This is a genomic window from Sphingomonas sp. ID1715, assembly GCF_013044515.1.
Classification (GTDB): Bacteria; Pseudomonadota; Alphaproteobacteria; order Sphingomonadales; family Sphingomonadaceae; genus Sphingomonas_B.
Window position 1 is genome coordinate 107,317 of sequence record NZ_JABEPR010000003.1, and the last position, 54,972, is coordinate 162,288.

Consider the following 54,972-nt stretch of genomic DNA (forward strand, 5'->3'; position numbering starts at 1 on the left):
GGTTCCGCTTCGCACGCCCAGGCAGAGGGTGTAGGCTGGTCCTTTGAGTGGAGACGGAAATGGAGCGGCGTCATGCAATCTTTCTCACTGCTGCGGCGCTCGGGATGAGCGGCGCGGCCGATGCATCGGCGCTGGAGGGGCAATGGGGCGGGCCCGATGCGATGCTGACCATCGATGCCCAAGGCGGCGAGCTGCGCCAGTCCTGTGCTGGCGGGCGGCTCACCGCCTTCCGGATCAAGAAGGATGGCAGCTTCACGGCCAAGGGTGATTTCGAGGCTTATGGCGCCGGTCCGCAGGTTGCCGACGGCGCGGCCGCCAAGCCCGCCCGCTATGCCGGACGACTTGCCGGCGAGACGATGCTGCTGACCGTCACCGCGCAAGGCAGCACCCAAAAGCTGGAGCTAACCAAGGGCCGGCGCGTCAAGCTGATCCGCTGCTACTGAAAAAAAAACGGGCGGAGCCGAAGCCCCGCCCGCATCCCTTTGGCGGCTGAGTCGATCAGCCGAAGCTAACCGTCACGCTGCGTGCGCGGCGCATGCCGGCACCGACAAAGCCGAAGCCGATCAGCATCATCGCCCAGGTCGCCGGTTCCGGCACCGCACCGGCGCGGATGTTGGCGATCCAGGTGCTCCAGCGCGTGCCGCCGGTCCCGCCCGGATGGCCGTTCGCCGCGTTGTTCGGCTCACGGGCAAACTGGCCGATGACCCAGAAGCCGTCATATTGCGTCGGATCGACCGAGACCTGGCTGTAATCGCCCCAGCGCTGACGGCCGGCGGCCGGCTGCCCGTCAACTGAGCCATTGTGATAGTCGTTGGTCAGGCTTTCCTTGAGCAGGGTTTCGGCCATTGTCTCCACGAGAGTGCCGTCGGCGAGCGTCTTGTACGCACGGGCGTAGAAGCCGATCTTGCCGGTCGCGGGATCGAGACCCGACCGGTTATAGCCGATGACGACCTGGCCGGCGGCGTTCACCGCAATCGAGCCCTGGTAATAGTCGTAACCCGTCTCGCCGACATCGAACTCGTCGAGGATGTTGTTGGTCGCCGAGTCGAGCACGACGACGCGAACCCGCGCCTCGTCCTGCGGATCGAGCAGCGAGTTGACCGTGTGCAGCATGTAGATGCGGCCGTTCACCTCATAGACACTGCTGCTGATGCGTTCATCCAGCGTATCGATGATGCGCCGGTTGGCGGCGATCGGCGATGGCTGCCGTCCCGGTCCAGGGCTGACGAACCCGGCTTCGCCGAGATAGTCGATCGCACCCAGCGACGCACCGGTCGCGTCGGACGAGCTCAGCCCGTTGACCGAATAAGCCATTGAGTCGAAGTTGAACAGCGAGGCGGTCACGACCTTGCCGGAGGAGCCGGCGCTGGTGCTGTTGACACCCTGGAGCGCAAAGCCGCGATCTTCGACCTGCCCGGCGCCCGGATTATAGGGCGTCACGAACTGCTTCATGTTGGTGAGCGTGGGCGCTACCGCATTGAACAGGCTGTCGATCGGGATGACGTTCATCGTCGTCCCGCAGAAAGCATTGGCCGAAGGATTGGCGGCGCTGCAGCCCACCTTGAAGTTGTTGGTGCCGATATAGACGGCGTTCTTGTCGAGCGCGAGCGTCGGATAGTCGGCGGTGTTGCCGTTGAAGCCCTCGAACTTCAGCGACTTCCAGGAACCAAGCGCGTTGTCGGTGTCCGACACCGCGATCTGAAGGTCCTTGGTGTTCGCGCCGAAGCCGACCACGATCCAGCGGCTCGCATCCGCATTGTACATCACGCGGTTGTCGCCATTGGCACCGACCTGGCCCTTGCCGCCCCACCAGTCGATGTCCGACTGGAGCAAAGTGCGGGTGCCGGTCGCCTTGTCGAACACCGCGAAGGCGCCGTTCGAGGATTCGAGATATTGGGTACGGCCGACGGCGCCGTTGGTGTCGGGCGGAATGAAGTTCCGCGCGAACGCCGCATTGTCGTACTGGCTGATGCCTTCGAAGCCGATCACGACATTGCCGGCGTTGAACACCGTGGCAGGCTTGTTGTTGTTGTCGTTCGAAATGTCGCCCGGCAGGATGATGGTTGGGCCGGCAAGGCCCTTTTGCGACCAATAGGTCTTGACCGTCTGCGCGGACGCCGCGCTGGCGCCGATCGCCAACAGTCCGGACGCCGCAAGAGCAGCTGCACGCAATCTCAACATGATGTCCCCTTCCCCTTTCGCCGCGCGCGGAACAGGACCAGCCCCGTCACCCCCTACGCAACGGCAGACAGACTCACAGCGGAGTCATTCGGGGAATGCATACCTTTTGCGGCAATGAGTCAACGGGGCGGTAACCACGGCGGAAGATCGGACAGGACGGGCAGGAGCTCGCCCAACTTCAAAGGCTTGCGTGCCGTTGTAATCGCCCAGTCCCGATACGGGACGGGCTGGCGGCAAAAAAAGAGCGGGGAAGCACGCTTCCCCGCTCCGATTTCACGCCAAAGCTAAGATCAGGCGTAGCTGACCTTGACGCTGCGCGCCCGGCGCATGCCGGCGCCGACGAAGCCGAAGCCCATCAGCATCATCGCCCAGGTCGCCGGCTCAGGCACCGCACCGGCCCGGACGTTGGCGATCCAGGTGCCCCAGCGGGTGCCGCCGGTGCCGCCCGGATGGCCGTTCGCGGCATTGTTCGGCTCGCGCGCGAACTCGCCGATGACCCAGAAGCCATCATATTGCGTCGGGTCGACCGAGACCTGGCTGTAGTCACCCCAGCGCTGACGTCCCACCGCGGCCTGCCCGTCGAGGCTGCCATTGTGATAGTCGTTGGTCAGGCTTTCCTTGAGCAGCGTCTCACCCAGCGTTTCGACGAGCGTGCCGTCGGCCAGCGTCTTGTACGCACGCGCGTAGAAGCCGATCTTGCCGGTCGCCGGATCGAGGCCCGAGCGGTTATAGCCGACCATGACCTGACCCGCCTGGTTCACGGCGAGCGAGCCCATGTAATAGTCGTAACCGGCGGCGCCGATTTCGGTCGTGCTCAGGATGTTGCCCGAAGCGGAGTCGATCACGACGATGCGGGTACGCGCCTCGTCCTGAGCGTCCAGCAGCGAGTTGACGGTGTGCAGCATGTAGATCTTGCCGTTCACCTCGTAGACGCTGCTGCTGATGCGCTCGTCATTGGTGTCGATGATGCGCTGGTTGGCGGCGATCGGCGACGGCTGACGGCCCGGACCCGCCGTGACGAAGCCGGCTTCGCCGAGGTAGTCGACCGCACCGCGGGTCGCGCCCGTTGCCGAGCTCGTCGACAGACCGTTCACCGTGTAGGTGATCGAGTCATATTCGAACAGCGAGGCGGACACGACACGGCCGGTGGTGCCGGCAGTGCTGCTGTTGACACCCTGGATCGCGAAGCCACGGTCTTCGACTTGGCCCGCACCCGGGTTATACGGCGTCACGAACTGCTTGATGCCCGCGATGGTCGGAGCGCCAGCGTTGAACAGGCTGTCCAGCGGAATGACGTTCAGCGTCGTGCCGCGGAAGCTGTTGGAGCCGCCAGCCGAAGCCGGAGCGAAGTTGTTCGTGCCGATGTACACCGCGTTCTTGTCGAGCGCGAGCGTCGGATAATCGGCCGTCGCGCCGAAGCCGAGCCCGGCATAGCCTTCGAACACAGTGGTCTTCCAGCCACCGAGCGCATTGTCCGTGTCGGAGACGGCGATCTGCAGGTCCTTGGCGTTGGCGCCGAACGCAACCATCACCCAGCGGGATGCGTCCGCATTGTACATGACGCGCGTGTCGCCGCCGGTCGCCTGGCCGCCATGCGCCGTCCACCACGCATTGTCCTGCGACAGCATCGTGCGGGTGCCGGTCGCCTTGTCGAACACGGCATAGGCGCCGTTGGTCGTCGACATATACTGGGTGCGGCCCGCCGCGCCGTTGGTGTCGGGCGGAATGAAGTTACGGCCGAACGCGGCGGCGTCATACTGGCTGATGCCTTCGAAGCCGATCACGACCTGACCGGCATTGAAGACCGGCGCGCTCTTGCCATTCTGGTCGAGCGAGATGTCGCCGGGCACCTGGACCGTCGGTCCGAGCACGCCCTTGGTCTCCCACCAAGCGTGCTTGATCTGCTGCGCCGAGGCTGCCGTGCTGCCGAGCGCAAGCATCGTCGCGGCGAGTGCCGCGATGCGTACATGCTTCATTGAGTACTTTCCCCTTCCCAAAGCCGGGGAGGGGTTTCCACCGACGACTCGAAGCCGTCCCCCTGGTCGCCCCCCGCGGCTCTCATGATCCGACATGGATCATGTGTGACTGCTCAGCCGGTTTGTAACCTTCTGTCAATCATTTGATTTTAGGTCATTTCGCCCCCGTCCCAGAACGGGACCTGACACGCGGCCGTTAGCCATTCATGGTAGAGCGGCCCGCCCTGTTCCCCGGGCCGCTATCGTCTCAGGCCGCCTTAGCCTCCGGTGCGCGGTCGAACAGGGCGACGAGCCAATCCCGGAACATCCGTACCGCCCGGGTTTCCAGCGCCTTCGGGCGGCAGGCGAACCAATAGCTATAGGGGCTTTCCACCTCGATATCGAACAGCCGCACCAGCCGCTCATCCTGAGCATTGCGCAAATGGCTTTCCAGCATGAAGGCGACGCCAAGCCCTTGGGCGGCCGCGTCCAGCATCAGTTGCCCCGAATCGAAGTGATCGATGGCGAGCGGCTCCAGCGCCTCCATCCCCAGTGCCTGGCAGAAGGCGTCGAGTGTTTCGGGCATGTCGCGGTGCAGGAAGACGGTGGCCCGCGTCAGGTCCTCAGGCCGGCGGATCGCCCCCGGTCCCTCCGTCAGGCTGCGCGCCGCGATCGGGAAGATGCGATTGCGGTCGAGCCGGTGGGAATAGAGTGCCGGATCGACCTCGCGCGCCAGCACGATCGCGGCGTCGAGCCCATCGCCGAGCCGGGCGATCGCATGCGCGCCCGTATCGACGTCTAGGTGAAGCTCGGGATGAGCAGCACGAAGCTCGGGCAGATGCGGAAACAGCTGCTGCGATGCAAAAAGCGGCAGCACCCCTAGTCGCAGCCGCACGATATTCCCCTCGGATGTCAGCGACTCGATCGCGTCCTCCAGCCCGGCCAGGTGCGGCGAGACCGTCTCGAGCAACCGTTCGCCATCGGTATTGAGCCGCATGGCGCCGGGCACCCGATCAAACAGAGGGCGGCCGAGAAACCGTTCAAGAGCCTGGACGCGCCGGCTAAGCGCTGGAGAAGACAGTGCAAGTTCCTCGGCCGCCGCCTTGATTGAGCCGAGCCGTGCGACCTGGACAAATGCCTCGACCGCAGTCAACGGGGGTAAGCGACGCAATCCTCAACCTCCTCATGGTGCATCGCAGCAGCATTTTTGGGCCGCTTTCGTTTCGCACCGTTCTCGCATTTTCTTAGAGCAGGCCTGTTGCAATTTGTGCAACCGCTTTTTTGCTTTTCGCACTTGCAACATAAACCGCTGCACTGCACATAGAGCAGGCCTTTCAGGCATCCTCTCCTAAAACTTTCAAAGGCCGGTCCTTCGGGGCTGGCCTCTTTTTTTGTGCTCAGCCTCGCAACGTTCCGGGCCGGCCCCTAGTTAAGCTGCCTGACCGGAGATGATGAATGGCGGATAGCGAGATCGAGACGCGGCGCGTGCAGGTCGCCAATGCACGGCCCGAAGACAGCGGCCGCGGGCTCGCCCGCATCCCGCGCGCGATCATGACAGCGTTGGGTCTGCAGGAAGGGGACGTCGTCGAACTGGCGGGCAAGCGCGCCACGCCGGCGCGGGCCGTGCTCCCCTATCCGGAAGACGAAGGGCTGGACATCATCCGCCTGGATGGCCTGCAGCGTGCCAATGCGGGCGTCGGCTCCGGCGATCAGATCGAGGTACGTAAGGTCGAATCGCGGCCTGCGACCCGCGTCGTGTTCGCACCGGCGCAACAGAATCTCCGCCTGCAGGGCACCGGCGCCGCATTGAAGCGCAGCTTCTATGGCCGGCCTCTCACCGCCGGCGACGTGGTCGCGACGGCCGGGCAGCAGCGCGTGCAGAATGACGGCATGCCCCCGCAGCTCCGCCAGATGCTCGCGGCGCCGGCCTATGCGCTGCAGGAAATCCGGCTTGTCGTGGTCTCCTCGACCCCCAAGGGCGTCGTCCATATCGACGAGAACACCGAGGTCGAGCTGCGGCCCGAATATGAGGAGCCGCAGAACCGCCGTGCCGACGTCACCTATGACGATATCGGCGGACTGGCCGGCGCGATCGACCAGCTGCGCGAGATGGTCGAGCTGCCCTTGCGCTATCCGGAGCTCTTCCAGCGCCTCGGCGTCGATCCGCCCAAGGGCGTGCTGCTGCACGGCCCGCCCGGCACCGGCAAGACCCGCCTCGCCCGCGCGGTCGCCAATGAAAGCGATGCCGAGTTCTTCCTGATCAACGGGCCCGAGATCATGGGCTCCGCCTATGGCGAGAGCGAGAAGGCGCTGCGCGAAGTGTTCGAGAACGCGACGCAGAACGCGCCGTCGATCATCTTCATCGACGAGATCGACTCGATCGCGCCCAAGCGCGGCCAGGTGTCTGGCGAGGCGGAAAAGCGGCTCGTCGCCCAGCTGCTGACGCTGATGGACGGGCTGGAGCCGCGCGCGAATCTCGTCGTCATCGCCGCCACCAACCGCCCCGAAGCCATCGACGAGGCGCTGCGCCGTCCGGGCCGCTTCGACCGCGAGATCGTGATCGGCGTGCCGGACGAGCGCGGGCGGCGCGAGATCCTCGGTATCCATACCCGCGGCATGCCGCTGGACGGCGGCGTCGACCTGGATGAGCTGGCGCGCACCACCTACGGCTTCGTCGGCGCCGATCTGGGCGCGCTTGCCCGCGAAGCCGCTATCGAGGCGGTGCGGCGGATCATGCCGCGCCTGAATCTCGAGGAGCGCACGGTGCCGCCCGAGGTGCTCGATACGCTCTCGGTCATTCGCGACGACTTCGTCAACGCGCTGAAGCGCGTCCAGCCCTCGGCGATGCGCGAAGTGATGGTGCAGAAGCCCGATGTGCGCTGGGACGATGTCGGCGGGCTGGACGACGCGCGCGAACGCCTGCGCGAAGGCGTCGAGCTGCCGCTCAAAAACCCAGACGCCTTTCGCCGCCTCGGCATCCGGCCGGCCAAAGGCTTCCTGCTCTATGGCCCGCCGGGCACCGGCAAGACGTTGCTCGCCAAGGCGGTCGCGCGCGAAGCCGAGGCGAACTTCATCGCCACCAAATCGTCCGACCTGCTCAGCAAATGGTATGGCGAGAGCGAGCAGCAGATCGCCCGCCTGTTCGCCCGCGCGCGGCAGGTGGCGCCGACCGTCATCTTCATCGACGAACTGGACAGCCTGGTGCCCGCGCGCGGCGGTGGGCTCGGCGAGCCGCAGGTGACGGAGCGGGTGGTCAACACCATCCTGGCCGAAATGGACGGGCTGGAAGAGCTGCAGTCCGTTGTCGTGATCGGCGCGACCAACCGGCCCAACCTGATCGACCCGGCGCTGCTGCGGCCAGGCAGGTTCGACGAATTGGTCTATGTGTCCGTGCCCGACGAGGCCGGGCGCCAGCGCATCCTCGAGGTCCACACGGCCAAGATGCCGCTCGCCGACGATGTCGACCTGGCGAGCCTGGCCCGCCGCACCGATCGCTTCACTGGCGCCGACCTGGAAGACCTGGTGCGCCGCGCCGGCCTCTCCGCGCTGCGCGAGTCACTCGGCAATGAGCGCGTCGCGATGGCGCATTTCGAAAAGGCGCTGCAGGATACCCGTGCTTCGGTGACTCCGGAGATGGAGCGGGAGTACGAACAGATCGCCGCCAACATCAAGCAGGAGGCGATGTCGATGCACTCGATCGGCTTCGTCGCGCCCGGCCAACTGACGCCGCGCGCGCCGAAGGAGGTGGATTAGCTCGTCTGCTCCCCGGCGAAGGCCGGGGCCCATCGGCAGGGCGCAAGCACTGGACCCCGGCCTGCGCCGGGGAACAGGTCCTTACCGCCCGGTCCAGTTCCCCGGCCGCTTGTCGACGAAGGCGGCCATGCCTTCCTTCTGGTCCTCGGTCCCGAACAGGCCATGGAACAGGCGGCGTTCGAACAGGATGCCTTGCGCGAGGCCGGTTTCGAAGGCCGCGTTGACCATCTCCTTGTTCGCGATCGTCGCGAGCGGGGGCATGGCCGCGATCGCGGCGGCGGTCTTCAGTGCCTCTTCGACCAGGCTGTCGGCGGGCACGACGCGCGCCACCAGGCCGGACCGCTCCGCCTCGGCCGCGTCCATCATCCGCCCGGTCAGGCACATCTCCATCGCCTTGGCCTTGCCGATGGCGCGGGTCAGCCGCTGCGAGCCGCCCATGCCGGGCGAGACGCCGAGCTTGATCTCCGGCTGGCCGAACTTGGCGGTGTCGGCAGCGATGATGAAGTCGGCCATCATCGCCACTTCGCAGCCGCCGCCCAGCGCATAGCCGGCCACCGCTGCGATCCAGGGCTTGCGCGTCGCCGTTACCTTTTCCCAGCCGGCGAAGAAGTTCGAGCCGTACATGTCGGCAAAGCCCTGACCGGACATCTCCTTGATGTCGGCGCCAGCCGCGAAAGCCTTTTCCGAGCCGGTGAGGACCAGGCAGCGCTGCGCCGGATCCGCGTCATAGGCGGCGAACGCATCGATCAGCTCCTTGAGCACCGTCGAGTTGAGCGCGTTCAGCGCCTGCGGCCGGTTCAGACGGACGAGCGTCACGGCATCGTGGCGCTCGATCAGGATGGTCTCGTACTGGCTCATGCGGTCTCCTTTTCCATCATCGATAGGGCGTCCACGCCTCGTCCTCCGGCAGGGGCGCGAAGATCGTGTCGAGCATATGCTCGGTCACGCCCTCAGGCGTCGCCGGGTCCCATTTGGGCGCATTGTCCTTGTCGACGATCACCGCCCGCACGCCCTCGATGAAGTCGTGGCGCTGCACGACATGGGCGCCGACCGCATATTCCTGCCGCATCTCGTCGGCGAAGCTGTGCATGTGCGCGCCTTCCTTGAGCAGGCGGAGCGCGACTTTCATCGTCTGGGGCGATTTCGACCTGAGCGTCGCCAGTTCCTTCCGCGCCCAGGCGGACCCGTCCGTCTCCAGCGCGGCATAGATGTCCTCGAGCGTGTCGGAAGCGAACAGCCGGTCGATGGCTTCCAGATTTTCCTCGATGCGCGCAGGCGGCGGCTCTTCCGAGAAGGCGTCCAATATCGCTTCGATCGCCGTCGGATCGGCCGCGATCTTGGCCTTCACTTCGTCGAGCGCAGCGGCGGGGAGATAATGCGTCGCGAGCCCCAGAAAGAGGCACTCGGCGCCGTCGATCCGCGCGCCGGTCAGCGCCAGGAACTGTCCCGTCCGGCCGGGGAGCCGCGACAGGTACCAGCCGCCGCCCACGTCCGGAAACAGGCCGATGCCCGTCTCCGGCATGGCGAAGCGGGTGTTCTCGGTCGCGACGCGATATTTGCACGGCAGCGCAATGCCGACGCCGCCGCCCATGGTGATCCCATCCATGAAGGCGACGGTCGGCTTCACATAGGTGAACAGCCGCTCGTTCAACCGATATTCCGTGTGGAAGAAGGCGCGCGCCTCCGCCCCGTCCTTCGCGCCGGACTCGGCCAGCATGCGGATGTCGCCGCCCGCGCAAAAGCCGCGGCCTTCCGCGTGATCGAACAGCACCGCCCGCACCGCTTCATCGCCGCGCCACACTTCGATCTGCTCCAGGATCGCCGTGCACATGACGGTGGTCAGCGCGTGAATGGCCTTGGGCCGGTTCAGCCTGATGCGGCCGACATGGCCTTCGGTGAAGCTGATGATGTCTTCGGTCATAAGTCCTTCGAGACGGGCCTTAGCCAAGCTCAGTCCCTCCTCAGGATGAGCGGAAAATACAAGAGCGCTCATCCTGAGGAGCCGTTGAGCTTGGCGAAACGGCGTCTCGAAGGATCATTGCCGCGTAAGCTCTCGGCCGACGATCAGGCGCATCACCTGGTTGGTGCCTTCCAGGATCGAATGCACCCGCAGGTCACGCCAGAAGCGCTCGATCGGATAGTCCTTCAGATAGCCATAGCCGCCGTGCAGCTGCAGGGCGCGATCGACGATGGATGAGCCGCTATCCGTGGCCAGCCGCTTGGCCATGGCCGAGAAGCGCGACTTGTCCGGCGCATTGGCCGACACCTTGGCGGCCGCCATGTAGAGCAGGGCGCGCGCGGCCTCGAGATCCGTTGCCATGTCGGCGAGCATGAACTGCGTGTTCTGGAAGTCGGCCACGGGCTGGCCGAATTGCTGCCGTTCCTTGGTGTAGCTGACAGCTTCGTCGAGGCAGCGCTGAGCGCCGCCAAGCGAGCATGCGCCGATGTTCAGGCGTCCGCCATCAAGACCCGCCATGGCGATGCGGAAGCCTTCCCCTTCCGCTCCGACCAGATTGGCGACCGGCACGCGGCAATCCTCGAAGATCACCTGCGCGGTCGGGCTGGCGTTCCAGCCGAGCTTCTTTTCCGGCGCGCCGAAGGACAGACCTGGCGTGTCCTTTTCGACGACGATCGCGCTGATCCCCTTCGACTTTTCCTCGCCGGTGCGGACCATGCAGACATAGATGTCGTTATAGCCCGCGCCCGAGATGAACTGCTTGGTGCCATTGAGCACGAAATGGTCGCCGTCCCGCCGCGCGCTCGTCTTGAGCGCGGCCGCGTCGGAGCCGGAGCCGGGCTCGGTCAGGCAATAGCTGGCGATCATTTCCATCGTGACCAGCTGGGGCAGAAAGCGCGCCTTGATCTCCGCACCCCCGAAGCGATCGATCATCCACGTCGCCATATTGTGGATCGAGATGTACGCGCTGGTCGCGGGGCAGCCATAGGCCATGGCTTCCATGATCAGCGCCGCCTCCAGCCGGCCCAGCCCGATGCCGCCCGATTCCTCGGCGACATAGATGGCGCCGAAGCCCAGTTCGCCCGCGGCCTTCCATACCTCGACCGGATAATGGCTCTTTTCGTCCCACTCGCCCGCGAACGGCGTGATCGCGTCGGCGGTGAATTTCTGTGCCATCTCCTGGATCTGGCGCTGATCGTCGGTGAGGTCGAACTGGTTGGTCATGCGCGTCCGGTTAGCAAAGGGTGGATCAGGCGCAACGCCTGTAGGTGAAGCGGGAGCCGTCTTCCTCGCGGGTAAGGCTGTCGCCCTGCCGGGTGAGCGTCACCTTCGCCTTCCAGCTCTGGCCCTCACCGCTGAAGGAGAAGTCGCCGGAGAAGCGGTCGGGGTCGGCGCTCGCGACCTTCTCCAGCGTGGCGCGGGATTCGTAGAAAGCGAGCCTGTCGGCCGATACCGTCATCAGGCCCTTATTGTCGGCGCGCGCCGGGTCGCAATCGGCCGGCACCATGCCCCAGCGGCCCTGCAGGCTTTCCGGGATCTTGGTGCTGGCGGGGACGGTCGCGGTCGCGCCATTGTCGGTCGAGACAATGGCGGTCTCGTCGGGGGGTAGCGTCTCGACATCCTTCACCGGAGCGTCGAGCCGATTCTGCTCCTCGGCTGCCGAGGCATCGTTGGTGCTCGGCCGCTGACAGGCGAGCAGCACCATAGGCAGGAGCAGGGCCAGTCCGGTCTTCATGTCAGCAACGCCTCCGCCTCGATCTCGACCCGCCATTCGGGCCTGAGCAGCGCGGAAACGACGAGCATGGTCGCCGCCGGGCGCACATCGGCGAAGCGCCGGCCATGCGCGCGGCCGATCGCGTCGGCATCGGCCGGATCGGTGATGAACATGCGCGTGCGCACGATGTCGGTGCGTTGGCCGCCCAGCTGCCGGACCGCGCCGATGATGATGTCGAGGCAACGCTCGGTCTGCGCCTCCGCGTCACCCGGCGTACTGGAGCCGTCCGCCTCGACCGGCGCCGTGCCGGAGACGAGGATGCGGTCGCCGACGCGGATCGCCCGCGAGAAGCCGATCGACTCCTCGAAAGGTGAAGCGGATTGAGTGTGCTGGCATTCGGTCATCGGTGAGGAACTCACTGCAGCGCGTGCTGGTCGAGCCAGGCACGCGCTTCCTCCATGTCGAGGAAAACGCGCAAATTGGGCGACTGAAGGGCACGTTCGGCCTGCAGCTTGTTCATCATGCTGCCGACGACGATGGCCGTCGGCCCCCGCCGCACCGACTGAATCATTCTGTTGAGATGGCCGAGCGCTTGGGCGACCTCGGCCGACTGGACCGGGAAGTCGCGCGAATCGCACAACCCCCTCATCTGCGGCGTGGGGTCTCCGAGCGGCTCGACGGCGGCACGCATCGCAAGCGCAAAGGCCGTCACGTCTTCCGGATTCCAGAAGCCCGCCATCCGCCAGTGCAAGGTTCGTGACCCTGCATCATATCGGACGGTGAACTTCTGGGTCGTGTCGCTCAAAAACGTTCACCCCATCGTCGGAATGACGAACGCGTCCTGAATGCGGCTGGGGCCGCCATCCTCACTGCCCTTGGGCAGCGCGGATCCGTCGGGCCAGCGCTGCGTGACCGTCTTGGTCTTGGTCCAGAAGCGCACGCCTTCCATGCCGTGCTGGTTGATATCGCCGAACGCGGAACGCTTCCAGCCGCCAAAGCTGTGATAGGCGACCGGCACCGGGATCGGCACGTTGATGCCAACCATGCCGACATTCACCCGGCTCGCAAACTCGCGCGCGGCATGGCCGTTGCGCGTGAAGATGGCGACGCCATTGCCGTACTGATGCTCTGAGGGCAGCCGCAGCGCGGTTTCGAAATCGGGCGCGCGGACGATCTGCAGGACGGGACCGAAGATTTCCTCCTGATATGACTTCATCGTCGGCTTGACGTGATCGAACAGCGACGGGCCGATGAAGAAGCCCTGCTCATGTCCCTGCAGGGAGAAGCCGCGGCCATCGACGACCAGCTCCGCGCCCTCATCGACGCCGGTCTGGATCCAATTCTCGACCCGCTGCTTGTGCGCGGCGTTCACGACCGGCCCGTAATGCGCCTCATCGTCGGTCGAGACGCCGACGCGGAGCGAAGCGATCGCGGGCAGCAGCGCCTCGCGCAGCTCGTTCGCGGTCTTGTCGGTCACCGGCACGACCACAGGCAGTGCCATGCAGCGCTCGCCCGCCGAGCCGAAGGCGGCGCCGGACAGATCCTTCACCACCTGGTCGATATCGGCGTCGGGCATGACGATGCCGTGGTTCTTGGCGCCGCCCATCGCCTGCACGCGCTTGCCGGCCTCGACGCCGCGCCGATAGACATAATGTGCGATGTCGGACGAGCCGACGAAGCTGACCGCGCTGATCGCCGGATGGTCGAGGATCGCGTCCACCATCTCCTTGTCGCCGTGCACGACCTGGAGAATGCCTTCCGGCGCGCCGGCTTCCAGCATCAGCTCGGCGAGGCGCACCGGCACGGTCGGATCGCGTTCGGACGGCTTCAGGATGAAGGCGTTGCCTGTCGCGATGGCGACGCCGAACATCCACATCGGGATCATGGCCGGGAAGTTGAACGGCGTGATGCCGGCGCCGATGCCCAGCGGCTGGCGCATCGAATAGACGTCGATGCCGGGCCCGGCGCCTTGGGTATATTCGCCCTTCAGCACATGCGGGATGCCGCAGCAGAACTCGATGACTTCAAGGCCGCGCTGGATGTCGCCCTTGGCGTCGGCGATCACCTTGCCATGTTCGGACGAAAGCGTGTGGGCGAGGCTGTCCATATTCGCCTCGACCAGCGCCTTGAAGGCGAACATCACGCGCGCGCGCCGCTGCGGGTTGGTCGCGGCCCAGCCCGGCTGCGCCTTTTGCGCGGCGGCGATGGCGCGCTCCAGCGTGTCGGCCGTGCCCAGCGGCACCCGGGCCTGAACGGCGCCGGAGTTGGGATCGAACACATCGCCGAAGCGGGTCGCCGCTGCGCCGGGGCCGCCGACGATGAAATGGTCGATGTCGCGCATTCGTCCTCTCCGCCAATCTGTCGCGCGCTCCATGCGCCTTCGCATTTTCGCAGACAAGCGGGCAAAACCACATGGACGCCCTGCAATATTGCAGGCAGGGCGCGCGGGTGAACTGGGACGATCTCCGCATCTTCCTCGCCGTTGCGCGCACCGGTACGCTGAGCGCTGCCGGGCGGCGGCTGGCGCTCGACGCGACCACCGTGGCCAGGCGGCTGGGGCGGCTGGAGGCGGAAGTCGGCCGCAGCCTGTTCGAAGTCACCACCGCCGGCCACATATTGACCGCGCGAGGGCAGGAGCTGCTGACCCATGTGCAGGCGATGGAGAGCGCGGCGATCGCCTGTGCGGAAGGTGCGCAGGCGGGCTCGGTCGGCGGCACGATCCGGGTCAGCGTGGCCGAGGGGTTCGGCACCAACGTCATCGCGCCCCATTTGGGCGAGTTCGCGGATGCGCATCCGGGGATCGGGGTGGAGCTCGTCACATCCTCGGGCTTTCTGAACCTCTCACGGCGCGAAGCGGATCTGGCCGTGATGCTCGCGCGACCGCGCCAGGGGCCGCTCGTCGCGCGCAAGCTGACCGACTACCATCTGGGCCTCTATGCCCAGGCCGGCACGGTCCCGCCGGCGACGCTCGAAGAGCTGACTGCCGAACGGCTGGTCGGCTATGTCCCCGACCTGATCTACGCGCCCGAGCTCCATTATCTGGAGGAAGTGGCGCCAGGGCTTACGCCTGCCCTGTCCAGCACGAGCGTCAATGCCCAGGCGGCGATGATCCGCAGCGGCGCCGGGATCGGCATCCTCCACTGCTTCGTCGGCGACGCGGACCAGGGCTTCCAGCGCGTGTTTCCCGACCGGATCGACATCCGCCGCGCCTATTGGCTGGTCATGCACCGCGATCTGCGCGGCGTCGCGCGAGTGAAGGCATTTGTCGACTGGCTGGACCGGCTGATCGTCCGCATGCGACCCCTGCTGGTGGGGCGGCCATGACCCCGCCGGCCGAACGCCGCCTGCTCGCCATCGCCATGCGACTCGTCGCCGCCGTGACGCTGACGCTGATGTTCGCGGTCGTGAAGCTCGCCGATGGGCGTGGGGTCAATCTTTTCGAGAGCCTCTTCTACCGTCAGGCGCTCGCCCTGCCGCTGGTGCTGGGCTGGATCGCGGCTGGTCCCGGCCTCCCCTCCGTGAGAACACACCGGCCCGGCGCGCATCTGTGGCGCACGATCGTCGGCATGGCGGGGATGGCGCTCAACTTCACCACCTTCATCCTGCTTCCGCTCGCCGAGGCAACGGTGCTGCTGTTCACCGTGCCGATCTTCGCGACCATATTGTCGGCGGTGTTGCTGAAGGAGCCGGTGGGTCTCCACCGTTGGGCGGCCGTGCTGATCGGCTTCGCCGGCGTGCTGGTGGTGGTGCTGCCGGGAGGAGCCGGCATGTCGACCAAGGGCGTGGCGGTCGGCCTCGTCGCGGCGCTGGTCGTCTCCGGCGTCAGCATCACCTTGCGCCAGATCGGGCGAACGGAAAGCGCGACCACCACCGTCTTCTGGTTCACGGTAATCTCGACGGTGGCGATGGGATTGCTGATGCCGGTGTTCGGCAGGATGCACGACACTGAGACGTTCGGCCTGCTGCTCGCGCTCGGCCTGCTGGGAGGCGCCGCGCAACTCGCCCTGACCGCCTCGCTGCGGCTGGCGCCGGTCTCGGTCGTGCTGCCGATGGACTATTCGAACCTGGTCTGGTCCGCGCTGATCGGATGGCTGATCTTCTCGACGTTGCCGAGCCACACGCTCTGGCTCGGTGCGCCGCTGATCATCGCCAGCGGTCTCTACATCGTCTATCGCGAACATCGCCTGCACCGCGAGAAGACCGCCGCTGCGGGTGCTATCGATTAGGGCAGGTGTGAATATCCAAGCGGACCCACCGGCGGAATGTCTGGAGAGGTCAGCACGATTTCAAGCCAGCGCCTCAGCTGGCGGTGGGCACGCCACCTCATGATTGCGAACATCAGCCACCACAAAACAACAGCGGTAGGCAAGTAGCCGAGTTCTCCCGAATCGGCCGCAGCGAGCGCCCCTCCGCAAGCGAACACGGCGGTGAAGATCACAAAGGGTCCGAACATGTGGCCACGATAGGCGACCCTCACTTCCGTTGCCTGCTCCGTCACGCAGAAGGCGCCACTCGTGAAATAAGCGAAGATCCAATTTACCGGCTGTGGCTTAGGCGCCGACACTCGAGCAAGTCTGGGGCGGAACTTCACTTCTCGCTCACTTGACTCGACTAGTTCGGCAGTTTGGCTCTTCAGCGCCTTGCACAAGCGGGTCAGAGGCGGCTCCCCCATTCTGATTGCTCGACGATCAATCGTAAGCAGTCCGGTGATGTCGATGAAGCGCACCTCATTCCTGTACTGAGAAATGGCGAAGGAAGGCTTACCCCTAAAGGAACAGCGCCGCCGCCGCCTGCACCACGGCATCGGGATCGAGCCGGTACTCGCGATAGAGGTCCGGCAGGTCGCCGGTCTGGCCGAAGCGATCGATGCCGAGCGGCACGACGCGCTGTCCGCGCACGCCGCCCAGCCAGGATAGGGACGCGGGGGCGCCGTCGAGCATGGTCACCAGCCCGGCGCTTTCCGGCAGCGCGGACAGGAGCGTTTCGACATGGCTCGGCGCGGCGCCGCCATGCCAGCGCCCGGCTTCGCGCGCGCTCCAGCCACGGTGGAGCAGGTCCGGCGACGTGACTGCGAGCAGGCCGAGCCCCGGCATATCCTCGGACAAGATGGTCCAAGCCTGCAGCGCTTCCGGTGCGATGGCGCCGGAATAGACGATGGCCGCCGGCGCGTCGGCCGCAGGACGCTTCAGCCAATAGCCGCCCGCCACGGCACCGGTACGCCAGTCCTCATCGTCGCGCGGCACCTGATCGATCTCGCGGGTGGTCAGGCGGAAATAGACGCTCTCGCCGTCCGGCTGCTGCATCAGTTCGAAGCCATGCTGCATCAGCAAGGCGAGTTCGTCGGCAAAGGCGGGCTCGTAATGGCGAAGCTTGGGCTGGCCGAGCGCGATCAACGGCGGGTTGATCGACTGGTGGGCGCCGCCTTCCGGACCAAGAGTGATGCCGCTGGGCGTCGCCACCAGCATGAAGCGCGCATCCTGATAGCAGGCGTAGTTGAGCGCATCGAGACCGCGCGCAATGAACGGATCATAGACGGTGCCGATCGGCAGCAGCCGCTCGCCGAACAGGTCGCCCGACAGCCCCAGCGCGCCGAGCATCAGGAACAGGTTATGCTCGGCGATCCCGAGCTCGATATGTTGCCCGGCCGTTGATGCGGCCCATTTCTGCGCCGACGGAATCCGCGCCTTGTGGAACACGTCGGCGACGTCCTGACGGCGGAACAGCGCGCGCTGGTTCACCCAGGCGCCGAGATTGGTCGAGACCGTCACATCGGGTGAGGTGGTCACGATTCGGTTCGCCAGCGGATGACCGGATTTGGCGAGATCGAGCAGGATGCGCCCGAACGCCGCCTGGGTGGACTGGCGCTCGCCCGCAGGCGTAGGAAGGGCGGGCACCGGCACGACCTCCGCCCGGCCCCGCTTGTCACGTGCGATCGGCGTGCTTTCGACCAGCTGTTGAACGGCCGCACGGGCATTGTCGCCAAGGCCGGCCCAAGGTTCCCATTCCTCGCCCTCACCGATCCCCATCTCGGCACGCAGCTGGGCGATCTGGGTCGGGTTCATCAGCCCGGCGTGATTGTCCTTGTGGCCGGCAAAGGGCAGGCCATAGCCTTTGATCGTATAGGCGATGAACAGCGTCGGCACGTCATCGTGGCAGGCGGCGAAGGCTTTGGTGAGCGTCTCGACGCAGTGGCCGCCGAGGTTGGTCATCAGCGTGGCCAGCTGCGCATCGTCGCGCCGATCCAGGATCGGTCGCGCTTCGGGGATGTCCTGCAGCAGCCGCTCGCGCCATGCCGCGCCGCCCTGATAGGTGAGCGCGGCGAACTCGGCATTGGGCGTGCTGTCGATCCAGTCGCGCAAGGCGTCGCCGCCCGGTTCCTGAAAGGCCGCGCGCTGCAGCCGCCCATGCTTCAGCGTCACGGTGCGCCAGCCGCAGGTCTCGAAAATGTCGTCGAAGCGGCGGAACATCCGGTCCGCCGTCGTCGCATCCAGCGACTGGCGATTATAGTCGACGACCCACCACAGGTTGCGGACGGCGTGCTTATAGCCCTCGATCAGCGCCTCGTAGATATTGCCTTCGTCGAGCTCCGCGTCGCCCATCAGTGCGATCATGCGCCCCGCCTCGCTCTCCGGTAGCGCGTCATGAGCGATCAGATAGTCCTGCACCAGGCTGGCGAAGAGCGTGACCGCGACGCCAAGTCCGACCGAGCCCGTGGAGAAATCTACCGGAATCCTGTCCTTGGTCCGGCTCGGATAGCTCTGGGCGCCGCCAAAGCCGCGGAACCGCTCGAGTTGCTCGCGGCTCTGGTTGCCGAGCAAATAGTGGATCGCATGGAGCAGCGGACCGCCATGCGGCTTCACCGCCACCTTGTCCCTAGCCCGGAGCGCGGTGAAGTAGAGCGCGGTCATGATCGTCGACATCGACGCGCAGCTTGCCTGATGCCCGCCGACCTTCAGCCCGTCACGGCTGTCGCGCAGATGATTGGCGTTGTGGATCGTCCATGACGACAGCCAGCGCAGGCGGGCGTCGATCAGGTCGAGAGTGGCGATGTCGGCAGGACTCATGCCCTGCCGTTAGTATCAGATGTGACGAAGCGCCATCACTCTGCCACGTAGCGCCACGGGTCGCCCGCCCTGGGCCGCGCCCAGACGGTGAAGAAGGGAATGGTCGCGGGACGACCCGCTTCGGGCTTGTTCAGGTGCAACAAGCCGTAGCTCAGACCCATGTCGCCCGAGCCTGCGACAAGCGCTTCGTCGGCCGCCCAGGTGACTGAACTGGTCGGCTCAGGCCCGCCGACGCCATTGCCGATCGCTTCCGAGCCTATGGCAACCGCCTCTTCGGCGCCGATGTTGATCGAGTCGGGGCGGCCCCATTTCTTGAACGCAGCGCGCAGGCCGATCTGTTGAGCCTCGTCGGAGAACGCCTTTTCCGATTGCTTGAGGGTCGCGATCGCATCGTCGCGGTGGCGGCTGGTGCCGATGATCGCGGGCGCCACCCGAAGCTCGCCGGCCGCCTGGCGGCCGACCCGCTTATAGGCAAAGACGCGCCAGCCCGCGGGCCGCTTGACCCAGTACGCCAGATATTTCTGGAGCAGCGGCGCGCCCTCTTTCGGCCGCACCGTCAGCGCGCCATAGGTAAAGCCCTGGGTGCCGTCCGTTGAGATGCCGCCGCCGACCGGCTGCCATTCGACCGTCGACGTGGCATTCTCCGGGCGCGCGGCGAGCCTGGCGCGGATCGCCGCCGGACCGCGAGCGAGCTCGGGCGAGCCGCCACCGACCAGCACCCCATACTCGTCGAACATCGCCGAGAGGCCATCGACCAGATTACGGCCCTGTGCCGCCCTGGACCAGGCGCGATCCGCCTCCAGCAAGGGCGTCAGCCGCGCGGGTGTCGCTGCCTGCAGCGCCGCGGGTGCGACGACCGCCGCCACCGCGAAAGCGTGGGAAATGTGCATGAGTCCTCCTGTTGCAGGCCGCTTGGCCGCTCGGGAGGCAGGGGAACAAGCCTGGCTCTATCGACCGCGCGTCTGTTTCGACAAGCGGCGGGCGGCAGGCTCGCGCAGGGCCAGCCAGCAGAGCAGGCCAAGCGGCCCGGCCATGAAGGTGGCGAACAGCACCGGCGCCTGAACGAGCCGGCCGATCCCCTTCGCGCCGCCATCGCGGGCGATCCAGAGGCCGGTGAACAGGTCGAGGGCGAGGTAATGCGTCCAGCCGACGACGATACCGCCGTCGCTCATGAAGAAGGCGCGCAGGCCCTTGACGCTATAGTCGAACGCGGGCGCCGCGCCGTCGCGTACCGGATCGATCCAGCCGGCGAGCAGCGACACGAACAGCGCGGTGTAGATCAGGCAAAGCAGGCCGACCCCGGCATAGAGCACAAGGGTCAGCGGCAAGGGCCGGCGCGGCGCCAGGATCAGCACCGCCCAGGCGATCAGCGCAATGCCGTTGGTTAAGCCGAAGAGGGACTGCCACATGGCCGTCCCTCAACGACGCAAGCGATCGGGCCGGCTCACCCGTTCTTGATGCGCAGGCCGATGTAGCGGGCGGGATTATTGCCCCGCTGCACCAGCAGCAGCACGCTCGAACGCCCGGCGCGCGTCGCTTCGGCAACGGCGGCGCGCAGTTCCTCGGCAGTGGCGACCGGGCGGCCATTGGCGGCGGTGATCACGTCGCCGCGCTGCAGCCCCTTGGTGGCCGCGTCGCTCGACGGATCTACGCCGCCGATCACGATTCCGCGGGTCCCCGCCGGCACGCCGACCTGGCGCGCGATGCCTGGAGTCAGCGGCTGCACGGCGAGACCGAGCGAGCCGGTCGCCGCCTGACGCTGGCTGGTGCCATCGTCATCGTCGGCGAAATTGTCATTGTCGCCGCCGAGGCGCTGGGCGAGCTGCTCTTCCGGGGGACGCTCGCCGACCGTGACGGTGACCGTCTGGCGACGGCCGTCGCGGATCAGCTCGAGCGGAATGCGCGAGCCGATCGGCGAGTTGGAGACGAGGTAGGACAAAGTCTGATCCGGTGTCACCGGCTGGCCGCCGACCGAGACGACCACGTCGCCCTGGCGAATGCCTGCGCGGGCGGCAGCCTGGTCCGGCTCGACGCTGGCGATCAGCTCGCCGCGATTCTTTTCGAGGCCCAGGGATTCGGCGATGTCGGGCGTGATCTGCTGAATCTGCACGCCGAGATAGCCGCGCTTCACCCGACCGCCGCGCATCAGCGCCTCGACGACGGGACGCGCCTGCTCGGCAGGAATGGCGAAGCCGATGCCGACATTGCCGCCAGACGGCGAGAAGATCGCGGTGTTGATGCCGATGACGTTGCCGTTCAGGTCGAACATCGGGCCGCCGGAATTGCCCATGTTGATGGACGCGTCCGTCTGGATATAGCGGTCATAGGCGCCGCCCTGGCCGGTGTTGCGGTGCAGGGCCGAGACGATGCCGGCGGTGACGGTGCCGCCCAGGCCGAACGGATTGCCGATCGCCATCACCCAGTCGCCGACGCGGGTGCGAGTCGAGTCGCCAAAGCGGACGAACGGCAGGTTCTGCGCCTCGATCTTCAGCACCGCGAGGTCGGACGCCAGATCGCGGCCGACCAGCCGCGCCTTGTATTCGCGGCGATCCGGCAAGGTGACGGTGATCGATTCGACGACCGCGCCCTGGCGGCCGGGTGCCACGACGTGATTGTTGGTGACGACATAGCCATCGGCCGAGATCACGAAGCCGGAGCCGAGCGACTGCGCCTGTCGCGTCACCGGGCGGCCATTGCCGCCCTGCGCATCGCCGCCGCCGAACAGATCCGCGAAAGGCGTGCCGGCAAAGGGATTGGTGCCCTGGCTGACCTGCACTCGCTGCGTCGTCGAAATATTGACGACCGCCGGCTGCAGCCGCGCGGCGAGGTCGGCAAAGCTCATCGGCGCGCCGCGCGGGGCGGCGGCGGCCATGGCGGGCTCGGAGTTTTGCGGAGTCTGCGCGCCCAAGGGCTGCTGCAGGGTGAGCGAGCCGGCGACGCCGCCCAGAAGAAGAGCCGAAGTCAAAGCATAGGCGTAGCGCACGTGGACATTATCCTCTCGATTCGACGCGGTCGCCGGAGGCGGCACGCACCTGAACGGTTGCGAAATGGATGCTGAACGGGATTTGAATGACAGCTGTCATCGACCCCGACCGGTGAACTCCCGAAGATAGGCGCTGTTCGGCGACATGATCACGCTCGTTCCGGTATTTCCCGCCAGGAAGGTCTGCCGGTACGACTGCATCGCGCGGTAGAACTCATAAAAGTCCGGGTCTTTCCCGAAGCTCGCAGCATAAGTCTTAGCGGCATCCGCGTCCGCTTGGGCGCGGATAATCTGCGCCTGCTTGCGGCCTTGCGCGTCGATGGTCAGCGCCTCCTGCTCGCGCGCCGAGCGCATCCGCTCGAACGCCGATTCGAGCGGGGTGCCATCGGGCAGGTCGGCGCGCTTGATCCGCACATCGACGATCTCCGCGCCATATTGGCGCGCGACCCGGTTCAGCCCTTCCTGGATCGCGTCCATGATCTGGCCGCGTTCAGGCGACAGCAGCCGCGCGAACGGCACCTTGCCGAGTTCGTTGCGCAGCGCCGAGCCGAGGATCGGCCGCAGCTGATCAGCGACTCGCTGCTCGTTGCCGGCGGTGATGTAGGTGCGCAGGGGGTCGACGATCCGGAAACGGGCATAGGCATCGACGTTCAGCCGCAGTTGGTCGGTCGACAGCACCTGCTGCCGGTCCATCTCCACGTCCATCACGCGCTTGTCGAGCCACACGACCTGATCGAAGAAGGGCACGCGGGCGATCAGGCCGGCGCCCGAGCTGCCATATTGCTGGCCGGGCACATAGCGGTTCACGATCGACACCGGCTTGCCGAAGCGGACGATCACGGCCTGCCGGGTCTCCGGCACGACCGCGAGCGTGCTCGCCAGCAGGACCAGCAGCGCCACGGCCAGCACCGCCAGCACGACCGGGTTGCGAAGGCTGAGCGCGGTCATTGCTGCACCTCCTCGGCCGGACGGGGCCGCTGCACGCGATCCAGCGGCAGATAGGGGGTGACGCCGTTCGGCTCGACGATGGTCTTGTCGACCTTCGACAGCACTTCCTCCATCGTCTCGTAATACATGCGGCGCCGGGTCACGTCGGGCGAGAGCTTGTACTGCTCATAGACCTTGTCGAACGCCGCCGCTTCGCCCTGGGCGCGCGCGGTGATCTGCTGGGCATAGGCCCGCGCGCCGTTCAGATAGCTGATCGCCTGCTGCTGCGCGGCCGAAACCTTCTTGAAGCTTTCGGTCACCGCCTGCGGTGGATCGGCCTGCTTGATCGCCACGCCCTGGATGCGCACACCGGCCCGATAGTCGTTCAGCAGCTCCTGCATCCGCTGCGCGACCTGCGTCTCGATCGCGGTCCGGCCCGAGCCGATCGCGTCGTTGAGGCTGACCGTGCCGATCACGGCCCGCATGGCGCTTTCGCCGACTTCGCGGATCGTCTCCTCCGGCTCGGCGAGTTGGAAGAGAAAGAGTGCCGGGTCGCTGATGTTCCAACGCACCGAATAAGCGAGGTCGACGATGTTCTGGTCGCCGGTCAGCATCAGGTTTTCCGATTCGGCGGTCGGCGAACCGATATCGACCGTGCGGATCGCTTCGATGTCCTGCTTGACCACCCGATCGATCGGCGAAGGGAAGCTGACGCCGATGCCCGGCGACATAGTGCCGGCATAGGAGCCGAAGCGCATGATCACGCCGCGCTCCTGCGGGCCGATCCGGTGGAAGCTGGTCAGCAGGATCCAGAGCAGCAGGAATACGCCGAGCCCATAGAGCCAGATCGGTCGGCCGCCGAAGTCCGGCAGGCCGCCACCGCCGCCCAGCCGCTGCCGTCCGCGGCGGAGCAGTTCGTCCAGTGCCGCCGGGGTCGGCCGGTTGCCGCGCGGACGGCCGCCGCTCGGGCCCGGACTCCACGGATTGCGCGGACCGTCGCCGTCACCGCCGCCGCCATTGCCTTGTCCGCCGCCGCGATTGCCCCAAGGGCCACCGCCTTCGTTCAACATCGCACCTTGCGGCCACAGCCACGCCGTCAGCTTGTTCATGTTCGCCTTTATAGGGACGCTCTGTCAGAAAAACAGTGTTCCGCTGGCGTTACCATGCTCCTAAGCGGCGGCGATGACCGAACCGGATCGCCTCCACGCCGCCATATCGAAGATCGTCGGCAGCCGCGCCGCGCCGCCGCGCCTTGCGGACGGCCGCGCGTCGCTGATCCTCGACGTGACCGGCCTGGACCAGAAGACGCGCGACGCGATGGCCGATGCGGCGAAACAGGCGCTGCTCGCCCTTCCGGAGGTGAACGAAGTACGCATCGCGATGACGAGCGAGAAGCGGGAACGGCGGATCATCGCCGTAGGCTCCGGCAAGGGGGGTGTGGGCAAGTCGACGCTTGCCGCCAATCTGGCCGTGGCGCTCGCCGGGCTGGGGCGAAAGGTCGGCCTGGTCGATGCCGACATTTACGGCCCCTCGGTACCGCGCCTGATGGACGCCGAGGGCACGCGGCCGGTCGCCGAGGACCAGAAGCTGTTGCCCGTCGACACGCGCTTCGGCGTGCCGATACTGTCGATGGGACAGCTGGTGAAGCCGGGCCAGGCGATCGCCTGGCGCGGGCCGATGGCGGGCAATGCGCTCGGCCAATTGCTCGACGCGGCCTGGGGCGAGACCGACACGCTGATCGTCGACCTGCCGCCGGGCACGGGCGACGTGCAGCTGTCGATGATCAGCAAGTACAAGCCCGCCGGCGCGGTGATCGTCTCCACGCCGCAGGACCTGGCGCTGATCGACGCGGCGCGCGCGGTCGACCTGTTCACCCAGGCCAATGTGCCGATCGTCGGCCTGGTCGAGAATATGGCCGGCTATGCCTGCCCGCACTGCGGGCAGCTCAGCGACCCATTCGGCGCCGGCGGCGCGCAGGCCGCGGCGAGCGCGATGGGGCTCGACTTTCTGGGCCGCGTGCCGCTCGAGATCGCCATCCGTCAGGCGAGCGATGCGGGCGATCCGCCGGCGGCGCATGAGGGCTTTGCCGGCGAGCCGTTCCGCGCCATTGCCGCGAAACTCGCGGCCTGGCTGGACCGACCCGCCGGCTGACGTTCAGGCGAGGGCCGCGCGACGGCGCGTACGCGACGCGGCACCGGCAAGGCCGAAGCCGGCAATCATCAGCGCCCAGCTTGCCGGCTCTGGCACGGCCGCGCCGCCGCGCACCGCGTCGAAGGTGAAGTTGTCGGCGGCGCCCAGGCGGTTCAGGCCGAAGCCGACCGTCGAGCTGCCCGGCGCATAGCCATAATCGGCGCTGAAGGTCTGCTCGCCGCCATTCGCGAACACCTTCAGCGTCGCGACCGTGCCGGTCACGTCGACGCGGATGGTGCCGCTCTGAAACGGGTTCAGATTGGCGAAGACGCCGTTCAGATCGTTGTTGCCGGTGTCGAAGCCATAGCGGTCGAAGAAGCCGTCGCCGTCATTGTCCTGCACCTTGATGAAATAGGAGTTGGCGCTGTCGAAACCGAACGACAGGGCGACATAGCTGCCCGCGTCGATGCCCCGCAGCGCCACGTCGATCGACGCCGAATCGGAGATGGAGTTGTCGTATGTCGCGAGCGACACGAAGTTGGTCGTGATTGCGCGGTTGTTCTGAATGCGCAGATTGCCGTTCTGCACCGTGTAGTTCGTACCGAGCGTCAGCGCGTCGGCGCGGTTGAAGTGGTCGGTGACATCGGCCTGCGCCGCGCTCGTGCCGAGCATGGCGGCGGCCAGCGTGATCAGTTTCTTCTGCATGAGTAACACCCCTGTTCTGTGTGCCCGGCGCCCTTAGCGAGCCGGTCCGCCGGAGTGATGTGACCGGCGACACGCATGCACCGCGCTGCGACGAAGCCGTTCATCGACGGGGATGCTAGTTTCGCAGATAGCAGAAGTACCAGACTTCATGGCCCTTGCGTCGCGCCTTGGCTTCATAGCGGGTCTCCGGCCAGTTGGCGGGACGAGTCAGGAAATCCGCCGCGCTATGCGCCTGCCAGGCGAAGTCGCGGCGCTGGTTCATCACCATGCAGGACCAGCGGCAATAGGTCGGGTCGTCGGTGCCGAGCCGGAACTCGCCACCCGGCTTCAGCTTGGCGGCGATCAGGTCGAGCGGACCATGGTTCATCATCCGCCTTTTGGCATGCCGCGCCTTGGGCCAGGGATCGGGGTGCAGGAGGTAGAGCCGCTCCAACGATGCATCGGGGAGCCGCTCGAGCACATCGAGAGCGTCGCCCATGTGCAGCCGAACGTTGTCGAGCTCGCGATCGTCGATCTTGGCGAGCGCGCCGACGACGCCGTTGAGGAATGGCTCGCAGCCGATAATGCCATGCTCCGGCCGGGCCTCGGCCTGCGCCGCCAGATGCTCGCCCGCGCCAAAGCCGATCTCGAACTCCAGCGGGCGGTCGTTGCCGAACAGGGTGCGTGCATCCAGCGGCCCGTCCGGTACCGACACGCGCGGCAGCAGGTCGGCGAGCAGCTCTTCCTGGCCGGCGCGCAATTTGTGTCCCTTGGCGCGGCCGTAAAGCCTTCTGATGCTGAGTGGATCGTTCATGGTGCCGCCTTCGTTCAGCCGCCATGGGCAAGAAGCGGAAGGCGATCAAGCAGGTCGAGCAGGCGGACGTCGAAGTCAGCCGCTCGATCGCCGACTGGAAGGACTCCGGCGCCGTGCGCGCGCTCGGCTGGTTCGGCAAGCTGACCGACCAGCCGCCGCTCTATGCCTTTATCGGCGGCGTGGCGGCCGCCGCGCTGGTCCGCCGCGACGGGCGCCTGCTGCGCACCGCCGGACGGATGCTGGTCGCCCATTGGGTCGGCATTCGCGGCAAGGATGCAGTGAAGAAGGCCGTCGATCGCACCCGCCCGCAGATGCTGATCGACGAAGGCCGGTACGAGTCGGGCAAGGGCCAGCGGGACGAAAAGCCGTTCAACTCCTTCCCGTCTGGCCACACGGTCGGAGCGGTCGCGGTCGCGCGGGCACTCGCCCGGGACTATCCGGAATATACCGTGCCCGCTTACGGGCTCGCCGGGCTGGCCGCAGTCGCGCGCATCGCCAAATGCGATCACTTCGTCAGCGATACCGCGGCCGGTGCCCTGATCGGCATCGCATCCGAGGCGGTGAGCGTTTATCGCGCCGGCCGGCAGGGCTTTCCTTCATATTCGAAGCGCTGATTGACATAGGCGCGGCCGTTCCAGCGTTGGACGGGGAAGCAGAAGCCGGGGCCACCGATCGACAGGTCGGGATAGCCGGCCACGCCCTTGGTCTTGAGCGGCTCGACAATGCCGGGGCCGCTCGCCAGCTTGCGCCAACTGCCGTCCGCCTGTTTGCTGAGGAAAGCGAAGCCTGCCTCGCTCTGCCCATAGCAGAAGGTGCCGCCTTCGGAGAGGATCGCCTCCGGCCGGCCATCGCCGTTAAGATCGCCATAGTGATCGACGCTCAGCCCCTCAGCCCGCGGCTGATCCGCACATAGCACCCATTTGCCGCCGACACGCGCCGCACCCGCTGCCTTGTAAATTGCCGCCTGTTCGGTCTGGGGAATCACCGCCCCGGCCAGTAGGGCCGCAATAAGTATCATGAAGGCGCTCCCTTCAGCTCGGCGCCGCGACGCCATTGCAGGATGACTTCCGTCATCAGAACGGGTGCGATCCAGGTCAGCCAGATCATGTCATTCGTGCCGCCCTGCAGATCGCTCGGCATCGCGCGCGTGTAAAAACGGCAGAAGACGAAGGTCCAGGCGACCACGTAACTGCGGATCATCCATTCGCGATGCTGTTCGACGCGACGATTCCTGATCGCGCGCCAGGCCATGGCGGTGAAGGCGAGCCACGTCAGCGCGAGCGTGCCGGTCGAAAGCCCCGGCGTATGCTGTGTGTCGAAGGACCGGATCAGCGCCGAGATCGAGGCGAGCGTCCCGCCGACAAGATAGGTGAAGCCTACCCGCCGATGCCAGCCAAAGCCCTGCCGCGTCAGGCCAATCCGTAGTCCCGCTGCACCCGCAAGCAGCATTACCGTCCCGCCGCCGATGTGGAGGTAAAGGATCGCGAGGTGCCCAGCATGACGTACCGCACCGGCCGGGGCCAGCGCAGGACCTGCGATCAATGCTATAAAGAATGCGGAGGATAACGCGGCCGCGGCGATCACCCAGTCTTTCCGGGTCCATCGCCACGCCGTTGTGCGGCTCGTGACTGCGTCCATGCCGAACCTCCCGTGTGGGCCGGCCAGAGCATGGCGCAGTTAGCGTTTCAAGGGAAGCTCAGGCGAGCGCGGCCTTCAGCGCGTCGACGAGGTCGGTCTTCTCCCAAGGGAAGAAGTCACCTTCCGGCTTACGACCGAAATGGCCATAGGCCGCGGTTTTCGCATAGATCGGCTTGTTGAGGCCGAGATGCGTGCGGATGCCGCGCGGGGTCAGGCCGCCCAGCTTCTCGATCTTGCCGATCGCCTGTTCCAGCTTGTCGTCGCCCACCGTGCCGGTGCCGTGCGTGTCCACATAAAGCGACAGCGGCTGGGACACGCCGATGGCATAGGCCAGCTGGATCGTGCAGCGTTGCGCCAGGCCCGCGGCGACGATGTTCTTCGCCAGATAGCGGGTGATGTAGGCGGCCGAACGATCGACCTTGGTCGGGTCCTTGCCGCTGAATGCGCCACCGCCATGCGGGGCGGCGCCGCCATAGGTGTCGACGATGATCTTGCGGCCGGTGAGGCCGGCGTCGCCGTCCGGGCCGCCGATTTCGAAACTGCCGGTCGGGTTGATGTGATAGACGGTGGCGTCGCTCAGCAGGTGCGCCGGGATCACCTGGGCGATCACGTCCTTCACATAGGCGTGAAGTTCGGCTTCCTTGTCGCCCTGATCATAGTCCTTGCCATGCTGGGTCGAGACGACGACTGCCGTGCAGGCGACCGGCACGCTGCCTTCGTAGCGAAGCGTCACCTGGCTCTTGGCATCGGGCTCGAGAAACGGCGCCTTGCCGCTGTGGCGGTCGGCCGCCATCTGCTCGAGAATCTTGTGGCTGTAATACAGCGTCGCCGGCATCAGGTCGGGCGTGTCGTTGGCCGCATAGCCGAACATGATGCCCTGATCGCCCGCGCCTTCGTCCTTGTTGCCGGCCGCGTCCACGCCCTGCGCGATGTGCGCGGATTGCGGGTGCAGGTTATTCTCGAACCGGAGCGTTTCCCAATGAAAGCCGTCCTGCTCGTAACCGATGCGCTTGACGGTATCGCGCACGGTCTTTTCGACTTCTTCCTGCACGCCCGGCGCCCAGTTGCCGGCTTCGTCCATGATCCCCTTGCCGCGGATTTCGCCGGCCAGCACGACCAACTGGGTCGTGGTCAGCGTTTCGCAGGCGATGCGAGCTTCCGGATCCTTGGACAGGAACAGGTCGACGATCGCGTCGGAAATCTGATCGGCGACCTTGTCGGGATGGCCCTCGGACACCGATTCGGACGTAAAGAGATAGTTGGAGCGCATCGTCGATCCTGTCGCTGAACGGGCCTAAGCCCACATATAAAGATATGTTTATGTGTGAGCGCCTCTAGCGAGCGCGACGCGCAATGACAACGGCCAAAGCAGCCAGGAACAGCGCCACCAGCCCGGAAAGAAGGTTACCGAAGCGCGCGAACAGGGTGGGGCGGCCAGCCTGGGGCAATCGCGCGTCGAGCACGGCCGCCTTACCCATCCCGATCTTGCCGACGACGCTGCCGTCGGGGGCGATCACGGCCGACACGCCGGTCGGCGTCGCGCGCACGATCGTCATTCCTTCCTCGGTCGCGCGGAGCCTTGCCTGGGCGAGATGCTGGGGCGGACCCCAACTGCCGAACCAGGCGTCGTTCGACGGATTGAACAGGAAGCGCGGGCGCCGGGCGGGATCGACGACGCGGCCCGAGAAGATGATCTCGTAGCAGATCTGGAAGCCGACCGGGCCGATTCCGGGTATGTCGAACGTCTTCGGACCCGGGCCCGGCCAGAAGTCGAGATCGCCGGGCACCAGCCGCGACAGGCCGAGCGGTGTCAGGACGCTCCGCATCGGCAGATACTCGCCATAGGGGACGAGATGGGCCTTGTCGTAGCGGGCGTGTATGCGCGCGTCCGGTCCCATGGCGAACACGCTGTTGCGCCCGCCGACCGCGCGTCCGGCGCGGTCATATTCGAGCGCGACGCCGCCGGTCAGCAGCATGTCGCCCCGGCCGAGCGCCTTCACGAGATAGCGCCGCAGGCCCGGCTCTTCCTCCAGCAGGAAGCCATTGTCGATCGCCGCCTCGGGCCACATCAGGATGCGCGGGCGGCGATCGTCAGGCGCGCCCGACATCTTCACCAGCCGCTTCAGGTTCGCCACCTGCGCGCCGGGATCGTGCTTTTCGTCCTGGCTGACATTGGGCTGGACGATGCGGATGTTGGTGGAGGTCAGCTTCACGCTACCGGACGGCAGGAGCAGACCGATGAGCAGCGGAGCGACCAGCGCCACTCCCCACATCGCCTTGCGAACGAGCAGCGCCAGCCCACCGGCGCCGAGAACGGTCAGGCCGGATAGCCCATAGGTGCCGATCCATTTGCTCAGCTGCGCCACGGGAAGCGCGGGCACCCAGATGGCCGCGAGCGGGTTCCAGGCGAAACCCGTGAACACAGTCGCGCGCAGCCACTCGGTCAGTATCCAGGTGGCGGCGAAGAGTAGCACGGACCCAAGCTCGCTCGTCCCGAGCGTAGTCGAGGGGCGCTTCTCGGACTCCTCATCAGCGCCCCTCGACTTCGCTCGGGAGGAGCGGGATAATGCGTATGCGCCGGTTGCACCCACCGCCGGAAACACCGCCAGATACAGCGACAGCGCGACCACCGCGCCATAGCCGAACCAGTGCGGCATCGTGTCCTGATAGGTAAAGGCGTGGGCGATCCAGTTGAGGCCGACCGTGAAATGCCCCAGCCCGAACAGCCAGGCGCGCGCAAAGCTGCTCCGCCAGCCAGGCGCGTCGAACAGCAACCGGATCAGCACGGCGAAGCAGGCGAGCGTGACCGGCCACAGCTCCAGCGGCGCAAAGCCGGTCGCCGACAGGGCGCCTGCCGCCAGCGCAAGGAGCTTGGAATAGCGGAACACGCGCGGCGCTATCGCGTGGTGGGACGGAAAACTCAACGTTCCGCGGCGGAGGCCGGGGCCCAGATCGGCTCGGGGCTGGACCCCGGCCTGCGCCGGGGTACATGAGAGGCCATGTTCCTCTTCGCTTCTCTCGCGCTCGCCGTCGCGCCCCCCGCCTTGACCGCGCCTCAACAGCAGCAGCTCCGCTGCGTGGCGCTGCTTGCCATCGTGGCAGGCGAGCAGGAACGCCGCACCGCGGCGGCGCTCGCGCTTCCGCCGCTCGGGCGCCAGGGTGCACGCTTCGCGCAGGTGACAGGCGACGCGCTGATCAAGGAGACCGGCCGTTCGCAGGAACAGGTGCGCGAGCTGATCCTTCAGCAGGTCGCCGCGATTCAGAAGGCTGCCGGCGCAGAGGCGAAACTGCCGATCGACGAAGCGCGCCAGTGCGTCGCGATCATGAACCAGGTCGCACCGCCGCCACCTCCGCCGAGCGCGGTACAGTGCGCCGGGCTGATGAAGCTCGTCGCCGACCAGTCTCGCCGCCGCGAGGGCATGAGCAAGGCGACGATGGACCTGGTCACTCTTGCCTCCGTGCTCGAAAACCGCGCCCGCGCCGAACTCGGCAGCGCGGGCAAAAGCAGCGCCGAAAGCGACCGTGAGCTGACGCTCGCCCGCGAAGCGATCGCCGCGGCACCGCAAACGGCTCCGGAGACGGACGATTGCCTGGAGCTCGCCAAGCCATGAGGCCGTTCCACCTCGCCTTCCCCGTCCACGACCTCGCCGCCGCCCGAGCATTCTACGGGGGACTGATGGGGTGCCGCGAGGGGCGCAGCTCCGATCACTGGATCGACTTCGACCTTTACGGGCATCAGATCGTCGCGCATCGGAGCGAAGACGCGCGCCCGGCCGGCGTCACCAATCCGGTCGACGGCCACGACGTGCCGGTCCCGCATTTCGGCGTGGTGCTGACCATGGCCGACTGGGCGGCGCTGGCCGACCGGCTGACGGCGGCGGGCGTGGCGTTCGGCATCGCGCCGCATATCCGCTTCAAGGGGCAAGTCGGCGAGCAGGCGACGATGTTCTTTCGCGATCCGAGCGGCAACGCTCTCGAGTTCAAGGCGTTTGCCGATGACGCCATGATCTTCGCCACATGACCCAGCCGATCGAAATCGACCTGCCCCACAAGCTCGGCCGCGCCGGCGCCCGCGCGCGGATCGAGGCGGGCACGACCAAGCTCGCCAGCTACATCCCCGGCGGCACGGTGAGCGAGCATCGCTGGGAGGGCGACACGCTGACATTCACCGTCGAAGCCATGGGCCAACGCGTCGCTAGCCGCCTGACGGTGCATGACGACAAGGTCCACTGCCTCTTCGACCTGCCGCCGTTCCTGGCGCTGTTCGCGGACAAGATCAGGGCAAAGCTGGCGAAGGATGGGCCGAAGCTGCTGGAGTAGTCGGCTGTCGAACGGGCCAGAGGCGATTTGTGAACACTCACTCCCTTCGTCATTCCCGCGAAAGCGGGAACCCAGGATCCGCAGGAAGAAGGACCTGGGTCCCCGCTTTCGCCGGGATGACGCTAGAGAGAGAACGTCAGCGGCTGACCCGCCAGATGCGGTTGCCGGTGTCGTCGGCGACCAGCAGTGCGCCGGTGCGGTCGAGCGCAAGCCCCGCCGGCCGTCCGCGGGCGCGCTGGTTCTGGTCGAGGAAGCCGGTAAGCAGGTCGACCGGCTTTGCGTCCTTCACCGGATAGCCGTTCGCGCCGAAGGGGATGTAGATGACCTTGTAGCCGGTCAGCGGCCGGCGGTTCCACGATCCGTGCAGCGCCACGAAGGCGCCGTTGCTGAACGGCGCGCCCAGGTTCGCGCCCTTGGCGAATTGCAGGCCCAAGGGGGCGTTATGCGCGCCGAGCGCATAGTCCGGCCGCCGCGTATATTCCTGCAGGTCGGGACGCGCCTCGACGCGCGTGTCGGGATAGCCGCCCCAATAGCTGTACGGCCAGCCATAGAAGGCGCCAAAATCCACGAGGGTGAGGTAATCGGGCGGGCCGTCGCCGCCGAGCATGTCGCGCTCATTCACGGTGGTCCACAACTCGCCCTTGGTCGGCTCATAGGCGAGGCCGTTCGGGTTGCGCAGGCCGGCGGCGTAGATGCGGTAGGTCTTCTTCTCCGGGAATACTTCCCAGATCGCAGCGCGCCGCTCCTCACGGTCCATGCCGCGCTCGCCGATGTTGCTGGCCGAGCCGACGGTCACATAGAGGAAGCGCCCGTCCGGGCTCGCGATCAGGTTGCGCGCCCAGTGATTGCCGCCGCCGGGCAGCGCGACGATCTTTTCGGGCCGGGCGGTGATACGCGTGTCGCCAGCCTTGTACGGGAAGGCGACGACCGCATCGGTGTTCGCGACGTAGAGCCGGTCGCCCACCAGCGCCATGCCGGTGGGCGAGTTGAGGCCGGTCAGCAGCACCGAGCGATATTCCGCCACGCCGTCGCCATTGGCATCGCGCAAGAGGGTGACGCGGTTGGCGGAGGGCACAGCCGCGCCCGCCCAGCCGAGGATCACGCCCATGATGCGGTCGGTCAGCCCCTCGACCTTGCGCGGCGGCGAGTTCGCTTCGGCGACGAGCACGTCGCCATTGGGCAGCGTGTAGAGCCAGCGCGGGTGGGACAGGCCGGTCGCGAACGGCTGCACCTTCAGCCCTGCGGCGGCGGTCGGACGCGCATCGCCCCATGCGACCGGCCTCGCAATCGCGATCGTTGGAATGCGCTCCGTACTCGGCGCCATGATCCTGGGCTTGGGTCCGAAGGCGGCGAGCGGATCGGCCTCGACATTGTCGCGGCGGGTCAGCAGCACGATCGCGGCGAGCGCGAGCAGGGCCAGGACGACGAGGAAGATGAGCGGGCGGACGAGTTTGCGCATGATGCTCCGGGGGCGCGGAAGTAGGCTGCCTATCTAGGGCCGAACCGCGGAGCAAAAAAGTGCCGCCGGCCAGGGGGTGAAGAACCGGCGGCACAGCGGAAGCAAATAAGCGCTTCCTATGACCCGAAGAGCCTTTCGGCACCTCCGCTCGCGCACCACGCCTGGCGGCGGACGATGCGCCAATCCACTAATGCGTCCCATAACTAGACAATTTCGGACGCGACACAATCGCTTTGGGGCGAGGCGACTCGGATTTGCGGCGGAACGGTGACACTCACCGCCTTATCCCCAGCCTTGTTCCCGAAAAGATCAGTCCTCCAGCACCGGCTCGGGCGCATGCAGCCGGACGCGAGTCACGTGGCGGGCATCGCCTTGCGTGACTTCGATGCGCCAGCCGCTCGCATGCTCCACGATCTCGCCTGGCGTCGGCACATGGCCGGCGAGCACGAAGGCGAGGCCGCCGAGCGTGTCGACATCCTCCTCGACCTCCGCCAGCCGCGGATCGAGCTCGGCGGCAACATCCTCGAGTTCGGCGCGGGCATCGGCGTCCCACATGCCGTCGCCCAAATCGATCAACGTCGCTTCCGGCGCCTCGTCATGCTCGTCCTCGATATCGCCGACGATTTCCTCGACCAAATCTTCGATCGTGACCAGGCCTTCGGTGCCCGAATATTCGTCGAGCACGATCGCCAGGTGGGTGCGCGTGGCCCGCATCTCTGCCAGCAGGTCGAGCACGCCCATCGACGTCGGCACATAGCGCGGCTCGCGGATCAGGTCGGCGATGCTGGCCGGCGGCGGCGCGCCCTTCGCCAGGATCTCGAACACGTCCTTGATGTGAATCATGCCGGTGATCTGATCCAGGCTCTCGCGATACACCGGCAGGCGGCTGTGCCCGGCGTCCGAGAAATGCGCGACGAGCTCGGCGAAGGAAACGCTTTCCGGGACCGCGATGATGTCGGCACGCGGCACTGCGATGTCGGCCACCGTCCGCTCGCCGAAATGCAGCAGGTTGCGGAGCATCTGCCGCTCGATCGGGGAAAGGTCGCCCGCTTCCGCCGGCTCGCCCTCATGCTCCTCGATCGCTTCCTCGATCTGGTCGCGCAGCGTGGGCTCGCTTTCGGCCCCGAACAGCATGTCGCGCAGACCCCGCCAAAATCGGCCACCCCCGTCCGAGGCGTGGCCGTTCCTACTCGAATCCTCTGGCATCGAACTCCGGTTCGTCCCTGTGATAGGGGTCGTGAAGGCCCAAGCGGGCCAGGATGTCGCGCTCCAGCGACTCCATATGCTCGGCCTCGGCCGACCCCTGATGGTCGTAACCTAGCAGATGCAAGGTGCCATGAACAATCAGGTGGGTGGCATGAGCATCCAGGCTCACGCCCTTCTCCGCCGCCTCGCCCGCGCAGACGCCGTGCGCGAGCACGATGTCGCCGAGCAAAAGCTCGCCATCGTCGCTGTTCTGGCTGACCGTTTCGAGCAGGTCCGCCTGCACCATCGGGAAGGACAGGACATTGGTGGGCTTGTCCTTACCCCGATACTGAAGGTTCAGCTGATGCACTTCCGCGTCCGACGTCAAGCGCACCGAGATTTCGACCAGCGCGGATGAGGCGGCGAGTTCGGCATGTGGCGTGGAAAGAACGGCCGCTTCGCACGCCGTTTTAGCCAGTTCCTCCCAATCACCCTGCCAAGGAGCTTCGGCCTGAACGGCCACGTCGATCACTGGCTCTCGCCCTCATAGGCGTCGACGATCTTCCCGACGAGCGGATGGCGGACGACATCGGCGGAGCCGAAGCGGACCATCGAAATGCCGCGCACATCGTCCAGGCGGGCAACGGCGTCGGCGAGCCCGGACTTGCCGATGTCGGGCAAGTCCACCTGGCGCGGGTCGCCGCAGACGACCATGCGGCTATTCTCACCGAAGCGCGTCAGAAACATCTTCATCTGCATCGGCGTGGTGTTCTGCGCCTCGTCGAGGATGATGAAGGCGTTGGAGAGGGTGCGGCCGCGCATGAAGGCGATCGGCGCGATCTCGATTTCGCCCGACGCCATGCGGCGTTCGACCTGTTCGGCCGGCAGCATGTCGTAGAGCGCGTCATAGAGCGGGCGGAGATAGGGATCGACCTTCTCCTTCATGTCGCCGGGCAGGAAGCCGAGCTTCTCGCCCGCCTCCACCGCCGGCCGCGACAGGATCAGCCGCTCGACCGAGCCCTGAATCAGCTGCTGCACGGCCTGTGCGACCGCGACATAGGTCTTGCCGGTGCCGGCCGGACCGAGCGCGAAGATGATCTCATCGCGGGCGAGCGCCTCCATGTAGCGGATCTGCGTCGCCGAGCGCGGCACGATCGTCTTCTTGCGGGTCCGGATCATCACCGGCGGCGGCTGGCTGACATCGGTGCGGATGATGCCGTCGAGCGTCGGCTCGTTCGACATGGCGATCACCGCCTCGACGGTGCCGGAGTCGATCTCCTGACCCTGCACGATGCGATTATAGAGGCCGGTCAGCACGTCCCGCGCCCGCGCCGCGGCTTCGGCTTCCCCCTCGATCTGCAGCTTGTTGCCGCGCGCCGCGATATAGACGCCGAGCCGGTTCTCGATCGCGACCAGATTCTGGTCGTAATGGCCGAAAACCTGGCCGAGCAACTGGGGCCGGTCGAAGACCACTTCGAGGCGGCTGCGATCTCCCGGCTGGGCGGGAACGGGCTTACGCGACATAGTCCTCCACAAGGAACTCCGTTCGTGTCGAGCGAAGTCGAGACACCCTCGTCGCGGCGCCGCGTTTCTCGACTACGCTCGAAACGAACGGGGTAGAGGAACGGGTCAGGCGGCGAGCCTGTCGGACATAACGCCTGTCAGACTATTCGGTCCCGCCGCGACGATGTCCACCTCGATCAGTTCGCCGACCGCACCGCCATCCACAACTATCGACTGCAGCCAGGGCGATTTCCCGATCAGCTGGCCGGGATATTTGCCCGGCCGTTCCAGCAGTACCTCGGTGCGCCGGCCGACGAGCCGCTGGTTGAAGGCGATCTGCTGTTCTACGATGAGCGCCTGCAGGCGCTGCAGACGCTCGTCCATGACCTCGGGCGCGATCTGCTCGGCCATGGTCGCGGCGGGCGTGCCGGGTCGCGGCGAATATTTGAAGCTGAAGGCCATCGAGTGGCCGATGCGGCGGACGATCTCCAGCGTGGCCTCGAAATCCGCGTCCGTTTCGCCCGGAAAGCCGACGATATAGTCGCCGGAGATCGCGATGTCTGGCCGCGCGTCCCGCACCCGGTCGAGGATCGCGAGATAGCTGGCGGAGGTGTGGCTGCGGTTCATCGCCTTGAGGATGCGGTCGCTGCCCGATTGCACCGGCAGATGCAGGAAGGGCATCAGCTTGGGAATGTCCCGATGCGCCGCAATCAGCCCGTCGCGCATGTCGTTCGGATGGCTGGTCGTGTAGCGGATGCGGGCGAGGCCGGGCAGCTTCGCCAATTCCTCGATCAGATCATGAAGATGGCGGCCGTCATAGGACCAGGCGTTGACGTTCTGACCGAGCAGGGTGATCTCGCGCGCGCCCGCATCGACCAGTGCCTTGGCCTCGTCCATAATGGCGTTCCAAGAACGCGAGACCTCGGCGCCGCGCGTATACGGCACCACGCAATAGGTGCAGAATTTGTCGCAGCCTTCCTGCACCGTCAGAAAGGCGCTGGCCCGAACCTGCCTCGCGCGCGCGGGCAGCGCGTCGAACTTGGAGACCGGCGGCATGTCCGTGTCGAGCGGGCGGCTGCCGCGGGCGGCCGCATCGACCAGCTCGGGTAGGCGATGGTAGGCTTGCGGGCCGACGACGATGTCCACGTCCCTGGTGCGGCGGTAGATCTCGGCGCCTTCGGCCTGCGCGACGCAGCCGGCAACCGCCACGAGCGGGCGGGTGCCGTCCTCCCGGCGCAAGCGGCCGATGTCCGAATAGACCTTCTCCGCCGCCTTTTCCCGGATATGGCAGGTGTTGAGCACGACCAGATCGGCGTCCTCGCCTTCCGCCGGTGCCAGGCCCTGCGCGCTCAGCAGCTCGGCCATGCGCTCGCCGTCATAGACGTTCATCTGGCAGCCGAAGGATTTGACGCGATAGGTTTGGGGAGAGCGATTCACCGGCGCGCCTATACGCTTCCCGGCGTCCACGCGGAACCCGCGACGATCCGCGCGCGCGCATCGGCGGCGATCGCCTTGCGATCCCCGGCCGCGGCCGGGTCGAACGGCTCCAGCGCCTCCAGCAGCACGCGGAAGCGCCGATGGGTCAGCACGCGCCAGATATTCGCAAGCGCGGGCTCGTCGCCGATCCAGGCGAGCTCCGGCGCACCAAATGTCAGGCGCAGCGGCTGAACGCGGATTGCGCGCGGCGGCGGCGACACGACTTCGAGCAACGATGGCTTGAACGGCAGCAGCTCGCGCGCCGTCGTGCCTTCCGGGAAGATCGCGACTGGCTGATGCCGCTCAAGCGCGGCGCGCACGGCCCCGACCTGCCCATGCACGCCGGCGCGGTCGGCCCGGTCGACATAGACGGTGTTGTTGAACCCGGCGAGCCAGCCGACCACCGGCCAGTCACGCACGCCGGAGTTCGCGACGAAGGCGGTTCCCGTCGCGCCGGCGATGATCGGGATGTCCAGCCAGCTCTGGTGATTGGAGACGAACAGCACGTCCTTCGCGAGGTGCTCGCCCTTCACCTCGAGGTCGGCGCCGCAGATGTGGGCGACTCGGGCAAGAAAGCGGCGGGGCCAGTGCGACTGGCGACCGGCGGCGCGGGTGATCAGGTGTGCGGGAACGTGGAAAAGCAGCGCCACGACGAGCGCCAGGACACGCAAGCTTCCGCGGATTGCGGGCAGCAGATCAGCCCTTCCGGTCCAGTTTGACGCCGTAGAGTTCCATCCGGTGGTCGACGAGCCGGAAGCCGAGCTTCTCTGCGATCTGGCGTTGCAGAAGTTCGAGTTCCGGATCGACGAACTCGATGACGCGGCCGGTCTCGACGTCGATCAGATGGTCGTGATGGGCTTCCGGCGCGGCTTCGTAGCGGGCGCGGCCATCGCCGAAATCGTGACGCTCGAGAATGCCCGCTTCCTCGAACAGGCGGACGGTCCGATAGACGGTCGCGATCGAAATGCCGGGATCGATGGCGGAGGCCCGGGCATGCACCTTTTCGACGTCCGGATGGTCTTCGGACTCGGACAGGACCCGCGCGATCACCTTGCGCTGGTCGGTGATCCTCAGCCCCTTCTCGGCGCACAGCGCCTCGACGTCGATCTTGCGATGCATCGGGCCGATCTAGTGACTTTGTTGCCCGCCTGCCACCGTCAAAGCGGCAGGCGGGCGCAAGCTCAGCGGCTGCGGCGACGCTTGGTGCCCAGGCCGATCTTCTTGGCCAGCGAACGGCGCTGCTCTGCGTAGTTCGGCGCGACCATCGGGTAATCGGCCGGAAGATTCCACTTCTGGCGATATTGCTCGGGGGTCATCTGATAATGAGTCATCAGATGCCGCTTCAGCATCTTCAGCTTTTTGCCGTCTTCGAGGCAGACGATATAGTCGGGCTTGATCGACGCACGCACCGAGACCTTGGGCTCCTGCTTGACTTCGGGCTGCGGAGCCGGGCCGCCGAGGCCGGTCAAGGCGGTGTGCACGTTCGAGATCAGCGTCGGAAGATCGTTCACCGCCACGCTGTTGTTGCTCACATGCGCAGCGACAATGTCGGCGGTAAGCGTGATCAGCGTTTCTTTCATCTCGGACTGTTCGGACATGGACTTGCAACTCTCGTTCTGAACCGATCATCGGGAAGCGATGGTCTTCGAGGCCCATGTCTTCTGGCGAAACACAGATCAAGGTGAAAATAGATGCACGGCCTTTAGTTGACGCCAAGATGCCGTTTGAAGGTCGAAGCATCGTACACCTTGCCCGTTCGGCCACGGTAATAACCGCGACGGCTGCCGACCTGAACAAAGCCGGCCTCACGATACAGCAGCACCGCCGGATTGCCGTCCCGCACCTCGAGATGGAGCGTCTCGACGCCGCTGGCACCAGCATCCGCTATTGCCTGGTTCAGCAGCGTGCGGCCCACGCCCTGGCGGCGGAAACGGTCGCGCACCGCGATCAGCAGCAGTTCGGCCTCGCCGGCCACCTTGCGGAGCAGTGCGAATCCCGCCGGCTCGTCCCCCGCCCGGGCGACCAGCAGCCAGCTTCCGACCATGCCGAGCACGCCGGCGCACTGCGCCTCGGTCCAGGCCTCCCCATATTGCGGGTCGAACGCGTCTTCCATCGCGATCATCACGTCGGCCAGATCGGCCATGCCGGCCGGCTCGATCCGGAAGTCGAGGTCGGCTGCCACCGTCACGCGGGCAGGCGCGCGTCGGGCGCGCGGCCGTAGATCGGAGAAGGCGGAAGAGCGGCGAGCCCGGCGGGAAGCAAGCTGGTTGCGCGGGCATCGGTCTCAACGGCGAGCAGTTCGCCCGTCGCCCCGGCCGCGCGCAGTGCCGCGCCGCCGCTCCCCGCGATCACGTCGCCCGCACAGGCACGCGCGGCGTCTTCGGGTTTCAAGGACGTCAGCGGGGTGATCGGCTGCACTCCCTGCCTTGCGAAACGTTGCACGAAATACTCACCATGACCGCCGATCACGGCAACGGCAAGGGTGTCCGGTGCGCGCTCGCTCGCAAAGGCCGTCGCTGCGATCAGCGTCATCGACGAATAGCCGCTGACACTGGCGCGCCAGGCGAGGCCGAACGCGCGCGCCGCAGCGAGGCCGACACGAACGCCGGTGAAGCTGCCTGGGCCGCAATCGACCAGCAAGGCCGCCGCGCGCCCGCGCTCCGGCAGCTCGGCGATCATGGGGATAAGCCGCTCCGCATGGCCGCGACCGACCCGCTCATGCCGGTGGTCGAGCAACCGGTCGTCCTCGAACAAGGCAACCGAGCAGGTCTCGGCTGCCGTTTCGATCGCCAGCAGCCTCAACGGATCTGGTTGAACCGTTCGAACTCCGGGCGCGGCAGGCGACCGAAGATGGTGGACGGATCCCCATAGCCGAGCGTCGAGATGAAGTTGGACTTCACGTTCGTGCCGGCGAAGAACAACTCGTCGACCTTCGCATTGTCGAAGCCCGACATGGGGCCGGTGTCGAGCCCAAGCGCCCGTGCGGCCATGATGAAATAGCCGCCCTGCAACGAGGAGTTGCGCAGGGCATGCACCTGCCGCCCGTCAGGATCGGGGAACCAGTGCCTGGCGGTCTGGTCGTGGGGGAACAGCTCCGGAAGCTGCTCGTGGAAGTCCAGGTCCATGCCGATGATCGCGGTCACCGGCGCCGCGAGGATCTTGATCGCGTTCTTTTCCATCGCGCAGGAGGCGATTTGGGCTTTCGCCTCACCGCTCACGCACCAGACGATCCGCGCGGGCAGCATGTTGGCGGAGGTCGGACCCATCTTCATCAGGTCCCAGATGGCGCGAAGCTGGTCCTCGCCGACGGGCCGATCCAGATAGCCGTTATAGCTCCGCGCCGTGCGGAACAGCTGGTCGAGCGCGGTATCGGGAAGAGCGGGCATCAGACCGCCCGCACTTCGGTGACTTCGGGCACGTAATATTTCAGCAGCTGCTCGATGCCCTGCTTCAGCGTCGCGGTAGATGACGGGCAGCCGGAGCAGGCGCCCTGCATCTTCAGATAGACGGTGCCCTGCTGAAAGCCGCGATAGACGATGTCGCCGCCGTCATTGGCGACGGCCGGACGCACCCGCGTGTCGATCAGCTCCTTGATCTGCGACACGATGTCGGCATCCTCAGGATCGTCCGCGATCGCATCGTCGATCGCAATCCCCGCCGCAGAGCCGGGCCGGAACAACGGCATGTCGCCGGAGAAATGGTCGAGCAGCAGCGCAAGCACGTTCGGCTTCAGGTCACGCCACTCGGCTCCCGGCGCTGCGGTCACTGACACGAAATCCGAGCCGAAGAACACGCCTTCGACATCGCCCAGCCCGAACAGCGCGTCGGCGAGCGGCGACACCTCCGCCTCCTCCGGGGTCGCGAAGTCGCGCGTGCCGCCGGTCATGACCGGGCGGCCGGGAAGGAATTTGAGCGTCGCCGGGTTGGGCGTCGTTTCGGTTTCGATCAGCATGGGCGTTCATGTGGGCCGAACGCCCATGCCGATCAAGGCCGCTTAGAAGAGCGATCCGCCCCGCCCCAGCAGCGCCGGGACCAGCAACGAGCCCAGTCCCTCTCCCGTGTAGCTGGCGGGCAGCAATCCGCTGGACAGGGAGTCACCATAGCCGATCTGCTGGAGCGGCAGGGCGTAGGGATCGGCGCCGGTCAGCTCGGACAGTGCGGTGTAGCCACCGTAATCGGTGAAGTTCCCGTAATCGCCGTAACTGGCGTAGCCGTCATAGGCACCATAGTTCGCCGCGCTATAGTCGGAATAACCGGCCCCGCTAAGGCCGCCCAGGCCTGCGAGGCCCGTCGCTCCGGCCCAACCGCCGAGCCCGGTCCCGAGGTCGCCGCCGAGCACGCCCGAAAGCACGATCGGTAGCAATGTCGAAAGCAGATTATTGCCGCCGCCAAAAAGCCCGGTGCCGGAACTATATGCCGGATAATAGCCTGAATAAGGGTCGGCATAGCCATAGCTCGGCGCATAAGCAGCCGGATAGTAAGGCTGCGCATAGGTGCGCACATAGACGGGCTGCGCATAGCGGATGACTGGCTCGGCATACCGCACAGGCGCGTAGATGGGCCGCTCATAATAGACCGGCTGCGGCGCGACGCGGGTCCAGCGGTCCGGCCGCCTGAATTCGTCGCGGGAGACGGCGCGGGCGAACTTGCGTTCCTCCTTCAGCTCGCGCTTCCACGCCTTGCGCGCCTGTTTGTCGTCGACCCTCACGACACGAATCGGCCGCGAGAAGCTGTCGGCGCCATACCATCGCATTGGCGGAGCGCGCCGGTGCTGCGCCCCGCGGTCGGCGAACGCCGGCGCGCGGCTCCAGCCTTGCTGGGCATGCCTGCCGCCGCCATGGCCCTTGAAGTCCGCCTGGGCGTGCTTGCCGCCACCATGACCATTGCCATGGCCGCCACCCTTGCCGCCCTTGTCCGCAAGGGCCGGCGCCGCAGCCGTCGCCGCGAGCAGCAGCCCCATCATCATTTTACGCATGCGACTCCTCCGTCTCATGCCCCGAAGCTCTCAACGTCGCCGATTAGGAGAGGATGCGTGAGCCCGCCCTGAACTGCCCGTTCAGCGGAGGTTTAGTGCGCAAGAAAAAGGGCGGTGATCGCTCACCGCCCCCTCTGTTGGTGCGCGTTTCGAGCTGCGTCAGAAGCGCGTGCGCAGCGTCAGGCCGTAGGTCCGCGGCTCGGCCAGGAAGGCCGAGAAGAGCTGCCGGTTGCCGGGAAAGGCGGGGTCGACGAACGGCGCGCTGGTCGCACCCGCCTGGAACGGCGAGTTGAACGCGACCTGCGCATAGTTGGTGTTGAACACGTTCTGCGCCCAGAACTCGACCGCCCAGATCTCGCGGGGGCCACGCAGGCCAACGCGGGCGTTGACGACGGTATAGCCCTCTTCCGCCTTTTGCGGGAACAGGTCCGAGCCGGTGTTGTAATCGCCGGTCAGGCGGGCATCGACATAGACGAGACCGCGCAGGCCCGAGCTGCCGATCTCCGGCGTCCAGCTCGCCGAACCGGTGACCACCACTTCCGGTGCGTTCGACAGGTTGTTGCCGGGCAACACGCGGAGCGCGGGATCGAGCGGCACGCCACGGTCGTTGCCGACCAGATCCCCGCGATATTTGGTGTTCGCATAGGTAAAGCCCAAGCTGACGTTCACGTCGCGCGCCGGGCGCAAGGCCGCTTCGATTTCGACGCCCGTCGAGGACACGCCATAGGTCACGTTCTTGGCAGCGCAGGAACCGGTTGCCGCGCTGAGATCGCGGTCCGCCCCGGCGAGGTCGGTGCTGCAACCATTGATGTTCTGGACCAGGAAGACGGTGCCGTTGAACGTGTTCAGCTGGAAGCTGTCGAACTGCTGGCGGAACAGAGCGACGTTCAAGCTGAGCGGACCAGACGAATATTTGCCGCCCAGTTCGATCGCGTTGTTGATCTCCGGATCGAACTGGAGATTGCCGACCAAGCCCTGCGCACCGCCTGGGGTCGCCGCGAACGGCAGGGTCGGCGCCTTCAGTGCCGAACGGTCGAGGTTGAACCCGCCCGCCTTATAACCGCGCGAATAGCTGGCGTAGAACAGCAGGTCGTCGTTCGGCTTGTAGGACAGCACGCCGGTGCCGGTCCACTCGTCTTCGCTCCGGCGATCGCGGATCGTCACGCCGTTCAGCTCGGACGTTGAGTTGCCTTGGCAGGAAAGACCGATCAGGCCACCCGCCACCGCGGCGAGCGCCGGGTTGGTCAGGAAGGGCACCAGCGCCTGCTGGTTGGCGACGCAGGCGGTGTTGTCGTTGCCGAAGGTCGCGCGGAAGCGCTTGCGCTCGTTCGTGTAGCGAAGGCCGACGGTCAGATCGAGATTGCTGGTCAGGTGGAAGATATTGTGCGTGAAGAACGCGTAATTCCGACTGTTCTGGAAATAGCGATCGAGCGTGCTGCCGCGATCGTTGATCGAGTCGAGGCGGTCGAACGCGGCATAGACGGCCGGGGACGCCGCGCCGAAAGCCGCTGGGCGCGCGGCAAGGCAGCCCGGCGACGTCGGCGAATAGAGCGCGGAAAGCGCACCTCCCGACACGATCCGGCAAGTGGCAAAGCGGCCATATTGGTTGCCGAAGCGCAGGTTATCGTTCACGTGCAGATCTTCATCGGCGTAGAAGGCGCCAACCAGCCAGTCGAGCTTGTCGTCGAAGGCGGAACCCTGCAGCCGGAGTTCCTGGCTGAAGGTGCGGAAGGCGCGGCCGGTTACGCCCGGCGCGCGGTAGAGGATGTCGACCGAGCTGTAGTCGGTGTCGGACGCCTGGCCCGACTTGTAATCGCGATAGCCCGTGATCGAGGTGAGCGTCGCCGGCCCCAGATTCCAGTTGGCCTCGAGCGAGACGCCCCAATCCTTGGTGTCGCCGGCAAAGCTGCGGCCCGGCGAGACCGAGATGACGCGGCTATAGGCGTTCTGGAAACGGCTGAGCGGCTGGCCGAGATCGTTCAGCACATCGACGATGTTGTTGTTGTTGCCGACTGCGGGCAGCGGCCCGCCCGTGCCCGGCGTTACCGGCGTGTTCAGGTTACCGATCGTGTTGACGACATCATTGCCGAGATAGACCGCCGCGCAGCACTTCTCGTCGCGCTTGGTATAGTCGCCGATCAGGCGGAAGCTCAGATCATCGCTCGGCTCGAACAGCAGTTGGCCGCGGACGAAATAGCGGTCGCGATCGTTCACGCGGGTGTTGTTGGCCGGGTCGCGGTAGAAGCCGTCACGCTTGACGTACACACCCTCGAGCCGGGCGGCGAGCTGTTCCGTCAGCGGGCCGGTCACGGCGCCCTGCGCGCGGATGAAATCGTAGTTGCCGTACGAGATTTCACCCATGCCCCCGAACTCGAAGCTCGGCTTTTTGGAGATGATGTGGATGAGGCCGGCCGACGCGTTGCGGCCGAACAGCGTGCCCTGCGGCCCGCGCAGCACCTCGACCCGGTCGATCTCGCCGAGTTCGTTGAGGCCGATGCCCGAACGCGAGCGATAGACGCCGTCGATGAACACCGCGACCGAGCTTTCGAGGCCGGGATTGTCGCCGACCGTGCCGATGCCGCGGATACGGGCCGAGCCGTTGGCTTCGGAGCCGGTCGAGGAGACGAGCAGCGAGGGGGCGAGCTGGTTGAGTTGCCGAATGTCATTCGCGCCGGAGTTCTGCAGCGACTCGGCGGTCACGGCCGAGACGGCGATCGGCACGTCCGACAGAGCTTCGGCACGGCGGGTTGCCGTGACGATGATGTCGCCCGAATTCGTGGTTTCCTCACCCGGCGCGGACGCCGATTCCGTAACGGACGTGGCGCTCTGCGTATCCTGGGCAAAGCCCGGCGTCGCGATGGAAATCAGCGCTGCAGAGAGCAGCCAACCAGTCTTGCGCATGTCATCCTCCCACCAAATGACCTTTTCGGCCTTGTTGCGGTGTTTACGATTGCCCCGTCCGAACATCCACGCCGAATGGCGGAAATCCGCGCTTTTTCGTGAGAGTAGCGGCGTTTTTGCAACAGTTTGCGGACGCTGTGACATTGACGCTACGGCAAGCGCGGCTTGTTCTTGAGCAAGCGAAGCGGGGTGGAGCGAACGCGCCGCGCACGGTAAGGCGATCGCGCCATGGACACCGATTTTTACCGCATCAAGCGGCTGCCGCCCTATGTCATCGCCGAAGTCAACGCGATGCGTGCGGCAGCACGCGCGGGCGGTGAGGACATCATCGATCTCGGCATGGGCAATCCCGACCTGCCGCCGCCGCCGCATGTGATCGAAAAGCTGTGCGAAGTGGCGCGCAAGCCCGATGCCCATGGCTATTCACAGTCGAAGGGCATTCCCGGTCTGCGGCGCGCCCAGGCCAATTACTATGGCCGGCGGTTCGGCGTGGATGTCGATCCCGAGAGCGAAGTGGTCGTCACCATGGGGTCGAAGGAAGGCCTGGCGAGCCTCGCCACCGCGATCACCGCGCCCGGCGATGTGGTGCTGGCACCCAACCCCTCCTATCCGATCCACACTTTCGGCTTCATCCTGGCCGGCGCCACCATCCGTGCGGTGCCGACTACGCCTGACGAAGCCTATTTCGACAGCCTCGAGCGCGCGATTGCCTTCACCGTTCCCCGGCCGAGCGTGCTGGTCGTCAACTACCCGTCCAACCCGACTGCTGAGACGGTGGACATTGGCTTTTATGAGCGGCTGGTCGCCTGGGCGCGCGAGAACAAGGTCTGGGTGATCTCCGACCTCGCCTATTCGGAGCTGTATTTCGACGGCAAGCCGACCGTGTCGATCCTGCAGGTCAACGGCGCCAAGGACGTGGCGGTCGAGTTCACATCGCTCTCCAAAACCTATTCGATGGCCGGCTGGCGGATCGGCTTTGCCGTCGGCAACAAGCAGCTGATCGCGGCCATGACGCGGGTGAAATCCTATCTGGATTACGGCGCCTTCACGCCGGTCCAGGCCGCCGCCTGTGCGGCGCTCAACGGCCCGCAGGACATCGTCGAGAAGAACCGCGAACTCTATCACAAGCGCCGCGACGTGCTGGTCGAGAGCTTCGGCCGCGCCGGCTGGGACATCCCCGCACCGCCGGCATCGATGTTCGCCTGGGCGCCCCTGCCGCCCGCGCTCGCCCATCTCGGCAGCCTTGAATTCTCGAAACAATTGCTCACCCATGCCAAGGTCGCTGTGGCGCCGGGCGTCGGCTATGGCGAGAATGGCGAAGGCTTCGTCCGCATCGCCATGGTCGAGAACGAACAGCGCCTGCGCCAGGCGGCACGCCAGGTGAAGCGCTATCTGCAAAGCATGGGCGTCAACACGCCGGGCGCGAGCCAGCGCGGATGAGCGAGGCGTTCCGGTACCGCTTTCCCATTCGCGTCCGCTATGCCGAAGTCGATCCGCAATCGGTCGTCTTCAACTCGCGCTATCTGGAATATGCCGACATTGCGGTGACCGAATATTGGCGGGCGATGGGATGCCGGCCCGGCACTTCGGACACGCCGGAATGTCATGTCGGCACGGCCACGGTCCGCTACGTAAAGCCGATCCGGCTGGACGAGCTGATCGAGACGCGGACGCGGATCGAGCGGTTCGGCACCGCGAGCATGACCTGGTCGGTCGAGCTGCATGGGGAGGGCGAGGGCGACGATCTGCGCGCGGCGATCGAGCTCGTCTATGTCGGCGTCGATCTCGCCACCGGCCGCTCGCAGCCGCTGCCCGAGGCATTCAAGGCGCAGGTGCGCGGCTTCCAGGGCGAGTGATGCACGACCTGCCGGCCATCTCGACGATCGCGCAGACCATCCAGCTGGCGATCGCGCCGGTGTTCCTGCTGGCCGGCATCGGCTCGATCCTGAACGTACTCGCAGGGCGGCTGGCGCGGGTGGTCGACCGCTCGCGGGTGCTCGAGCAACTCCATGCTGAGAGCACGGGCGAGGAGCATCGCCGTTACGTATTGGAACTGCGCGTGGTCGACCGGCGCATGCGGCTGGCCAACGCTGCCATTGCGCTGATCGTCGCGAGCGCGATCGTGGTCTGCCTGCTGGTCGCCTTGCTGTTCATCACCCAGCTCGCCGGCCTTGCCTTCCGCGTCGCGGTGGCGATCGCCTTCGTGCTCGGCATGGCCCTCCTGATCGCGGGGCTCGCGCTCTTCCTGATCGAGATCAACCTTGCGCTCCGCGGGCTGCGGGTGCGCGAAGAATTGCTGGAGCGCGAGGAGCGCGGCTCGCGTCCAAAATGAAAAAGGTTGCCGGATCCGCAGACCCGGCAACCCCTTACATGGTCAGCGGCCGGAAGGCCGCCCGGAAGCCTTAAGGCTGCAGCCCGTTAGGCGCGCAGCTCCCGAACGGACAGAACCGACCTCTCTGCTGAACCATGAGACATCGGATCACCTCCTTTCGCTTGTTGAAGCCAATGTGGATCGGCTGATCCACGACTCGAATGTGAATCGCCAGGACTCCACGATCAAGTCTTGCGCAAAATATTTTTTCGAACGATTCTGGTCGGGTTGCGCCGCGCTTTAGCGGCAGTCTTCCACCACCCGCGCAACTTCGGGCCAGGCCGGCAGGATCAGCTCTCGCCCGCCCGCCGACAGCATGAACCGGCCGCGGCTATAGGCGATCTGGTCGAGCAGCGGATCGCTCGCCGGCAGCTCGACGCGATAGCCGTTCGATCCCGCGACCCCTGTGCGCGACGTATCGCCATAGCTGGTGCGGACGATCAGCGGTCCCGCCGCCGCGCCCGGCAGCTCGATGGCGACGCGGCGGCCGGCCAGCTCGCACCGGATCAGCGCGAGCGCGCCGAACCGCGCTTCGCGTGCCGCATAGCTCCAGTCGCCGGGGCTATAGGCGCGGTCCTGCCAATCGACGGGCGGCGGTAGTGGGGATGGCGCGGGAGTCGGCGCAGGCGTCGGCGCGGCGGGTGGCGGCGGCGCTTCGCTGGGGCGCACACAGGCGCCCAGCGCCAGCAAAGCCGCCGCCGTCCCGAACCGTGCCTTCACTTACTGCACCGTCACGGTGACGGCGCGGCGGTTGCGCGCCCAGCTCTGCTCGTCTGAGCCGGTCGCTTCCGGCCGTTCCTTGCCATAGCTGATCGTGCTGATGCGGCCCGCGTCGATGCCGAGTGAGGCGAGATAGTTCTTCGCGGCATTGGCCCGGCGCTCGCCCAGCGCGAGATTATATTCGCGGGTGCCCCGTTCGTCGGCATGGCCTTCGATCGTGACGCGCACCTGCGGATATTGCTTCAGATAAGTGGCCTGGCTCTGCAGCGTCGCCTGGTCCTCGGCATCGACCTCCGACTGATCGGTATCGAAGAAGATGCGATCCGAGCTGACATTGGCGACGAAATGCGCCTGGCTGCCGGGCTGCGGCGCGCCGGCATTCGGGTCCGTGGGCGCCACTTCGGCAGCAGGCGTCTCCACTGGCGCCGGCGGCAGTTCCTTCGGCGGCTTCTTCGCGCAGCCAGCAACGGCGACCAGCGCAGTGGCGATCATCAGGCTGTGGCCTAGTCTCATTTCAAACCTCCTTCGTTTCAGGGAAGCAACGGTCCCCAGGTCGGATCCGATCCATCGACCGGCGTCGGAATCTTGCGGGTGTTGCGGCCGGTCAGGTCGACCTGCCACACGCTGGCGGTGCCGCTGCGACCCGGCGTGCTGCGAAAGAACTGGATGACGCGACCGTTCGGCGACCAGGTCGGGCTTTCGTCCTGCCAGCCATTGGTCAGCAGCCGCTCGCCCCCTCCTGACGGCGACATCACGCCGACCCGGAAGCTGCCGACACGCGTAAATGCGATCAGGTCGCCGCGCGGGCTCCATTCGGGCGTGGCGAAGGCGCCGCCGCCAAAGCTGATGCGCTGCTGGTTCGAGCCATCGGCGTTCATCACGTAAAGCTGCTGCGATCCCGACCGGTCGCTTTCGAACACGATCCGCTGCCCATCGGGCGAGAAGCTGCCGCCCACATCGATGCCCGGCGAGTTGGTGAGACGGGTCGGCTCGCCCCCGGTGGCCGGCATCTTGTAGATGTCGGTATTGCCGCCCTGGCTCATCGAGAAGAGCAGCCAGCGTCCGTCGGGCGAGAAGCGGGGCGCGATCACCTGCGCGCCGCTGTTAAGCACCAGCCGCTGCCTGCCCGTCCCGATGTCATAGACGAACACATGCGGCCGCCGCTGCTGGTAGCTCACATAGACGATCGACTTGTAGTCGGGCGAAAAGCGCGGCGTCAGAACGAGGTTTTGGCCGTTGGTCAGGAAGCGGTGATTGGCGCCGTCCGAATCCATGATCGCGAGCCGCTTGACCCGCTTATCCTTGGGTCCCGTCTCGGCGATATAGGCGATGCGGCTGTCGAAGAACGGGCTTTCGCCCGACAGGCGCGCATAGATCATGTCCGCGCATTTGTGCGCCGCTCGCCGCCAGTCGCGCGGGGCGACGACGAAGCCGGTGCGCTTGAGCTCCGACTTCAGGTTCACGTCGTAAAGATAGCAGCCGACCGTCAGCTGTCCGTCGCTGCCCGCCCGCACGAAGCCGCTGACCAGCGCCTCCGCCCCGGTCTGCGGCCACACCCCGAAGTTCGGGGCATTGGCCTCGGCGAAGCTGACGTTGGGAATGCCACCGGGTCCGATCGGGCGGAACAGGCCGCTGCCGCGCAGATCCGATGCGATCACGTCAGCGATCTGGCGGCCCAAGGCATCGGTCCCGCCCGCGGCGGTCTGCCGCACCTGATCCGTGGCGAGGACCGGCACCGCGATCTTCAGGTCGTCGCCAGCAGACGCGGTGACGTCGACGCTGAGTCCGCCCTGCGGCTCGGTCGAAAGACCCTGCTCCTGGGCCATGGCGGCCCCCGAACTCAGCAGGAGCGCGAACGCGAGATACTTCATCTACAGCCCCTCATAGAGTTGCGGCCGGATCGTCTTCCACGCCGCGTAATATTGCTTCGGAAAATCATAAGGCGCCGCCCGCCGCACCGCGGCCAGCGCACGCTCGACGAACAGATCGGCCTGCGCTCGATTGCTCGGCGTCACGCCCGTCGGTCCGACGACGCGAGGCTCGCCGTCGATGGAGCCGTCCTCGCGCAGATTGGCAACGATCGTGACGCGCAGCTGGTCGACATCGGCGCCACTCGGCGGTCGCCAATGGGGTTTCAGCTGGCGCTTGAGCTCAGCCGCCAGCGACGCCTGTTCGCGGGGGCCGATCGTCGGCGCTGATGCCTGGGCGGTGCGGCTGACGCTCGCCGTCTCCGTCAGACCCTTCAGGAAATCGGGGCCCAACCGCGCGCCCTTCGGCGTGACCTTGGCGGGTGGCGCGGGCTTTGCCGGAGCGGCCTTTGCCTGTTCCCGACGCACGGGCGGCTTTGCCGGCTGGGGCTTGGGGGCGGGGATCGGTGCTGGTGCAGGCTCGGCAGGCGCTGGCGCCGGCTCGGGCAAGGATTGCGACGGCGTGGGCGGCGCGGGCTCGGGTTCGCCGAGTTCCGGCGCGACGCTGGTCGCCGGCGGCTGCTGCGACGCGCGCGGTGCGGTCGCCTCCAGTCCGACATCCTCGGCGAACGTCACCTCAACCGGATTGCGCTCTATCTTCAACGGGTTGGGCGTGGCGAGAAAGCCGACCGAGAGCAGGCCGAACAGGACGATATGTCCCGCGGTCGCTGCGCCAAGGCCGAGTTTCTCCGCGCGGTCCACTACGCCACCTTCGTCATCCCCGCGAAAGCGGAGACCCAGTAGGGGAAGAAGTGCTGGGTTCCCGCTTTCGCGGGAATGACGAGTGAAGGCGTCATCTTTCGTCGCCGACGCTGACCAGCGCCACCTTGTTCAACCCGGCACGGTTCAGCTCGCCGAGCACCGACATGACGGCACCGTAATCGAGCGACCGGTCCGCGCGCAGGAATATCTGGCTCGGGTCCTCTGCCGCGATGCTGCGCAGCCGCTCACCCAGCTGCTCGGGCGCGATCTGCTCCTCGCCGAGATAGACCTCGCCCGTCTTTTCGATCGAGAGCGTCACCGGCTCCTTGTCCTGTTTCAGCGCACCGGCCTTGGACTGGGGCAGGTTCACCGGCACGCCGGCGGTCAGCAGCGGCGCCGTCACCATGAAGATGATCAGCAGCACCAGCATGACGTCGACGAGCGGCGTGACATTGATCTCGGCCATCGGCGCGCGCGAGCGCCCGCGGCTGGCGGAGGGGAGCTTGACCGCCATCAGGCCTCCCCGTCCAATTCGCGCGACAGCGTCGCGTGGAACTTGTCGGCAAAGCGCAGCAACCGCGCCTCCAGCCGGTTCAGGCCGTGGCTGAAGCGGTTATAGGCGATCACCGCCGGAATCGCGGCGAACAGGCCGATCGCGGTCGCGAACAGCGCCTCGGCAATGCCCGGCGCCACCACCGCCAGCGAGGAATTCTGCTCCGCCGCGATGGCCGTGAAGCTGCGCATGATGCCCCAGACCGTGCCGAACAGGCCGACAAAGGGCGCCACGCTGCCTACCGTCGCCAGCACATTCAGCCGGCCGGACAATTGGTCGATCTCGGCCGCGCTCGCGCTCGCCATCAGCGTCGCCAGACGGGAGCGCACGCCCTCGGCATCGACCTTCTTGGCCGCGGTCGAGCGCCGCCATTCCTTGAGCCCGGCATCGAGAATGCGCGCGATCGGCACATCGTCCTGGCCATTGCGCTCATAGAAGCGGTCGACGTCGGTCGCTTTCCAGAAGTCATGCTCATACTGGTCGGATTGCGCGACGATCCGCCGCAGCCGCATGCCGAAGCCGATGATGATCGCCCAAGTCCAGATGCTGGCAAACAGCAGCCCCAGCATCACGAGCTTCACGACCCAGTCGGCCTGCAGGAACAGGCCGATGGGCGACAGCGTCGCGGCGTCGGCATTCACGAAAAGCTGATCCACTATTCCTCCAACAGGCCTTCGAAGATGGTCAGCCAGTGCCGCGGCTGGCGCTTGGGCCGGCCGCCACCCGCCTCCACGAACGCCGCAAGTACCGTCGCGTCGGTCAGGATTTCCCCGTCCAACATGACTCGCTGATGAATAGTGACGCTCGCGGCACCGATCCTCTTAAGGGTGGTGACGACGATCAGCGCGTCATCCAGGCGGGCGGAACGCAGGTAGCGGATCGAAAGGTCCGCGACGACATACACGCCTTCCCCGCTCTCCCAGCTGCCGCGCTGGTCGATGCCCGCGACGGCCAGCATGTCGGACCGCGCGCGCTCCATGTAGCGGAGATAATTGGCGTGATAGACGACGCCCGACAGGTCGGTGTCCTCGAAGAACACTCGGACGGGAAAACGATGTTCGCGGCCGACGATGCGGCCCCGGCGCGGAAGATCTTCCGGCTCCATGGCGCGGCCTTAACTGAACGGGACTCAGGGTCCAACCCCGGTTCGCCGTCTCAGAGTAACGGCTTGTCCGAACGTTCCTTCGAGACGCCGTTTCGAAGGATCTAGTCGAACAATCCGTCCTGCCCGTTGGCCGGCGGGTTCAGGCCAAGGTGCTTCCAGCCCGGCCCGTTCAGGCAGCGCCCGCGTGCGGTGCGAGCGATCAGGCCAAGCTGGATTAGATAGGGCTCGATCACTTCCTCGATCGTGTCGCGCGGTTCCGAAAGGCCGGCCGCGAGCGTCTCGACGCCGACCGGGCCTCCTCGGTAGATGTCGGCGATCATATGGAGGTAGCGCCGGTCCATCGCGTCGAGGCCGAGCTGGTCAATCTCCAGCCGGTTGAGCGCCTTGTCGGCCACTTCGGCATGGACGACGCCTTCGCCCGCGACATTGGCGAAGTCGCGCACGCGGCGCAGCAGGCGACCGGCGATACGCGGCGTGCCGCGCGAGCGCCGCGCGATCTCGCGGGCGCCATCCTCGGCAATGTCGAGGTTGAGCAGCCCGGCGGCGCGGCGCACCACCTGTTCGAGCTCTTCGACGCTGTAAAATTGCAGCCTCAAGGGAATGCCGAAGCGGTCGCGCAAGGGCGTGGTCAGCAGCCCCTGCCGCGTCGTTGCGCCGACCAGGGTGAAGCGCGGCAGGTCGATCCGCACCGAGCGCGCCGACGGCCCCTCGCCGATCATCAGGTCGAGGGCGCGGTCCTCCATCGCGGGATAAAGCACCTCCTCGACCGCTGGCGCGAGCCGGTGAATCTCGTCGATGAAAAGGACGTCGCCGTCTTCCAGGTTGGTCAGCAGTGCCGCGAGGTCGCCCGACTTGACGATCACCGGCCCGGACGTAGCCCGGAACCCGACGCCCATTTCCCGCGCGACGATCTGCGCCAGCGTCGTCTTGCCGAGCCCCGGCGGCCCGAAGAACAGCACATGGTCGAGCGCATCGCCCCGCACCCGCGCCGCCTCGATGAATACGCGCAGATTCTCCCGCGCCGCCTTCTGCCCGACGAACTCGTCGAGCCGCTTGGGTCGCAGCGCGGCGTCGATGTCCTCCGGCTTGCGCGCAGCGGTCAGGATGCGATCGGCATCTGTCATCGCGCCGCCTTCTTCAGCGCCAGTCGTACCAGCGCGTCGAGGCTGGCGCCGTCGCCAAGCTCATCGTTCGCAGCAGCGACCGCGGCGCTGGCCTCCGCAGGGCGGAAGCCGAGATTGGTGAGGGCGGAAACGGCATCGCTGGCGGCGCCGGTGGTCGGGGCGCTGGCGAGCGCGGCTGGGCCGAGCACGAGGCCGCCGACCTTGTCCTTCAGCTCGCGGACGATGCGTTCGGCAAGCTTGGGACCCACCCCGTTGGCGCGCGACACCATCGTCTTGTCGCCGGCGGCCACCGCCTTGCGCAACTCGTCCGCGGACAGCACCGACAGGATGGCGAGGGCGACACGTCCGCCGACGCCCTGCACCCCGGTCAAGAGACGGAACCAGTCCCGCTCGGCCGCCGAACCGAAGCCGAACAGCGTCATCGAGTCCTCGCGGACCTGCATTTCAGTGAAGATCATCACGGAGCCGCCCACCGGGCCGATCGCCGACAGGGTGCGGGATGAAGCCTGGACGAGATAGCCGACGCCGCCGACATCGATCACGGCGTGATCTGCCGCCACTTCTGCCAGTGCCCCGCTCAACCGTGCAATCATGCGACCGCCTTATGCGCTCGTCCCGAGCGAAGTCGAGGGGCGCTGCTCCCAGTTCGTACAAGCGCCCCTCGACTGCGCTCGGGACGAGCGGAACTCATATTTTTCGCGCAGTGGACAGATGATGCGCGTGGCAGATCGCGACCGCCAGCGCGTCCCCTGCATCGGCTCCGGCGATCTCGATCCCGGGCAGCAGTCGCGAGACCATCGCGTGCACCTGC

At 66.5% G+C, this 54,972-nt stretch carries 58 protein-coding genes and 1 pseudogene (1 of these 59 only partly in view); 12 read left to right on the top strand and 47 right to left on the bottom strand.

Annotation, left to right across the window (positions count from 1 at the left end; translation table 11 throughout):
* Window positions 1-59: 59 nt before the first annotated feature.
* Window positions 60-443 carry a hypothetical protein gene (locus tag HJG53_RS09575; protein ID WP_171129958.1) on the top strand — a complete coding sequence of 128 codons (384 nt, stop codon included), beginning with the start codon at window positions 60-62 and terminating at the stop codon, window positions 441-443.
* A gap of 55 nt (window positions 444-498) precedes the next feature.
* On the opposite strand, the gene HJG53_RS18705 is transcribed toward HJG53_RS09575, so the two are convergent.
* The 3 genes and pseudogenes from HJG53_RS18705 to HJG53_RS09590 form a co-directional block, all read right to left on the bottom strand.
* On the bottom strand, window positions 499-2,181 hold the full coding sequence (locus HJG53_RS18705) for a PEPxxWA-CTERM sorting domain-containing protein (RefSeq protein WP_254447671.1): 1,683 nt from the start codon (window positions 2,179-2,181) through the stop codon (window positions 499-501).
* A 290-nt stretch (window positions 2,182-2,471) separates the two neighbouring features.
* Window positions 2,472-2,576, bottom strand: a pseudogene (locus HJG53_RS18710) (PEPxxWA-CTERM sorting domain-containing protein); the annotation flags it as partial.
* A gap of 1,828 nt (window positions 2,577-4,404) precedes the next feature.
* Complete coding sequence (locus HJG53_RS09590; RefSeq protein WP_171129960.1) at window positions 4,405-5,307, bottom strand: LysR substrate-binding domain-containing protein; 903 nt, start codon at window positions 5,305-5,307, stop codon at window positions 4,405-4,407.
* 284 nt (window positions 5,308-5,591) lie between these two features.
* Between HJG53_RS09590 and HJG53_RS09595 the strand changes: the two genes are divergently transcribed.
* Complete coding sequence (locus HJG53_RS09595) at window positions 5,592-7,889, top strand: CDC48 family AAA ATPase (RefSeq protein WP_171129962.1); 2,298 nt, start codon at window positions 5,592-5,594, stop codon at window positions 7,887-7,889.
* Window positions 7,890-7,970: 81 nt separating this feature from the next.
* On the opposite strand, the gene HJG53_RS09600 is transcribed toward HJG53_RS09595, so the two are convergent.
* The 7 genes from HJG53_RS09600 to HJG53_RS09630 all read right to left on the bottom strand — a co-directional run bounded on the left by HJG53_RS09600 (window position 7,971) and on the right by HJG53_RS09630 (window position 13,901).
* Window positions 7,971-8,747, bottom strand: a complete 777-nt coding sequence (locus HJG53_RS09600) for an enoyl-CoA hydratase (protein WP_171129964.1) — start codon at window positions 8,745-8,747, stop codon at window positions 7,971-7,973.
* A 16-nt stretch (window positions 8,748-8,763) separates the two neighbouring features.
* Window positions 8,764-9,810: an enoyl-CoA hydratase/isomerase family protein gene (locus tag HJG53_RS09605; protein WP_171129966.1), complete on the bottom strand. Its 1,047-nt coding sequence runs from the start codon at window positions 9,808-9,810 to the stop codon at window positions 8,764-8,766.
* A gap of 114 nt (window positions 9,811-9,924) precedes the next feature.
* A complete protein-coding gene (locus tag HJG53_RS09610) occupies window positions 9,925-11,070 on the bottom strand; it encodes an acyl-CoA dehydrogenase family protein (protein ID WP_171129968.1) in 1,146 nt (381 codons plus the stop codon).
* A 25-nt stretch (window positions 11,071-11,095) separates the two neighbouring features.
* Window positions 11,096-11,581 carry a hypothetical protein gene (locus HJG53_RS09615; RefSeq protein WP_171129970.1) on the bottom strand — a complete coding sequence of 162 codons (486 nt, stop codon included), beginning with the start codon at window positions 11,579-11,581 and terminating at the stop codon, window positions 11,096-11,098.
* On the bottom strand, window positions 11,578-11,964 hold the full coding sequence (locus HJG53_RS09620) for a RidA family protein (protein ID WP_171129972.1): 387 nt from the start codon (window positions 11,962-11,964) through the stop codon (window positions 11,578-11,580). Before HJG53_RS09620 ends, HJG53_RS09615 begins: the two co-directional genes overlap by 4 nt.
* 11 nt (window positions 11,965-11,975) lie before the next feature.
* On the bottom strand, window positions 11,976-12,365 hold the full coding sequence (locus tag HJG53_RS09625; RefSeq protein ID WP_171129975.1) for a hypothetical protein: 390 nt from the start codon (window positions 12,363-12,365) through the stop codon (window positions 11,976-11,978).
* Window positions 12,366-12,371: 6 nt separating this feature from the next.
* Entirely contained in the window at window positions 12,372-13,901 is a 1,530-nt protein-coding gene (locus HJG53_RS09630; RefSeq protein ID WP_171129977.1) for a CoA-acylating methylmalonate-semialdehyde dehydrogenase, read from the bottom strand.
* A gap of 71 nt (window positions 13,902-13,972) precedes the next feature.
* On the opposite strand from HJG53_RS09630, the gene HJG53_RS09635 reads away from it, so the two are divergent.
* Window positions 13,973-14,884, top strand: a complete 912-nt coding sequence (locus tag HJG53_RS09635) for a LysR family transcriptional regulator (RefSeq protein WP_217352750.1) — start codon at window positions 13,973-13,975, stop codon at window positions 14,882-14,884.
* Window positions 14,881-15,786: a DMT family transporter gene (locus HJG53_RS09640; protein WP_171129978.1), complete on the top strand. Its 906-nt coding sequence runs from the start codon at window positions 14,881-14,883 to the stop codon at window positions 15,784-15,786. The genes HJG53_RS09635 and HJG53_RS09640 overlap by 4 nt, the downstream gene beginning before the upstream one ends.
* Here the strand turns inward: HJG53_RS09640 and HJG53_RS09645 are convergent.
* From HJG53_RS09645 to hflK, 7 genes are all read right to left on the bottom strand, one after another.
* Window positions 15,783-16,286, bottom strand: a complete 504-nt coding sequence (locus HJG53_RS09645) for a hypothetical protein (RefSeq protein ID WP_171129980.1) — start codon at window positions 16,284-16,286, stop codon at window positions 15,783-15,785. The genes HJG53_RS09640 and HJG53_RS09645 overlap by 4 nt on opposite strands.
* A gap of 40 nt (window positions 16,287-16,326) precedes the next feature.
* A complete protein-coding gene (locus tag HJG53_RS09650) occupies window positions 16,327-18,624 on the bottom strand; it encodes a transketolase (RefSeq protein WP_171129982.1) in 2,298 nt (765 codons plus the stop codon).
* Between the two features lie 35 nt (window positions 18,625-18,659).
* Complete coding sequence (locus HJG53_RS09655; protein WP_171129984.1) at window positions 18,660-19,514, bottom strand: hypothetical protein; 855 nt, start codon at window positions 19,512-19,514, stop codon at window positions 18,660-18,662.
* A 57-nt stretch (window positions 19,515-19,571) separates the two neighbouring features.
* Window positions 19,572-20,033, bottom strand: coding sequence for an ABA4-like family protein (locus HJG53_RS09660; RefSeq protein WP_171129985.1), 462 nt, complete (start codon window positions 20,031-20,033; stop codon window positions 19,572-19,574).
* A gap of 35 nt (window positions 20,034-20,068) precedes the next feature.
* The gene (locus HJG53_RS09665; RefSeq protein ID WP_171129987.1) at window positions 20,069-21,607 is read right to left on the bottom strand and encodes a DegQ family serine endoprotease; all 1,539 of its coding nucleotides are present in this window, start codon (window positions 21,605-21,607) and stop codon (window positions 20,069-20,071) included.
* Window positions 21,608-21,703: 96 nt separating this feature from the next.
* Window positions 21,704-22,555, bottom strand: coding sequence for a protease modulator HflC (hflC, locus tag HJG53_RS09670; protein ID WP_171129990.1), 852 nt, complete (start codon window positions 22,553-22,555; stop codon window positions 21,704-21,706).
* Window positions 22,552-23,643 carry an FtsH protease activity modulator HflK gene (gene hflK, locus HJG53_RS09675; RefSeq protein ID WP_171129991.1) on the bottom strand — a complete coding sequence of 364 codons (1,092 nt, stop codon included), beginning with the start codon at window positions 23,641-23,643 and terminating at the stop codon, window positions 22,552-22,554. The genes hflC and hflK overlap by 4 nt, the downstream gene beginning before the upstream one ends.
* A 73-nt stretch (window positions 23,644-23,716) precedes the next feature.
* On the opposite strand from hflK, the gene HJG53_RS09680 reads away from it, so the two are divergent.
* On the top strand, window positions 23,717-24,685 hold the full coding sequence (locus tag HJG53_RS09680; protein ID WP_171129993.1) for a P-loop NTPase: 969 nt from the start codon (window positions 23,717-23,719) through the stop codon (window positions 24,683-24,685).
* A gap of 3 nt (window positions 24,686-24,688) precedes the next feature.
* Here HJG53_RS09680 and HJG53_RS09685 read toward each other — a convergent pair whose 3' ends face one another.
* Complete coding sequence (locus HJG53_RS09685; protein WP_254447672.1) at window positions 24,689-25,369, bottom strand: PEPxxWA-CTERM sorting domain-containing protein; 681 nt, start codon at window positions 25,367-25,369, stop codon at window positions 24,689-24,691.
* A gap of 115 nt (window positions 25,370-25,484) precedes the next feature.
* Window positions 25,485-26,162, bottom strand: a complete 678-nt coding sequence (trmB, locus tag HJG53_RS09690; RefSeq protein ID WP_171129995.1) for a tRNA (guanosine(46)-N7)-methyltransferase TrmB — start codon at window positions 26,160-26,162, stop codon at window positions 25,485-25,487.
* Between the two features lie 23 nt (window positions 26,163-26,185).
* On the opposite strand from trmB, the gene HJG53_RS09695 reads away from it, so the two are divergent.
* Window positions 26,186-26,776, top strand: a complete 591-nt coding sequence (locus HJG53_RS09695; protein WP_171129997.1) for a phosphatase PAP2 family protein — start codon at window positions 26,186-26,188, stop codon at window positions 26,774-26,776.
* Here the strand turns inward: HJG53_RS09695 and HJG53_RS09700 are convergent.
* The 4 genes from HJG53_RS09700 to lnt form a co-directional block, all read right to left on the bottom strand.
* Window positions 26,731-27,180, bottom strand: coding sequence for a hypothetical protein (locus HJG53_RS09700; RefSeq protein ID WP_171129999.1), 450 nt, complete (start codon window positions 27,178-27,180; stop codon window positions 26,731-26,733). The genes HJG53_RS09695 and HJG53_RS09700 overlap by 46 nt on opposite strands.
* On the bottom strand, window positions 27,177-27,800 hold the full coding sequence (locus tag HJG53_RS09705; RefSeq protein ID WP_171130001.1) for a DUF2306 domain-containing protein: 624 nt from the start codon (window positions 27,798-27,800) through the stop codon (window positions 27,177-27,179). Before HJG53_RS09705 ends, HJG53_RS09700 begins: the two co-directional genes overlap by 4 nt.
* Before the next feature lie 58 nt (window positions 27,801-27,858).
* Window positions 27,859-29,070 (bottom strand): methionine adenosyltransferase, encoded by a 1,212-nt coding sequence (gene metK / locus HJG53_RS09710; protein WP_171130003.1) that lies wholly within the window; start codon window positions 29,068-29,070, stop codon window positions 27,859-27,861.
* Between the two features lie 64 nt (window positions 29,071-29,134).
* Window positions 29,135-30,688, bottom strand: coding sequence for an apolipoprotein N-acyltransferase (gene lnt / locus HJG53_RS09715; protein ID WP_368039555.1), 1,554 nt, complete (start codon window positions 30,686-30,688; stop codon window positions 29,135-29,137).
* Window positions 30,689-30,799: 111 nt separating this feature from the next.
* Between lnt and HJG53_RS18715 the strand changes: the two genes are divergently transcribed.
* From HJG53_RS18715 to HJG53_RS09725, 3 genes are read left to right on the top strand one after another with little or no spacing between them, the layout of a single operon-like run.
* Window positions 30,800-31,411 (top strand): hypothetical protein, encoded by a 612-nt coding sequence (locus tag HJG53_RS18715; protein WP_254447673.1) that lies wholly within the window; start codon window positions 30,800-30,802, stop codon window positions 31,409-31,411.
* Window positions 31,408-31,821, top strand: a complete 414-nt coding sequence (locus HJG53_RS09720; RefSeq protein WP_171130007.1) for a VOC family protein — start codon at window positions 31,408-31,410, stop codon at window positions 31,819-31,821. The genes HJG53_RS18715 and HJG53_RS09720 overlap by 4 nt, the downstream gene beginning before the upstream one ends.
* Complete coding sequence (locus tag HJG53_RS09725) at window positions 31,818-32,120, top strand: polyhydroxyalkanoic acid system family protein (protein ID WP_171130009.1); 303 nt, start codon at window positions 31,818-31,820, stop codon at window positions 32,118-32,120. Before HJG53_RS09720 ends, HJG53_RS09725 begins: the two co-directional genes overlap by 4 nt.
* Before the next feature lie 136 nt (window positions 32,121-32,256).
* Here the strand turns inward: HJG53_RS09725 and HJG53_RS09730 are convergent, their stop codons facing one another.
* From HJG53_RS09730 to HJG53_RS09795, 14 genes are all read right to left on the bottom strand, one after another.
* Window positions 32,257-33,579: a sorbosone dehydrogenase family protein gene (locus tag HJG53_RS09730; RefSeq protein WP_171130011.1), complete on the bottom strand. Its 1,323-nt coding sequence runs from the start codon at window positions 33,577-33,579 to the stop codon at window positions 32,257-32,259.
* 309 nt (window positions 33,580-33,888) lie between these two features.
* Complete coding sequence (locus HJG53_RS09735) at window positions 33,889-34,785, bottom strand: hemolysin family protein (protein WP_171130013.1); 897 nt, start codon at window positions 34,783-34,785, stop codon at window positions 33,889-33,891.
* Entirely contained in the window at window positions 34,766-35,296 is a 531-nt protein-coding gene (ybeY, locus tag HJG53_RS09740) for an rRNA maturation RNase YbeY (RefSeq protein ID WP_171130015.1), read from the bottom strand. The genes HJG53_RS09735 and ybeY overlap by 20 nt, the downstream gene beginning before the upstream one ends.
* A complete protein-coding gene (locus tag HJG53_RS09745; protein WP_171130016.1) occupies window positions 35,293-36,288 on the bottom strand; it encodes a PhoH family protein in 996 nt (331 codons plus the stop codon). Before HJG53_RS09745 ends, ybeY begins: the two co-directional genes overlap by 4 nt.
* 105 nt (window positions 36,289-36,393) lie before the next feature.
* A complete protein-coding gene (miaB, locus tag HJG53_RS09750) occupies window positions 36,394-37,716 on the bottom strand; it encodes a tRNA (N6-isopentenyl adenosine(37)-C2)-methylthiotransferase MiaB (RefSeq protein ID WP_171130694.1) in 1,323 nt (440 codons plus the stop codon).
* Complete coding sequence (locus tag HJG53_RS09755) at window positions 37,713-38,414, bottom strand: 1-acyl-sn-glycerol-3-phosphate acyltransferase (protein ID WP_254447674.1); 702 nt, start codon at window positions 38,412-38,414, stop codon at window positions 37,713-37,715. Before HJG53_RS09755 ends, miaB begins: the two co-directional genes overlap by 4 nt.
* 25 nt (window positions 38,415-38,439) lie before the next feature.
* Entirely contained in the window at window positions 38,440-38,862 is a 423-nt protein-coding gene (locus tag HJG53_RS09760; RefSeq protein WP_171130018.1) for a Fur family transcriptional regulator, read from the bottom strand.
* 62 nt (window positions 38,863-38,924) lie between these two features.
* On the bottom strand, window positions 38,925-39,341 hold the full coding sequence (locus tag HJG53_RS09765) for a MucR family transcriptional regulator (RefSeq protein WP_171130019.1): 417 nt from the start codon (window positions 39,339-39,341) through the stop codon (window positions 38,925-38,927).
* A 104-nt stretch (window positions 39,342-39,445) separates the two neighbouring features.
* Entirely contained in the window at window positions 39,446-39,931 is a 486-nt protein-coding gene (locus HJG53_RS09770) for a GNAT family N-acetyltransferase (RefSeq protein WP_368039556.1), read from the bottom strand.
* A complete protein-coding gene (gene tsaB / locus HJG53_RS09775) occupies window positions 39,928-40,545 on the bottom strand; it encodes a tRNA (adenosine(37)-N6)-threonylcarbamoyltransferase complex dimerization subunit type 1 TsaB (RefSeq protein ID WP_171130020.1) in 618 nt (205 codons plus the stop codon). Before tsaB ends, HJG53_RS09770 begins: the two co-directional genes overlap by 4 nt.
* On the bottom strand, window positions 40,542-41,129 hold the full coding sequence (locus HJG53_RS09780) for a malonic semialdehyde reductase (protein WP_171130021.1): 588 nt from the start codon (window positions 41,127-41,129) through the stop codon (window positions 40,542-40,544). Before HJG53_RS09780 ends, tsaB begins: the two co-directional genes overlap by 4 nt.
* Window positions 41,129-41,695, bottom strand: a complete 567-nt coding sequence (locus HJG53_RS09785; RefSeq protein ID WP_171130022.1) for a NifU family protein — start codon at window positions 41,693-41,695, stop codon at window positions 41,129-41,131. The genes HJG53_RS09780 and HJG53_RS09785 overlap by 1 nt, the downstream gene beginning before the upstream one ends.
* A gap of 42 nt (window positions 41,696-41,737) precedes the next feature.
* The gene (locus HJG53_RS09790; RefSeq protein WP_171130024.1) at window positions 41,738-42,718 is read right to left on the bottom strand and encodes a hypothetical protein; all 981 of its coding nucleotides are present in this window, start codon (window positions 42,716-42,718) and stop codon (window positions 41,738-41,740) included.
* A gap of 159 nt (window positions 42,719-42,877) precedes the next feature.
* Entirely contained in the window at window positions 42,878-45,619 is a 2,742-nt protein-coding gene (locus HJG53_RS09795; protein ID WP_171130026.1) for a TonB-dependent receptor, read from the bottom strand.
* Window positions 45,620-45,847: 228 nt separating this feature from the next.
* On the opposite strand from HJG53_RS09795, the gene HJG53_RS09800 reads away from it, so the two are divergent.
* The 3 genes from HJG53_RS09800 to HJG53_RS09810 are packed head-to-tail and all read left to right on the top strand — an operon-like array spanning window position 45,848 to window position 47,951.
* On the top strand, window positions 45,848-47,059 hold the full coding sequence (locus tag HJG53_RS09800) for an LL-diaminopimelate aminotransferase (protein ID WP_171130028.1): 1,212 nt from the start codon (window positions 45,848-45,850) through the stop codon (window positions 47,057-47,059).
* Complete coding sequence (locus HJG53_RS09805) at window positions 47,056-47,475, top strand: thioesterase family protein (protein WP_171130030.1); 420 nt, start codon at window positions 47,056-47,058, stop codon at window positions 47,473-47,475. The genes HJG53_RS09800 and HJG53_RS09805 overlap by 4 nt, the downstream gene beginning before the upstream one ends.
* Window positions 47,475-47,951: a DUF2721 domain-containing protein gene (locus tag HJG53_RS09810; protein WP_171130032.1), complete on the top strand. Its 477-nt coding sequence runs from the start codon at window positions 47,475-47,477 to the stop codon at window positions 47,949-47,951. Before HJG53_RS09805 ends, HJG53_RS09810 begins: the two co-directional genes overlap by 1 nt.
* 279 nt (window positions 47,952-48,230) lie before the next feature.
* On the opposite strand, the gene HJG53_RS09815 is transcribed toward HJG53_RS09810, so the two are convergent.
* The 10 genes from HJG53_RS09815 to ruvC form a co-directional block, all read right to left on the bottom strand.
* A complete protein-coding gene (locus HJG53_RS09815) occupies window positions 48,231-48,710 on the bottom strand; it encodes a hypothetical protein (protein ID WP_171130033.1) in 480 nt (159 codons plus the stop codon).
* Window positions 48,711-49,223 (bottom strand): peptidoglycan-associated lipoprotein Pal, encoded by a 513-nt coding sequence (gene pal / locus HJG53_RS09820; RefSeq protein WP_171130035.1) that lies wholly within the window; start codon window positions 49,221-49,223, stop codon window positions 48,711-48,713. It lies immediately after the preceding gene.
* Between the two features lie 17 nt (window positions 49,224-49,240).
* On the bottom strand, window positions 49,241-50,536 hold the full coding sequence (tolB, locus tag HJG53_RS09825) for a Tol-Pal system beta propeller repeat protein TolB (RefSeq protein WP_254447702.1): 1,296 nt from the start codon (window positions 50,534-50,536) through the stop codon (window positions 49,241-49,243).
* Between the two features lie 45 nt (window positions 50,537-50,581).
* Entirely contained in the window at window positions 50,582-51,379 is a 798-nt protein-coding gene (locus HJG53_RS09830) for a cell envelope biogenesis protein TolA (protein ID WP_171130039.1), read from the bottom strand.
* A 91-nt stretch (window positions 51,380-51,470) separates the two neighbouring features.
* Window positions 51,471-51,893, bottom strand: a complete 423-nt coding sequence (gene tolR / locus HJG53_RS09835) for a protein TolR (RefSeq protein ID WP_171130041.1) — start codon at window positions 51,891-51,893, stop codon at window positions 51,471-51,473.
* Window positions 51,893-52,588 (bottom strand): protein TolQ, encoded by a 696-nt coding sequence (tolQ, locus tag HJG53_RS09840; protein WP_171130042.1) that lies wholly within the window; start codon window positions 52,586-52,588, stop codon window positions 51,893-51,895. Before tolQ ends, tolR begins: the two co-directional genes overlap by 1 nt.
* The gene (locus HJG53_RS09845) at window positions 52,588-53,037 is read right to left on the bottom strand and encodes a YbgC/FadM family acyl-CoA thioesterase (RefSeq protein WP_171130044.1); all 450 of its coding nucleotides are present in this window, start codon (window positions 53,035-53,037) and stop codon (window positions 52,588-52,590) included. The genes tolQ and HJG53_RS09845 overlap by 1 nt, the downstream gene beginning before the upstream one ends.
* A 101-nt stretch (window positions 53,038-53,138) precedes the next feature.
* Window positions 53,139-54,161: a Holliday junction branch migration DNA helicase RuvB gene (ruvB, locus tag HJG53_RS09850; protein ID WP_171130046.1), complete on the bottom strand. Its 1,023-nt coding sequence runs from the start codon at window positions 54,159-54,161 to the stop codon at window positions 53,139-53,141.
* Window positions 54,158-54,754: a Holliday junction branch migration protein RuvA gene (gene ruvA, locus HJG53_RS09855; RefSeq protein ID WP_171130049.1), complete on the bottom strand. Its 597-nt coding sequence runs from the start codon at window positions 54,752-54,754 to the stop codon at window positions 54,158-54,160. Before ruvA ends, ruvB begins: the two co-directional genes overlap by 4 nt.
* Before the next feature lie 94 nt (window positions 54,755-54,848).
* Window positions 54,849-54,972, bottom strand: the 3' portion of a protein-coding gene (gene ruvC, locus HJG53_RS09860; protein ID WP_171130699.1) for a crossover junction endodeoxyribonuclease RuvC. 359 nt of this gene lie beyond the right edge of the window; only the last 124 of its 483 coding nucleotides appear in the window; its start codon lies beyond the right edge, outside the window; its stop codon occupies window positions 54,849-54,851.

Excerpts from the sequence above, each read along its gene's own strand:
- HJG53_RS09575 (WP_171129958.1), top strand. The coding sequence starts at position 60 with ATGGAGCGGCGTCATGCAATCTTTCTCACTGCTGCGGCGCTCGGGATG.
- HJG53_RS18705 (WP_254447671.1), bottom strand. The coding sequence starts at position 2,181 with ATGTTGAGATTGCGTGCAGCTGCTCTTGCGGCGTCCGGACTGTTGGCG.
- HJG53_RS09595 (WP_171129962.1), top strand. The coding sequence starts at position 5,592 with ATGGCGGATAGCGAGATCGAGACGCGGCGCGTGCAGGTCGCCAATGCA.
- HJG53_RS09600 (WP_171129964.1), bottom strand. The coding sequence starts at position 8,747 with ATGAGCCAGTACGAGACCATCCTGATCGAGCGCCACGATGCCGTGACG.
- HJG53_RS09605 (WP_171129966.1), bottom strand. The coding sequence starts at position 9,810 with ATGACCGAAGACATCATCAGCTTCACCGAAGGCCATGTCGGCCGCATC.
- HJG53_RS09610 (WP_171129968.1), bottom strand. The coding sequence starts at position 11,070 with ATGACCAACCAGTTCGACCTCACCGACGATCAGCGCCAGATCCAGGAG.
- HJG53_RS09615 (WP_171129970.1), bottom strand. The coding sequence starts at position 11,581 with ATGAAGACCGGACTGGCCCTGCTCCTGCCTATGGTGCTGCTCGCCTGT.
- HJG53_RS09620 (WP_171129972.1), bottom strand. The coding sequence starts at position 11,964 with ATGACCGAATGCCAGCACACTCAATCCGCTTCACCTTTCGAGGAGTCG.
- HJG53_RS09630 (WP_171129977.1), bottom strand. The coding sequence starts at position 13,901 with ATGCGCGACATCGACCATTTCATCGTCGGCGGCCCCGGCGCAGCGGCG.
- HJG53_RS09635 (WP_217352750.1), top strand. The coding sequence starts at position 13,973 with ATGGACGCCCTGCAATATTGCAGGCAGGGCGCGCGGGTGAACTGGGAC.
- HJG53_RS09640 (WP_171129978.1), top strand. The coding sequence starts at position 14,881 with ATGACCCCGCCGGCCGAACGCCGCCTGCTCGCCATCGCCATGCGACTC.
- HJG53_RS09650 (WP_171129982.1), bottom strand. The coding sequence starts at position 18,624 with ATGAGTCCTGCCGACATCGCCACTCTCGACCTGATCGACGCCCGCCTG.
- HJG53_RS09655 (WP_171129984.1), bottom strand. The coding sequence starts at position 19,514 with ATGCACATTTCCCACGCTTTCGCGGTGGCGGCGGTCGTCGCACCCGCG.
- HJG53_RS09660 (WP_171129985.1), bottom strand. The coding sequence starts at position 20,033 with ATGTGGCAGTCCCTCTTCGGCTTAACCAACGGCATTGCGCTGATCGCC.
- hflC (WP_171129990.1), bottom strand. The coding sequence starts at position 22,555 with ATGACCGCGCTCAGCCTTCGCAACCCGGTCGTGCTGGCGGTGCTGGCC.
- hflK (WP_171129991.1), bottom strand. The coding sequence starts at position 23,643 with ATGAACAAGCTGACGGCGTGGCTGTGGCCGCAAGGTGCGATGTTGAAC.
- HJG53_RS09680 (WP_171129993.1), top strand. The coding sequence starts at position 23,717 with ATGACCGAACCGGATCGCCTCCACGCCGCCATATCGAAGATCGTCGGC.
- HJG53_RS09685 (WP_254447672.1), bottom strand. The coding sequence starts at position 25,369 with ATGCAGAAGAAACTGATCACGCTGGCCGCCGCCATGCTCGGCACGAGC.
- trmB (WP_171129995.1), bottom strand. The coding sequence starts at position 26,162 with ATGAACGATCCACTCAGCATCAGAAGGCTTTACGGCCGCGCCAAGGGA.
- HJG53_RS09695 (WP_171129997.1), top strand. The coding sequence starts at position 26,186 with ATGGGCAAGAAGCGGAAGGCGATCAAGCAGGTCGAGCAGGCGGACGTC.
- HJG53_RS09700 (WP_171129999.1), bottom strand. The coding sequence starts at position 27,180 with ATGATACTTATTGCGGCCCTACTGGCCGGGGCGGTGATTCCCCAGACC.
- HJG53_RS09705 (WP_171130001.1), bottom strand. The coding sequence starts at position 27,800 with ATGGACGCAGTCACGAGCCGCACAACGGCGTGGCGATGGACCCGGAAA.
- metK (WP_171130003.1), bottom strand. The coding sequence starts at position 29,070 with ATGCGCTCCAACTATCTCTTTACGTCCGAATCGGTGTCCGAGGGCCAT.
- HJG53_RS18715 (WP_254447673.1), top strand. The coding sequence starts at position 30,800 with ATGTTCCTCTTCGCTTCTCTCGCGCTCGCCGTCGCGCCCCCCGCCTTG.
- HJG53_RS09720 (WP_171130007.1), top strand. The coding sequence starts at position 31,408 with ATGAGGCCGTTCCACCTCGCCTTCCCCGTCCACGACCTCGCCGCCGCC.
- HJG53_RS09725 (WP_171130009.1), top strand. The coding sequence starts at position 31,818 with ATGACCCAGCCGATCGAAATCGACCTGCCCCACAAGCTCGGCCGCGCC.
- HJG53_RS09730 (WP_171130011.1), bottom strand. The coding sequence starts at position 33,579 with ATGCGCAAACTCGTCCGCCCGCTCATCTTCCTCGTCGTCCTGGCCCTG.
- HJG53_RS09735 (WP_171130013.1), bottom strand. The coding sequence starts at position 34,785 with ATGCCAGAGGATTCGAGTAGGAACGGCCACGCCTCGGACGGGGGTGGC.
- HJG53_RS09745 (WP_171130016.1), bottom strand. The coding sequence starts at position 36,288 with ATGTCGCGTAAGCCCGTTCCCGCCCAGCCGGGAGATCGCAGCCGCCTC.
- HJG53_RS09760 (WP_171130018.1), bottom strand. The coding sequence starts at position 38,862 with ATGCATCGCAAGATCGACGTCGAGGCGCTGTGCGCCGAGAAGGGGCTG.
- HJG53_RS09765 (WP_171130019.1), bottom strand. The coding sequence starts at position 39,341 with ATGTCCGAACAGTCCGAGATGAAAGAAACGCTGATCACGCTTACCGCC.
- HJG53_RS09780 (WP_171130021.1), bottom strand. The coding sequence starts at position 41,129 with ATGCCCGCTCTTCCCGATACCGCGCTCGACCAGCTGTTCCGCACGGCG.
- HJG53_RS09785 (WP_171130022.1), bottom strand. The coding sequence starts at position 41,695 with ATGCTGATCGAAACCGAAACGACGCCCAACCCGGCGACGCTCAAATTC.
- HJG53_RS09790 (WP_171130024.1), bottom strand. The coding sequence starts at position 42,718 with ATGCGTAAAATGATGATGGGGCTGCTGCTCGCGGCGACGGCTGCGGCG.
- HJG53_RS09795 (WP_171130026.1), bottom strand. The coding sequence starts at position 45,619 with ATGCGCAAGACTGGTTGGCTGCTCTCTGCAGCGCTGATTTCCATCGCG.
- HJG53_RS09800 (WP_171130028.1), top strand. The coding sequence starts at position 45,848 with ATGGACACCGATTTTTACCGCATCAAGCGGCTGCCGCCCTATGTCATC.
- HJG53_RS09805 (WP_171130030.1), top strand. The coding sequence starts at position 47,056 with ATGAGCGAGGCGTTCCGGTACCGCTTTCCCATTCGCGTCCGCTATGCC.
- HJG53_RS09810 (WP_171130032.1), top strand. The coding sequence starts at position 47,475 with ATGCACGACCTGCCGGCCATCTCGACGATCGCGCAGACCATCCAGCTG.
- pal (WP_171130035.1), bottom strand. The coding sequence starts at position 49,223 with ATGAGACTAGGCCACAGCCTGATGATCGCCACTGCGCTGGTCGCCGTT.
- tolB (WP_254447702.1), bottom strand. The coding sequence starts at position 50,536 with ATGGCCCAGGAGCAGGGTCTTTCGACCGAGCCGCAGGGCGGACTCAGC.
- tolR (WP_171130041.1), bottom strand. The coding sequence starts at position 51,893 with ATGGCGGTCAAGCTCCCCTCCGCCAGCCGCGGGCGCTCGCGCGCGCCG.
- HJG53_RS09845 (WP_171130044.1), bottom strand. The coding sequence starts at position 53,037 with ATGGAGCCGGAAGATCTTCCGCGCCGGGGCCGCATCGTCGGCCGCGAA.
- ruvB (WP_171130046.1), bottom strand. The coding sequence starts at position 54,161 with ATGACAGATGCCGATCGCATCCTGACCGCTGCGCGCAAGCCGGAGGAC.
- ruvA (WP_171130049.1), bottom strand. The coding sequence starts at position 54,754 with ATGATTGCACGGTTGAGCGGGGCACTGGCAGAAGTGGCGGCAGATCAC.